The organism is Ralstonia psammae (assembly GCF_958405935.1).
GTDB lineage: Bacteria > Pseudomonadota > Gammaproteobacteria > Burkholderiales > Burkholderiaceae > Ralstonia > Ralstonia psammae.
On sequence record NZ_CATZBU010000010.1, the window covers coordinates 1 to 56345 of the forward strand.

At 63.8% G+C, this 56345-nt stretch carries 52 protein-coding genes and 5 pseudogenes (1 of these 57 running past the window's edge); 33 read left to right on the forward strand and 24 right to left on the reverse strand.

Annotated elements, in window-relative coordinates; translation table 11 throughout:
* Positions 1-59: 59 nt before the first annotated feature.
* Positions 60-2246: pseudogene (locus R2N16_RS18160) on the forward strand (response regulator); the annotation flags it as partial.
* A gap of 700 nt (positions 2247-2946) precedes the next feature.
* A complete protein-coding gene (locus R2N16_RS18165) occupies positions 2947-3300 on the forward strand; it encodes a hypothetical protein (protein WP_316667209.1) in 354 nt (117 codons plus the stop codon).
* Positions 3301-3442: 142 nt separating this feature from the next.
* On the opposite strand, the pseudogene R2N16_RS18170 reads toward R2N16_RS18165, so the two are convergent.
* A pseudogene (locus R2N16_RS18170) lies at positions 3443-3676 on the reverse strand (NADPH-dependent FMN reductase); the annotation flags it as partial.
* Here R2N16_RS18170 and R2N16_RS18175 point away from each other — a divergent pair.
* Positions 3668-3796: pseudogene (locus R2N16_RS18175) on the forward strand (LysR family transcriptional regulator); the annotation flags it as partial. The pseudogenes R2N16_RS18170 and R2N16_RS18175 overlap by 9 nt on opposite strands.
* 123 nt (positions 3797-3919) lie before the next feature.
* Here the strand turns inward: R2N16_RS18175 and R2N16_RS18180 are convergent.
* Positions 3920-4612: a DUF2076 domain-containing protein gene (locus R2N16_RS18180; protein WP_316667211.1), complete on the reverse strand. Its 693-nt coding sequence runs from the start codon at positions 4610-4612 to the stop codon at positions 3920-3922.
* A gap of 259 nt (positions 4613-4871) precedes the next feature.
* Here R2N16_RS18180 and R2N16_RS18185 point away from each other — a divergent pair, with 259 nt between their 5' ends.
* From R2N16_RS18185 to R2N16_RS18220, 8 genes are read left to right on the forward strand one after another with little or no spacing between them, the layout of a single operon-like run.
* The gene (locus tag R2N16_RS18185) at positions 4872-7235 is read left to right on the forward strand and encodes a bifunctional salicylyl-CoA 5-hydroxylase/oxidoreductase (RefSeq protein WP_316667213.1); all 2364 of its coding nucleotides are present in this window, start codon (positions 4872-4874) and stop codon (positions 7233-7235) included.
* 7 nt (positions 7236-7242) lie between these two features.
* Entirely contained in the window at positions 7243-8025 is a 783-nt protein-coding gene (locus R2N16_RS18190) for an SDR family NAD(P)-dependent oxidoreductase (protein ID WP_316667215.1), read from the forward strand.
* On the forward strand, positions 8022-8618 hold the full coding sequence (locus R2N16_RS18195) for a MarR family winged helix-turn-helix transcriptional regulator (RefSeq protein WP_316667217.1): 597 nt from the start codon (positions 8022-8024) through the stop codon (positions 8616-8618). The genes R2N16_RS18190 and R2N16_RS18195 overlap by 4 nt, the downstream gene beginning before the upstream one ends.
* Positions 8615-9466 carry an enoyl-CoA hydratase family protein gene (locus R2N16_RS18200; RefSeq protein ID WP_316667219.1) on the forward strand — a complete coding sequence of 284 codons (852 nt, stop codon included), beginning with the start codon at positions 8615-8617 and terminating at the stop codon, positions 9464-9466. The genes R2N16_RS18195 and R2N16_RS18200 overlap by 4 nt, the downstream gene beginning before the upstream one ends.
* 1 nt (position 9467) lies before the next feature.
* Positions 9468-10643, forward strand: a complete 1176-nt coding sequence (locus tag R2N16_RS18205; protein ID WP_316667222.1) for an acyl-CoA dehydrogenase family protein — start codon at positions 9468-9470, stop codon at positions 10641-10643.
* A 27-nt stretch (positions 10644-10670) separates the two neighbouring features.
* A complete protein-coding gene (locus tag R2N16_RS18210; RefSeq protein WP_316667224.1) occupies positions 10671-12287 on the forward strand; it encodes an AMP-binding protein in 1617 nt (538 codons plus the stop codon).
* On the forward strand, positions 12284-12709 hold the full coding sequence (locus R2N16_RS18215) for an acyl-CoA thioesterase (protein WP_316667225.1): 426 nt from the start codon (positions 12284-12286) through the stop codon (positions 12707-12709). Before R2N16_RS18210 ends, R2N16_RS18215 begins: the two co-directional genes overlap by 4 nt.
* A 19-nt stretch (positions 12710-12728) precedes the next feature.
* On the forward strand, positions 12729-13121 hold the full coding sequence (locus R2N16_RS18220) for a RidA family protein (protein ID WP_316667227.1): 393 nt from the start codon (positions 12729-12731) through the stop codon (positions 13119-13121).
* A gap of 496 nt (positions 13122-13617) precedes the next feature.
* Here R2N16_RS18220 and R2N16_RS18225 read toward each other — a convergent pair whose 3' ends face one another.
* Positions 13618-14253: a TetR/AcrR family transcriptional regulator gene (locus tag R2N16_RS18225; protein ID WP_102065704.1), complete on the reverse strand. Its 636-nt coding sequence runs from the start codon at positions 14251-14253 to the stop codon at positions 13618-13620.
* A gap of 257 nt (positions 14254-14510) precedes the next feature.
* On the opposite strand from R2N16_RS18225, the gene R2N16_RS18230 reads away from it, so the two are divergent.
* The 5 genes and pseudogenes from R2N16_RS18230 to R2N16_RS18250 all read left to right on the forward strand — a co-directional run.
* Positions 14511-14894, forward strand: coding sequence for a nuclear transport factor 2 family protein (locus tag R2N16_RS18230; RefSeq protein ID WP_102065705.1), 384 nt, complete (start codon positions 14511-14513; stop codon positions 14892-14894).
* A 247-nt stretch (positions 14895-15141) separates the two neighbouring features.
* Positions 15142-15729 (forward strand): nuclear transport factor 2 family protein, encoded by a 588-nt coding sequence (locus R2N16_RS18235; RefSeq protein WP_219588318.1) that lies wholly within the window; start codon positions 15142-15144, stop codon positions 15727-15729.
* A gap of 153 nt (positions 15730-15882) precedes the next feature.
* A complete protein-coding gene (locus R2N16_RS18240) occupies positions 15883-16059 on the forward strand; it encodes a hypothetical protein (protein ID WP_428984144.1) in 177 nt (58 codons plus the stop codon).
* A 591-nt stretch (positions 16060-16650) separates the two neighbouring features.
* Positions 16651-18363, forward strand: a complete 1713-nt coding sequence (gene ggt, locus R2N16_RS18245; protein WP_316667234.1) for a gamma-glutamyltransferase — start codon at positions 16651-16653, stop codon at positions 18361-18363.
* Positions 18364-18612: 249 nt separating this feature from the next.
* A pseudogene (locus R2N16_RS18250) lies at positions 18613-18738 on the forward strand (flavin reductase); the annotation flags it as partial.
* Positions 18739-19353: 615 nt separating this feature from the next.
* Here R2N16_RS18250 and R2N16_RS18255 read toward each other — a convergent pair.
* Positions 19354-20253, reverse strand: a complete 900-nt coding sequence (locus R2N16_RS18255; RefSeq protein WP_102065707.1) for a glutamate/aspartate ABC transporter substrate-binding protein — start codon at positions 20251-20253, stop codon at positions 19354-19356.
* A 448-nt stretch (positions 20254-20701) separates the two neighbouring features.
* Between R2N16_RS18255 and R2N16_RS18260 the strand changes: the two genes are divergently transcribed.
* From R2N16_RS18260 to R2N16_RS18285, 6 genes are all read left to right on the forward strand, one after another.
* A complete protein-coding gene (locus R2N16_RS18260) occupies positions 20702-21604 on the forward strand; it encodes a LysR family transcriptional regulator (RefSeq protein WP_102065708.1) in 903 nt (300 codons plus the stop codon).
* Positions 21605-21979: 375 nt separating this feature from the next.
* Positions 21980-23107: a pyridoxal phosphate-dependent aminotransferase gene (locus R2N16_RS18265; RefSeq protein WP_316667237.1), complete on the forward strand. Its 1128-nt coding sequence runs from the start codon at positions 21980-21982 to the stop codon at positions 23105-23107.
* 10 nt (positions 23108-23117) lie between these two features.
* Positions 23118-23903 (forward strand): SDR family oxidoreductase, encoded by a 786-nt coding sequence (locus R2N16_RS18270; RefSeq protein ID WP_316667239.1) that lies wholly within the window; start codon positions 23118-23120, stop codon positions 23901-23903.
* A gap of 34 nt (positions 23904-23937) precedes the next feature.
* Positions 23938-24645: a ribonuclease activity regulator RraA gene (locus tag R2N16_RS18275; protein ID WP_102065711.1), complete on the forward strand. Its 708-nt coding sequence runs from the start codon at positions 23938-23940 to the stop codon at positions 24643-24645.
* A gap of 145 nt (positions 24646-24790) precedes the next feature.
* Positions 24791-25216 (forward strand): VOC family protein, encoded by a 426-nt coding sequence (locus R2N16_RS18280; RefSeq protein ID WP_102065712.1) that lies wholly within the window; start codon positions 24791-24793, stop codon positions 25214-25216.
* A 114-nt stretch (positions 25217-25330) separates the two neighbouring features.
* On the forward strand, positions 25331-26590 hold the full coding sequence (locus R2N16_RS18285; RefSeq protein ID WP_316667242.1) for a cation:dicarboxylate symporter family transporter: 1260 nt from the start codon (positions 25331-25333) through the stop codon (positions 26588-26590).
* On the opposite strand, the gene R2N16_RS18290 is transcribed toward R2N16_RS18285, so the two are convergent.
* From R2N16_RS18290 to R2N16_RS25530, 3 genes and pseudogenes are all read right to left on the reverse strand, one after another.
* Positions 26587-26850 carry a hypothetical protein gene (locus R2N16_RS18290; RefSeq protein ID WP_316667481.1) on the reverse strand — a complete coding sequence of 88 codons (264 nt, stop codon included), beginning with the start codon at positions 26848-26850 and terminating at the stop codon, positions 26587-26589. The two genes, R2N16_RS18285 and R2N16_RS18290, sit on opposite strands and share 4 nt — an antisense overlap.
* Positions 26777-27013 (reverse strand): annotated as a pseudogene (locus R2N16_RS18295) (hypothetical protein); the annotation flags it as partial. The pseudogene R2N16_RS18295 and the gene R2N16_RS18290, both read right to left, overlap by 74 nt.
* A 7-nt stretch (positions 27014-27020) precedes the next feature.
* On the reverse strand, positions 27021-27821 hold the full coding sequence (locus R2N16_RS25530) for a lytic transglycosylase domain-containing protein (RefSeq protein ID WP_428984145.1): 801 nt from the start codon (positions 27819-27821) through the stop codon (positions 27021-27023).
* A 258-nt stretch (positions 27822-28079) separates the two neighbouring features.
* On the opposite strand from R2N16_RS25530, the gene R2N16_RS18305 reads away from it, so the two are divergent.
* A complete protein-coding gene (locus R2N16_RS18305) occupies positions 28080-29930 on the forward strand; it encodes a leucine-rich repeat domain-containing protein (protein WP_316667244.1) in 1851 nt (616 codons plus the stop codon).
* Positions 29931-30065: 135 nt separating this feature from the next.
* Here R2N16_RS18305 and R2N16_RS18310 read toward each other — a convergent pair whose 3' ends face one another.
* Both R2N16_RS18310 and R2N16_RS18315 read right to left on the reverse strand, forming a co-directional pair.
* Positions 30066-34070, reverse strand: coding sequence for a type III effector protein (locus R2N16_RS18310; RefSeq protein ID WP_316667246.1), 4005 nt, complete (start codon positions 34068-34070; stop codon positions 30066-30068).
* Positions 34071-34223: 153 nt separating this feature from the next.
* Positions 34224-34595 (reverse strand): type III secretion system chaperone family protein, encoded by a 372-nt coding sequence (locus R2N16_RS18315; RefSeq protein ID WP_102066128.1) that lies wholly within the window; start codon positions 34593-34595, stop codon positions 34224-34226.
* Between the two features lie 255 nt (positions 34596-34850).
* Here R2N16_RS18315 and R2N16_RS18320 point away from each other — a divergent pair, with 255 nt between their 5' ends.
* The 3 genes from R2N16_RS18320 to R2N16_RS18330 all read left to right on the forward strand — a co-directional run bounded on the left by R2N16_RS18320 (position 34851) and on the right by R2N16_RS18330 (position 36981).
* Positions 34851-35360 carry a sigma-70 family RNA polymerase sigma factor gene (locus R2N16_RS18320; protein ID WP_102065717.1) on the forward strand — a complete coding sequence of 170 codons (510 nt, stop codon included), beginning with the start codon at positions 34851-34853 and terminating at the stop codon, positions 35358-35360.
* Positions 35357-36301 carry a DUF4880 domain-containing protein gene (locus tag R2N16_RS18325; protein ID WP_102065718.1) on the forward strand — a complete coding sequence of 315 codons (945 nt, stop codon included), beginning with the start codon at positions 35357-35359 and terminating at the stop codon, positions 36299-36301. Before R2N16_RS18320 ends, R2N16_RS18325 begins: the two co-directional genes overlap by 4 nt.
* Positions 36302-36450: 149 nt before the next feature.
* A complete protein-coding gene (locus R2N16_RS18330) occupies positions 36451-36981 on the forward strand; it encodes a helix-turn-helix transcriptional regulator (RefSeq protein WP_316667251.1) in 531 nt (176 codons plus the stop codon).
* Positions 36982-37160: 179 nt separating this feature from the next.
* On the opposite strand, the gene R2N16_RS18335 is transcribed toward R2N16_RS18330, so the two are convergent.
* The 3 genes from R2N16_RS18335 to R2N16_RS18345 form a co-directional block, all read right to left on the reverse strand.
* The gene (locus tag R2N16_RS18335) at positions 37161-37898 is read right to left on the reverse strand and encodes a response regulator transcription factor (RefSeq protein WP_102065720.1); all 738 of its coding nucleotides are present in this window, start codon (positions 37896-37898) and stop codon (positions 37161-37163) included.
* A 269-nt stretch (positions 37899-38167) separates the two neighbouring features.
* A complete protein-coding gene (locus R2N16_RS18340; RefSeq protein WP_316667252.1) occupies positions 38168-41869 on the reverse strand; it encodes a hypothetical protein in 3702 nt (1233 codons plus the stop codon).
* A 135-nt stretch (positions 41870-42004) separates the two neighbouring features.
* On the reverse strand, positions 42005-42403 hold the full coding sequence (locus R2N16_RS18345; RefSeq protein ID WP_316667254.1) for a type III secretion system chaperone family protein: 399 nt from the start codon (positions 42401-42403) through the stop codon (positions 42005-42007).
* Positions 42404-42699: 296 nt separating this feature from the next.
* On the opposite strand from R2N16_RS18345, the gene R2N16_RS18350 reads away from it, so the two are divergent.
* Positions 42700-43521, forward strand: a complete 822-nt coding sequence (locus R2N16_RS18350) for a methyltransferase domain-containing protein (RefSeq protein WP_316667256.1) — start codon at positions 42700-42702, stop codon at positions 43519-43521.
* 64 nt (positions 43522-43585) lie between these two features.
* Here the strand turns inward: R2N16_RS18350 and R2N16_RS18355 are convergent, their stop codons facing one another.
* The 12 genes from R2N16_RS18355 to sctU all read right to left on the reverse strand — a co-directional run bounded on the left by R2N16_RS18355 (position 43586) and on the right by sctU (position 52942).
* Positions 43586-44041 (reverse strand): CesT family type III secretion system chaperone, encoded by a 456-nt coding sequence (locus R2N16_RS18355; RefSeq protein ID WP_316667258.1) that lies wholly within the window; start codon positions 44039-44041, stop codon positions 43586-43588.
* A gap of 2 nt (positions 44042-44043) precedes the next feature.
* The gene (locus R2N16_RS18360; protein ID WP_316667260.1) at positions 44044-44295 is read right to left on the reverse strand and encodes a hypothetical protein; all 252 of its coding nucleotides are present in this window, start codon (positions 44293-44295) and stop codon (positions 44044-44046) included.
* Positions 44296-44471: 176 nt separating this feature from the next.
* Positions 44472-44672: a serine kinase/phosphatase gene (locus R2N16_RS18365; protein ID WP_102065725.1), complete on the reverse strand. Its 201-nt coding sequence runs from the start codon at positions 44670-44672 to the stop codon at positions 44472-44474.
* Positions 44673-45011: 339 nt separating this feature from the next.
* The gene (locus tag R2N16_RS18370; protein WP_316667263.1) at positions 45012-45251 is read right to left on the reverse strand and encodes a type III secretion protein HrpX; all 240 of its coding nucleotides are present in this window, start codon (positions 45249-45251) and stop codon (positions 45012-45014) included.
* A 26-nt stretch (positions 45252-45277) separates the two neighbouring features.
* Positions 45278-46249: an HrpD5 family protein gene (gene hrpD5, locus R2N16_RS18375; RefSeq protein ID WP_316667265.1), complete on the reverse strand. Its 972-nt coding sequence runs from the start codon at positions 46247-46249 to the stop codon at positions 45278-45280.
* A gap of 5 nt (positions 46250-46254) precedes the next feature.
* Positions 46255-47184: a type III secretion protein HrpV gene (locus R2N16_RS18380; RefSeq protein ID WP_316667268.1), complete on the reverse strand. Its 930-nt coding sequence runs from the start codon at positions 47182-47184 to the stop codon at positions 46255-46257.
* Positions 47185-47194: 10 nt separating this feature from the next.
* Positions 47195-47455 (reverse strand): type III secretion system export apparatus subunit SctS, encoded by a 261-nt coding sequence (sctS, locus tag R2N16_RS18385; RefSeq protein WP_024978147.1) that lies wholly within the window; start codon positions 47453-47455, stop codon positions 47195-47197.
* A 10-nt stretch (positions 47456-47465) separates the two neighbouring features.
* Positions 47466-48116 (reverse strand): type III secretion system export apparatus subunit SctR, encoded by a 651-nt coding sequence (gene sctR / locus R2N16_RS18390; RefSeq protein WP_102065728.1) that lies wholly within the window; start codon positions 48114-48116, stop codon positions 47466-47468.
* Positions 48103-49143, reverse strand: a complete 1041-nt coding sequence (gene sctQ, locus R2N16_RS18395; RefSeq protein WP_316667271.1) for a type III secretion system cytoplasmic ring protein SctQ — start codon at positions 49141-49143, stop codon at positions 48103-48105. Before sctQ ends, sctR begins: the two co-directional genes overlap by 14 nt.
* A gap of 51 nt (positions 49144-49194) precedes the next feature.
* Positions 49195-49806 carry a type III secretion system protein SctP gene (sctP, locus tag R2N16_RS18400; RefSeq protein ID WP_102065730.1) on the reverse strand — a complete coding sequence of 204 codons (612 nt, stop codon included), beginning with the start codon at positions 49804-49806 and terminating at the stop codon, positions 49195-49197.
* A 6-nt stretch (positions 49807-49812) separates the two neighbouring features.
* Complete coding sequence (locus R2N16_RS18405; protein WP_316667274.1) at positions 49813-51825, reverse strand: FHIPEP family type III secretion protein; 2013 nt, start codon at positions 51823-51825, stop codon at positions 49813-49815.
* A gap of 10 nt (positions 51826-51835) precedes the next feature.
* The gene (gene sctU, locus R2N16_RS18410) at positions 51836-52942 is read right to left on the reverse strand and encodes a type III secretion system export apparatus subunit SctU (RefSeq protein ID WP_102065732.1); all 1107 of its coding nucleotides are present in this window, start codon (positions 52940-52942) and stop codon (positions 51836-51838) included.
* A 285-nt stretch (positions 52943-53227) separates the two neighbouring features.
* On the opposite strand from sctU, the gene R2N16_RS18415 reads away from it, so the two are divergent.
* The 6 genes in view from R2N16_RS18415 to sctN are tightly spaced (at most 26 nt apart) and all read left to right on the forward strand, a layout consistent with a single transcriptional unit that may run on beyond the window.
* Positions 53228-53710 (forward strand): HrpB1 family type III secretion system apparatus protein, encoded by a 483-nt coding sequence (locus tag R2N16_RS18415; RefSeq protein WP_102065733.1) that lies wholly within the window; start codon positions 53228-53230, stop codon positions 53708-53710.
* 21 nt (positions 53711-53731) lie between these two features.
* The gene (locus R2N16_RS18420; protein ID WP_102065734.1) at positions 53732-54133 is read left to right on the forward strand and encodes a type III secretion protein HrpB2; all 402 of its coding nucleotides are present in this window, start codon (positions 53732-53734) and stop codon (positions 54131-54133) included.
* Positions 54134-54159: 26 nt separating this feature from the next.
* A complete protein-coding gene (gene sctJ, locus R2N16_RS18425) occupies positions 54160-54945 on the forward strand; it encodes a type III secretion system inner membrane ring lipoprotein SctJ (protein WP_316667280.1) in 786 nt (261 codons plus the stop codon).
* Positions 54942-55559, forward strand: coding sequence for a type III secretion protein HrpB4 (locus tag R2N16_RS18430; RefSeq protein ID WP_316667282.1), 618 nt, complete (start codon positions 54942-54944; stop codon positions 55557-55559). The genes sctJ and R2N16_RS18430 overlap by 4 nt, the downstream gene beginning before the upstream one ends.
* The gene (gene sctL / locus R2N16_RS18435; protein ID WP_316667285.1) at positions 55544-56278 is read left to right on the forward strand and encodes a type III secretion system stator protein SctL; all 735 of its coding nucleotides are present in this window, start codon (positions 55544-55546) and stop codon (positions 56276-56278) included. Before R2N16_RS18430 ends, sctL begins: the two co-directional genes overlap by 16 nt.
* On the forward strand, positions 56275-56345 hold the beginning of the coding sequence (gene sctN, locus R2N16_RS18440) for a type III secretion system ATPase SctN (RefSeq protein WP_102065738.1). 1249 nt of this gene lie beyond the right edge of the window; 71 of the gene's 1320 nt are visible here — the first part of the coding sequence; it begins with the start codon at positions 56275-56277; the stop codon falls past the right edge of the window. Before sctL ends, sctN begins: the two co-directional genes overlap by 4 nt.

Sequence of the window (56345 nt, forward strand, 5' to 3'; positions counted from 1 at the left end):
TCTATGGGTCGTTCTATTTTGTTGGCCAGCCTCTGGGGTTTTAGATACGGGCGGGGGGCCGAGCCGGGGGGCCCCCGGCGCCAGCGCTGCATGCAGCCGCCGGAACAGGGCGGCATGTGGAGGAGGGATGGCGCATGCGCAAGGACGGCACGCCCTTCTGGGCGAACGTCGCCATGACGGCCCTGCGCGACAGCAACAACGTGTTGATCGGCTTCGGTACCGTGATCAGCGATGTGAGCGACAAGAAGGCCGCTCACGACGCCGTGCTGAAAAGCGAGCGGAACTTCCGCCTGCTCGTTCAGGGCGTCACCGACTACGCCATCTTCATGCTGTCGCCCGACGGGCATATCACCAGCTGGAATGCGGGGGCGCGGCGCATCAAGGGCTATACCGAGGACGAGATCATCGGTTCGCATTTTTCGCGTTTCTATACGCCCGAGGACGTTGCGGCCGGTGTGCCGTTCCGGGGCCTGGAGACGGCCCGGCGCGAAGGACGATTCGAGGCCGAAGGCTGGCGCGTGCGGCGCGACGGAAGCCGCTTCTTCGCGCACGTCATCATCGATGCCATCTACGAGGACGGTGAACCTGTCGGGTTTGCGAAGGTCACCCGCGACATCACGGAGCGACAGCGCGCCAGCGAGCAGCTCGAGCAAACGCAAAGAGCGCTGTTCCAGGCCCAGAAGATGGAAGCACTGGGCAAGCTCACGGGCGGCGTGGCGCACGATTTCAACAACGTGCTGCAAGTTCTGCGGGGCAACCTCGAACTGCTTGAGAGCCGGTATGGCCGTGATGGCTGGAGCGCCGAGCGGCTGGGTAACGCCATCGATGCCGTAGACCGGGGTGCCAAGCTTGCCGCGCAGTTGCTCGCCTTCGGTCGTCAGCAGCCGCTTGCGCCCGTCGTGATCAATCCGGCGCGCCAACTGCGCGCCATGGACGATTTGCTGCGGCGGGCACTGGGCGAGGCGATCGAGATCGAATCGGTGGTCGCGGGCGGACTGTGGAATATCGCGGTTGATCCGCATCAGCTGGAAAACGTCATCCTGAATCTGGCGATCAACGCGCGGGATGCGATGCCCGACGGCGGCAAGCTCACGCTGGAACTCTCCAATGCCACGCTCGATGACGACTACGTGGTCTCGATTCCCGATGTGCCGGCTGGGCAGTACGTCATGCTGGCCGTTACGGATACCGGCACGGGCATGGGCCCCGAAGTCATGGAGCGGGCGTTCGACCCCTTCTTCAGCACCAAGCCCGAGGGGGCCGGCACGGGGCTCGGGCTCAGCATGGCCTATGGTTTCGTCAAGCAGAGCGGCGGCCATATCCGGCTGTACAGCGAGGTCGGGGAGGGCACGACCGTCCGGGTCTATCTGCCCCGCTCCACCGGCACGGCGGTCGAGCCTGCACGCGGCAACGCGCGCGGGCTCAGGCACGGCAACGAGACGATCCTCGTCGTGGAAGACGAAGCAAAGGTCCGCGAAACCGTGGTCGATCTGCTGAGCGGCCTCGGCTATGCCGTGCTCAAGGCCAACAATGCAGAGCAAGCGCTGGCCGTGGTCGAGAGCGGCGTGCATATCGACCTGCTCTTCACCGACGTGGTCATGCCCGGTGCCCTGCGCAGTACGGAGATGGTGCGCAGGGCGGTTCAGACACTGCCCGCGCTGAAGGTGCTTTACACCTCCGGCTACACGCAGAACGCCATCGTGCATGGCGGCCGGCTCGACCCGGGCGTCGAGTTGCTGAGCAAGCCTTACAGCCGGCAACAGCTCGCGTTCAAGATTCGCCAGGTGCTTGGAAACGACGCGGTGGAAGCGACCGGCCCCGAGACAGAAGAGACGGGGCGCGGTCTCGACACGGGCGCGGTATGGGAGCCGGCACGCTTGCGCATCCTCGTGGTGGAAGACGATGCTTCACTGCGTGGCGCGGTTTGCGAGCTATTGACACTCATCGGGATCACGCCCAAGCAGGCGGCCAGCGGCGCGCAGGCGCTCGAAGCCCTGCGCGCAGGGTCTTTCGACATTCTGTTGACTGATGTGGTCATGCCCGACATGTCCGGCATTGAACTCGCGCAGCGCGCGTTCGCATCGCATTCAGACCTGCGGGTGGTCTTCGCTTCCGGAAACCCGATCCCCGACCATGACAGCTTTGCGTTCAAGTGGTCGGCGCTTCGCAAGCCATACACGCTCGATCAGTTGCAGCAGGCGCTGCAATCGATGATGGCGCTTGAGCGGCTGGCCACCGATACGTAGCCGAGCGTGGAGCTTTGCACGCGGTGTTCGGGCCTCAAAGGGCCGTGTTTCGCAGTGAAAGACCCGTGCGCGGCATCCCAACCGCGGGGCGCCGCTGTTTCCGCTCGAAATTTTCGACCTCCGAGAGTCGTGCCCCAGGGCCAAACCGTCGACCGCGAGCCTCGAACCGTGGCGTTCCAGTGTTTGAAGCTGGAACACGGCGCTCAGACACTGAACATTTGAACCTCGAAGAGTCGAACACGAGGTTCGGACCGTGGAACGCGACTGTCTGACCCTGATGTTCGACGCTCGCACTGTCGCACACGCGTGTCTGGGCGTCAGGCGCGAGGCTCCGAGCATGGCGCTTGAGTGTCTGAAGGTCGAGCTTGACCACTCCGGGCGTGGAGCTTGAGGGTTTGGGGGTGGGATGTAGCACGCTGGGCGCCGTGCCCGGCAAATCAGACATGGGCTGCCGGGCTCGTCGCTATAATCTTTCCCGCTGCCGCACCAACGGTGGGCGGGCGTGGAAACCCGACATTGACCCAAGGCGGACAGCATTCTTGTCCGAGAGCGCTCACGCACGCCTGTCCTATGGCGGGCCGGGCGGAGCAGCCTTCGGGCTGGCTGGCTTCCTTGGGTGTCAGTTTTCCACCTCCGCTGTCGGGCCCGCCACCCTCACGTGGAAATGAGCGGCGGGTCTCCCACTACCCAAGGAGGCTCTATGCCAATCGCTTCATACCCCTCTCCACCACCGTCCGCCCCTCGGGCACACGCCACGTCGGCGGCAGCAGGCAAGCTCACCAAGAATCGGATTTACCTGAACGGCGCGCTCGCGGCGCAGGCCTACCTCAAGCGCATGCGCACGGCGATGTGCACGCATGGCCAATGCCGGCCCGGCATGCTGCGCGAGCAGCTCCAGAGCTTCTCGGCTCACAGTTTTCCGCCTGCCTTCGTGAAGGGCTTTGTCGATGCGATCGATGTGTACGTGTCGATGTCGCTGTGGGGCCGCGACGTCGATCCGCAAGCATGGGATGTGCTGGCAGTGATCGAACGGCGTGGCTATAGCGAACAGTAACGATGGGTTGGCGCACGCCTCGCAAGTCGACAGCCATCGGACGCGTCACGGGGCGGCCGCTTCTCCGCCCTGCGGCGCGACTTCGATACGCTGGCCCCGCTCAGGTTGCGCGCGCCGGCTTGCGTCCTGACGGGCGATCACGTCAGCGAGTTTGAGTCCGCCCTGAGCAAAGCTGTGCGGCGATCATGGCGACGCGTGCGCCATAGCGGCGTGCCGTTTCGAGGTCTCCTGGCGACATCTCTTCCGGCGAGGCATCGGCGGGCGTCTGCGCCATCGGCGCGATGTACGATCCCATGCGGTTCAGGTCGTCGCGCTTCCAGGCTTTCACGTTTGCAGGCTTGGTATCCATGCTGACCCAGATGCCGCCGTGCTGCCCGACCCGCGCCCTGAGCCCCTGGCGGCGTCGCTGGTGGTGGCCCATCGGCGCAACCTCTCGCCGCGCGTTCGGGCTTTCATGGCGTGGATCGAAGGGGTATTGGCGCCGTATCTTGATTGAGCGGCGCGGCTCCGCCGCCAGCATCCTTCCCTTGCGGCCTAGCAAGAGCCGTCCGGGTGGGGAGGCTGTCGGGCCTTCCACCCGTGTGGCACCTGGGTCGTCTGCGCGGCGTGCCTTGCTCGACTAGCTCAACGTCGAATCATCATCCGAATAATCGCCGCCGCCCAAGTCGCTGTCGTCGATCAGCCCAAGGCTGTCACTGTCATCGCGCGATGCTGTGTGGGTATTGCCGCTGCCGCTGTCGCCGTCGTAGTAATTGTTGATGACCGTTTCCGTGGAGCCGCCCATCAGCGGTTGCTGGCCGAAGAAACCGCCCCCACCTCTGTTGTGGTGGAACATGTTTTCGATGCCCTGGAATAGGAGCGCGCCGCCGGCCACGCCGGCTGCCGTGGTGGCGACGCTGCCGAGCGTGCTGCCCAGGCCGCCGCTGAAGAAACCCGAGCGCGCGGGTTGTGCCGGGGCCGGCTGGACCTGCGGCGGCATCTGCATGGGGGCGGCTTGCTGCGGGGCGTACGCGGGGTTGGGCGCGGGGCTGTTGGCGTGGCTGCCCCAGTTGTTGGCCGAGTCCATGAACGACGTGCTGCGGCCGGCTTGCGCCGCCTGCAACTGGTTCTGCAGCGTGGCGATTTGCGCTTGCGCCGATGCCAGCGCCTGATCGAGCAGCATGGCGCGCTGCACGAGCAGATAGGCTGCGTCCGGCTGGCGGGCCACGGCGTCCAGGATGCGGGCTTCGGCCTGCGGGTCCTTGGCCCCGGCGCGCGCTTGCGTCAGTTGGGCCAGGAAGTTTTCCAGCGCTTGCTGTTCTTGCGGGGACATGGTGTGGGGTCCTATCTGGGTGGGTGCGACGTGACCAAGTTAGGGGCCAAGTCTTAAACAAAAATTAAGGCCGCGCAGGTTCTTGTGTAACGGCCTGTAACCCTAGGCGGCGGGGCGGTACTGGCTGGGGTGGGTGCCGGACAGTGCACGCGGCGCCGCCCGGTTCGGTGTAAACCCCGGGGCGCCGTCCGAGCAAATTACTTTACAACTAAACTATTCATGACTAATGTAATACCGCATTGAACGCGGAGCCGTTGTCATGAAGATCGTCTGTATTGGTGGTGGGCCGGCTGGCCTGTACTTTGCCCTGCTGATGAAGTTGCAGGACCCGTCGCACGACATCACTGTGGTGGAGCGCAACCGGCCGTATGACACCTTCGGCTGGGGTGTGGTCTTCTCCGACCAGACGCTGGGCAACCTGCAACGCGCCGACGCCAAGAGCGCCGCGCAGATCCTCGACGCCTTCAACCATTGGGACGACATTGAAGTCCACATCCGCGGCCAGGTGGTGCGCTCGGGCGGTCATGGTTTTTGCGGTATCGGGCGCAAGCGCCTGCTGAACATCCTGCAGGCGCGCTGCGAGGAAGAGGGCGTCAAGCTCGTCTTTGAAACCGATGTGCAGGATGACACGGCCTATGCCGATGCCGACCTCATCATCGCCAGCGACGGCCTGAACAGCCGCATCCGCACCAAGTACGCCGCCACGTATCAGCCCGATATCGACATGCGCCGCTGCCGCTTTGTCTGGCTGGGCACGCACAAGCTGTTCGAGGCCTTCACGTTTGCGTTTGAAGAAACCGAGCACGGCTGGTTTCAGGCGCACGCGTACCGTTTTGACGACGAGACCTCCACCTTCATCGTCGAGGCGCCGGAAGAGGTGTGGCGCAAGGCGGGGCTGGAGACGATGGAGAAGGAAGACGCCATTGCCTACTGCGAGCGCCTGTTCGCCAAGTACCTCGACGGCAACAAGCTGATCTCCAACGCCACGCACCTGCGGGGCTCTGCACAGTGGATTCGGTTTCCGCGCGTGGTGTGCCGGCACTGGGTGCATACCAACACGCATGGCACGCCGGTCGTGCTGATGGGCGATGCCGCGCACACGGCGCATTTCTCGATCGGCTCGGGCACCAAGCTGGCGCTGGAAGATTCCATTGAACTCGCCCGCAGCATCAGTCAGTACCCCGGCGATCTGCGCGGCGCGTTGGAACACTATGAAGCCGTGCGCAGCGTGGAAGTGCTGCGCATTCAGAACGCGGCGCGCAACTCGACCGAATGGTTTGAAAACGTGGCGCGTTACGCCAGCCTGCCGACCGAGCAGTTTGCGTATTCGCTGCTCACGCGCAGCCAGCGTATCAGCCACGAAAACCTGCGCCAGCGCGACCGCGCCTATCTCGAATCGTTTGAAGACTGGATTGCCGAGCAGGCGGGTGCCCAACGCGGCCCGCAGCACGGCCCGGTGCCGCCGATGTTCACGCCGTTCACGGTGCGTGGGGTCACGCTCAAGAACCGCGTGGTGGTGTCGCCCATGGCGCAGTACTCGTGCGAAGACGGCCAGCCTGCCGACTACCACCTCGTGCACCTGGGCGCGCGCGCCATGGGCGGTGCGGGTCTTGTGATGGCCGAGATGACGTGTGTGTCGCCGGACGCGCGCATCACCCCGGGTTGCCCGGGTTTGTGGAACGCCGAGCAGCGCGATGGCTGGGCGCGCATCGTGCAGTTCGTGCATGCCAACAGCGATGCGAAGCTCGGCATCCAGCTCGGCCACGCGGGCGCCAAGGGTTCGACGCGCGTGGCGTGGGAGGGCATCGATCTGCCGCTGGAAGACGGGCAGAACTGGCCGCTGATCTCCGCATCGCCCCAGCAGTATCTGGACGGCGTGAGCCAGTGGTCGCACGCCATGACGCGCGACGACATGGACCGCGTGCGTGACGATTTCGTCCACTCGGCGCGGCTGGCGGCAGAGGCCGGCTTCGACTGGCTGGAGCTGCACTGCGCGCACGGCTATTTGCTGTCGTCGTTCATCTCGCCGCTGACGAACCAGCGCAATGACGCGTACGGCGGCGCGCTGGAAAATCGGCTGCGCTTTCCGCTCGAAGTCTTCCACGCGGTGCGCGAGGTGTGGCCGAGCACCAAGCCGATGTCGGTGCGTATTTCCGCGCATGACTGGGTGGAAGGCGGCATCACGCCGGACGATGCGGTGGAGATCGCCCGCCTCTTCAAGGCCGCAGGCACGGACATGATCGATTGCTCGTCGGGCCAGGTCAGCAAGAAAGAACAGCCGGTGTACGGCCGCATGTTCCAGACGCCGTTTGCCGACCGCGTGCGCAACGAGGCCGGCATCGCCACCATCGCTGTGGGCGCCATCTCCGAGGCGGACCACGTCAACAGCATCATCGCCGCCGGTCGTGCCGACCTGTGCGCCGTGGCGCGCCCGCACCTGGCCAACCCGGCCTGGACGCTGAACGAAGCCGCGCGCATCGGTTATCTCGACATGCCGTGGCCCAAGCAGTACCGCGCAGGCAAGTTGCAGCTGGAGCGCAACCTGGAGCGCGAGCGTGCGATGGCGGCACAGGCGGCAGGGCTGTCGCCGCTGGAGCAGGCCAACCGCATGCAGGGGGTTTGAGATGGCGATGCCAGCCACTGCCATGCTCACTGGACACCACGCCGTCGTCACCGGCGCAGGGCGCGGGATTGGCGCTGCAATTGCCGCACACCTCGCTGCGCAGGGCGCCACGCTCACGCTGATAGGCCGCAACGCGGCGGTGCTGGAAGCGACGGCCAAGACGTTGCCGGACAGCGCCCGCGCGCAGGTCGTCACGTGTGACGTGACTGAGGCGGCGAGTGTGTCAGCGGCGTTCGAATCCGCCCGCGTTGGGCTCGGGCCCATCTCCATCCTCGTCAACAACGCGGGGCAGGCGGAAAGCGCACCGTTTGCCAAGACAACGCTTTCTCAGTGGCAGCGCATGCTGGCCGTCAACCTGACAGGCACCTTCCTGTGTACGCAGGCGGCGCTGGCAGATGTGCAGGCCTGCGGCCGCGGCCGCATCGTCAACATCGCCAGCACGGCAGGGCAGCGCGGCTATGCGTATGTATCGGCCTACGTGGCAGCCAAGCATGGGGTGATCGGCCTCACGCGCTCGCTGGCGCTGGAGCTGGCGGCGCGCGGTGTCACCGTCAACGCAGTGTGCCCGGGCTATACGGACACCGACATCGTGCGCGAGAGCATCGACCGTATCGTCGCCCGCACCGGCCGCAGCGCAGAGGAAGCGCTGGCCGAGCTGGTGAAGGGCAACCCGCAAAGGCGGCTGATCACGCCCGATGAAGTGGCAAATGCCGTGGTGTGGTTGTGCTCCGAGGGCGCGTCGTCGATCACGGGGCAGGCCATCTCGGTGTCTGGCGGGGAGGTGATGTGAGCAAGCCACGCAAAACCGCATTGGCGACGCGCGCTTCCGGTTACCACGCGGTCGCCCAAGCGCTGGGCGATGAGCATATCGGGCTGGAAGCCCGCGCGCATGTGGATGACCACATGGACGTCAAGATCTGGCTGCGCCTCCTGGCCTGCAGCACGCAGATCGAACAGCAGATCCGCCAGCGCTTGCGCATGCGCTTCAACACCACGCTGCCGCGCTTTGACTATCTGGCGCAACTCGACCGGCATCCGGACGGCCTGCGCATGAACGTGCTGTCGCGCTATCTGATGGTGACGGGCGGCAACGTCACTGGCCTGACTGACCAATTGGAGAAGGAAGGGCTTGTCAAACGTGAGGCAGATCCGGATGATCGCCGGTCCTTTCGCGTGCTGCTGACCGACGCCGGCCGCCGCCACTTTGCCGAGATGGCTGCCGAGCACGAACGCTGGCTGATCGAGATGTTCGATGGCTTGGGACTAGCCAACAAGGACGCGCTGTATGCGCAGCTCGGCCACCTGCGCGTGCACCTGGCGCAGCGCGAGGCTGAACTGGACGCCCGCGACGATCAACTTCAAACGAACCCGACCAAACCATGACCGACCGCATTGACCCGGCCCTGCTGGCCGGCAACCGCCGCCCCCTTGCGGGCTATCAAGCCAAGCACTTCCTGTGGAGCGTGGAAAGCGGCGTTGCCACCGTCACGCTCAACCGGCCCGAGCGCAAGAATCCGCTCACGTTTGATTCGTACGCCGAGCTGCGCGACCTGTTCCATCAACTCAAGTGGGCGGATGACGTCAAGGCCATCGTGCTGGCAGGCGCGGGCGACAACTTCTGCTCCGGCGGCGACGTGCACGAGATCATCGGCCCGCTGGTGCAACTGAAGGCGCCCGAGCTGCTGATGTTTACGCGCATGACGGGCGACCTGGTCAAGGCGATGCGTGCGTGTCCGCAGCCCATCGTCGCTGCGATTGACGGCGTGTGTGCCGGCGCGGGCGCCATCCTGGCGATGTCGTCCGACCTGCGCCTGGGCACCGCACGCAGCAAGACGGCTTTCCTCTTCAACCGCGTTGGCCTGGCCGGCTGCGACATGGGCGCCTGCGCCATCTTGCCGCGCATCATCGGTCAGGGCCGCGCGAGCGAGTTGCTCTACACCGGACGGTCGATGAGCGGCGAAGAGGGCGAGCGCTGGGGCTTCTTCAACCGTCTGTGCGAACCGGCCGAGGTGCTGGTACAAGCGCAGGCCTTGGCCGCCGACCTGGCCGCCGGCCCGACCTTCGCCAACGGCATCACCAAGACGATGCTGCACCAGGAATGGACGATGACGATCGAGCAGGCGATCGAGGCCGAAGCGCAAGCCCAGGCCATCTGCATGCTGACCGAAGATTTCTCCCGGGCGTACCACGCGTTCGTCGCCAAGCAGAAGCCGGTATTCGAGGGGAACTGAGATGAGCGACAAAGATTATTTGCAGTGGCCGTTCTTTGACGACAAACACCGGCAGCTCGAAACCGAACTCGACGCCTGGGCCACGAAGCACATCCCGCATGACCACGGCCCCGATGTGGATGCCGAATGCCGGGCGCTGGTCAAATCGCTCGGGCAGGCAGGCTGGCTGCGCCACGCCGTGGGCGGTACGGCGCACGGCGGCGCGAGCGAGACCATCGACACGCGCGCCATCTGCCTGATCCGCGAGACGCTGGCGCGCCATTCCGGCTTGGCCGACTTTGCCTTTGCGATGCAGGGGCTGGGCTCGGGCGCCATCTCGTTGCATGGCACACCCGAGCAGCGCGAGCGCTATCTGACAAAGGTGGCGCGTGGGGAGGCCATCTCTGCATTTGCACTGTCTGAACCCGACGCCGGCTCCGATGTTGCCGCCATGGCGTGTGCCGCGCGTGAAGACGGCACCGACTACGTGCTCGACGGCGAGAAGACGTGGATTTCCAACGGCGGCATTGCGGACTTCTACGTCGTCTTTGCCCGCACCGGCGAGGCGCCGGGCGCGCGCGGCATCAGCGCGTTCATTGTCGCGGCTGGTACGCCGGGCTTTGAGATTGCGGAGCGTATCGACGTGATTGCCCCGCACCCGCTGGCGCGCCTGCGCTTTACCAACTGCCGCATTCCGGCAAGCCAGCGCGTGGGTGCGGCAGGCGAAGGCTTCAAGGTGGCGATGCGCACGCTGGATGTGTTCCGCACGTCGGTGGCCGCTGCGGCGCTGGGTTTTGCGCGCCGCGCGCTGGACGAAGCGCTCGCGCGTGCCACCACCCGCAAGATGTTCAACGGCGTGCTGGCGGATTTCCAGCTCACGCAGGCGAAGCTCGCGCAGATGGCCACCGCCATCGACAGCGCCGCGCTGCTGACCTACCGCGCCGCCTGGCAGCGCGACCAGGGCCGCAACGTGACGCGCGAGGCCGCCATGGCCAAATTGACCGCCACCGAAAATGCGCAGCAGGTGATCGACGCCGCTGTGCAGATGTGGGGCGGCCTGGGTGTGGTGAGTGAGCAGCCGGTGGAGCGCCTGTACCGCGAGATCCGTTCGCTGCGCATCTACGAAGGTGCGACCGAGGTGCAGCAACTCATCATTGCGCGCGAACTCCTGCGCGCCGCCAAGCCCACTGCGCACTGACACGTTTTTCGAGACGGAGAGCTCACCATGCCCAGCGCCCATATCGATACCTTCGCCCGCGACCGCCTGCCGCCGGCGGAGCTGCAACCGGTGTATCGCTTTGACATGCCGGCGCTGCAGTTTCCGGTGCAGCTCAACTGCGCGACGGAACTGCTCGACCGCCGTGTTGCTGCAGGCGAGGGCGACCGCCTTTGCATTCAGGCTCCCGGCATCCGCTGGACGTATGCCGATCTGCAGGCGCATGCCAACCGCATCGCCAACGTGCTGGTCAATGAGATGGGCGTCGTGCCGGGCAACCGCGTGTTGCTGCGCTCCCCCAATAGCCCGATGCTGGCGGCCTGCTGGTTTGCGGTGATGAAAGTGGGCGCGATTGCTGTGACGACCATGCCGCTGCTGCGCGCAAAAGAGCTTGGGCAGATCCTGGGCAAGGGCGAGATCGGCTTTGCTCTGTGCGATGCGCGCCTGATCGACGAGCTGCGCGATGCGGTGGCGCAAGCCGCCAGGCCCGTGCACGTGCTGTGCTTTCACGATGACACCCCGGAAGGGCTGGAGGCCGCCATGGCACGCCAGCCGGCCACGTTCACCAACGTCGATACGGCGGCGGATGACACGTGCCTGCTCGCCTTCACGTCGGGCACCACCGGCGTGCCGAAAGCGACGATGCATTTTCATCGCGACATCCTGGCCATTTGCGCCTGCTGGCCGCCGCATGTGCTCAAGCCGCGCGCGGACGACATCTTCATCGGTAGCCCGCCGATGGCGTTTACGTTCGGGCTCGGCGGCCTGCTGCTGTTTCCGATGAGCGTGGGCGCATCGACGGTGCTGCTGGAGAAGGCATCGCCGAACGATCTGGTCGACGGCATCCGCACGTTTGGTGCGACGGTGTTGTTTACCGCCCCCACCACCTATCGCAACATCGCGGCGCGCGGGGAGGAACTGCGTGCCACGCCGCTGCGGCGCTGTGTGTCGGCGGGCGAGGCACTGCCGGTTGCCACGCGCACCCTGTGGAAGAACGCCACCGGCATCGAATTGATCGACGGCATTGGCGCGACCGAGATGCTGCATATCTTCATCTCCGCCGCCGATGCCGACGTGCGCCCCGGCGCCACCGGCAGGGCTGTCCCCGGCTATGTCGCACGGGTTGTGGATGACGCCGGCAACCCCGTGCCGTCGGGCACGGTCGGCCGCTTGGCAGTCCAGGGCCCGACGGGCTGCCGCTACCTGGCCGATGATCGCCAGCGCGCCTACGTGCGCAATGGCTGGAACCTCACGGGGGATGCCTACGTGATGGACGAGGAAGGCTACTTCCACTACCACTCGCGCACCGATGACATGATCATCTCGTCCGGCTACAACATCGCCGCACCCGAGGTGGAAGACGCGCTGATGCAGCATCCGGCCGTGGCGGAGTGTGGCGTGATCGGCGAGCCCGATGACGAGCGTGGCCAGATCGTCAAGGCGTTCGTCGTATTGCATCCGGGCCACACGGCGGGGCCGGAGATGGTCAAGACGCTGCAGGACTTCGTGAAGCAGACGGTGGCTCCATACAAGTACCCGCGCGCCATCGAGTTCCGCGCGAGCCTGCCGCGCAGTGAAGTCGGCAAGCTGCTGCGCTATCGCCTGCGTGAGCACGTCAAACCATGAGTGGCTACCATTTCGAGCGCGCCGCGCGCATCCGCTTCGCGCATTGCGACCCGGCCGGCATCGTCTACTTTCCGCAATACCTCGTGCTGTTCAACGGCCTGGTCGAAGACTGGTTTACCGACGGGCTGGGCATCTCTTATGCGCAGATGCTGGGCCCGCGCCGCATCGGCCTGCCCATCGTCAAGCTGCACTGCGAGTTCAGTGCCATCAGCCGCATGGGCGACGACGTGCAGTTCAAGCTGAAGCTGGAGCGGCTCGGCAATGCATCGCTGACGTTAGGCCTCGATTGCTGGGCCGGCAATGAACAGCGCGTGCGCTCGCAGCAGGTGCTGGTGTTTACCGATCTCAATACGCATCGCGCGATGCCGATGCCGCCCGATGTGCGGCAGGCGATCGAGACGAGCGTTCAACAGTCGCAATAGAACTAGAAGGAATCGCATCATGGAAGTACTCCTCCCTCCCAACTGGCCGCGTCCGAAGGGCTATGCCAACGGTGTGTCCGCGCGCGGGCGCATGGTCTTCGTGGCCGGCATGATCGGCTGGGACGCGCAGGGCGCTTTCCACACAGATGACCTTGCCGGCCAAGTGCGGCAGGCACTGCAGAACATCGTCGACGTGCTTGCCGCCGGCAATGCCAGGCCCGAGCACATCGTGCGCATGACGTGGTACGTGACCGACAAGAAAGCCTACGTGGCAGCCTACCCCGAGATCGGCAAGGCGTTCCGCGAGCTGATCGGCAGCTTCAGCATTGCGATGACGGCGGTGGAGGTGGCGGCGCTGGTGGAAGACCGCGCCAAGGTGGAGATCGAGGTGACGGCGGTGGTGCCGGATTAGTTCTGTTCGTGCGCGTAACGGAAGACAAAAAAGTCTGTACCTGTACAAAAAAGTCTGCACCGACAGCGGGGTTGGGGACAGTTGACGCCAGTCCGTTCTGAACCAACTCCGGCACTTCTGTTTCGCCCTGTAGCACCTTAGCGTGCGTGCGTCAGGTTGCGCACTGTAGCTCCGCGTCCGTAGTCACCAAGCGACCGCCTAGGTAACAAAGGCAGCAAGCGCGGCGAAAAAATAGCCGAACTACCGTCGGCCGAGTGACAGGCGCTTCGGCGCCTACTCTTCTTCAGTCGGCCAATCCAATGGTCGCTCCCACAAACGTAGCTCGGCAAACACTGCCGAATCCCAGCTCGTTCATTCCCGCCAAGACGGGCCTGTGGATGCGCTGGCTGGAGAACAGCCAGCCCCGATTCACGAAAAGTGATAGTGACGACTTCAAGCGCGGCGTCGCGGGGAGGTGCACATCGCCGTTCTTTTCACTGTGGTGTGACACCAGGGTTCAGGCCGATGGTCGATCCGGCAACAGACGTACGGCGTGTGCTGCGAGGCGAGTCATCTCGTCTACGCTCAAGCCATCACGAGCTTGGATCGACATGCCTTCCAGCATGGTGTTGAGTGCGGCCGCCAGCGACTTGATGTCGGTCCGGGCGGGCAGTTGCCCCTCCTTGACTGCGCGTCTGAGTCGCTTGACGAAGAGTTCCTTGCCTTGTTGACGTAGTTGTTCGATGGCCTCGCTCACCTCGACGGACTCGGGTGAGACATTGACTGCTGCCAGGGCCACTAAGCAACCGCAGGGCGCATCCGGCGACAGCAGGATGTGGGCCGAGGCCTCGAAAAAATCCCCGATTGCTCGGTACACGTCGGGCTCGGTGTTCATTGCGTCCCAGATGGCATCCCAGTAGGTGCGCTCGTAGAAGTCCACTGCCTCCAAAAACAGCTTTGCCTTGTTGTTGAAGGCTGCATAAAGGCTGGGCGGGTTAATCCCCATCGCCGCGCATAGCTCAGTCACTGAGGCGAGTTCGTAGCCGCGATGCCAGAACACGTCCAATGCACGAGTGAGAGCCTCGTCGCGGTCGAAGCCGCGCGGACGCCCCTTTCTGCGCTGGGTTGTCCAAGGGGGTTCGGTGTTGGGCATGGTTTCTCTTGCCCCGCGTTCGCGACGGGCTTGACGGAATCTATAGTGGTCATTATACAATTCCAAACTTCTGTAGTAATCGATACAGATTTATGCGAGCGCGGTTGATTTCTCATCCGCGCTCAGCAAGAGGTCAGAGGAATTGGCATTCATGTGGCAGGCACATTGATTCGGCCACCGTGTTGGTCGAGTTCGTTCGTGCGCTCCACGCCATAGACGTCGCGTTTGATTTCCAAACTTCAACCAGGAGCAACACCGTGAGCAAACCTACCTACGTCCAGGAATACAAGGCGATCGTCGATGTGCTGAACCAGTACAACGAAGGTGGCAAACAAGCCAAGAGCAGCATCATGAAGCCGGCCTTCAACGAGCAGGCCACGATCTTCGGCGTCGATGCTGACGGCAAACTCAGCGGTGGCGCCATCCAGGGGCTGTTCGACACCATCGACAGCGCTTTCCGCCCGTCGCCGGAAGCTCAGGGCGTGATCGTCAATATCGACATTGTTGGCACGGCCGCCAGCGCGCGCATCGACACCAACGACATTTCGGGGTTTTGCTTCACCGACTTCTTCAATCTGCTGAAGGTCGAGGGAAAGTGGACGGTGGTCAGCAAGATTTACCACACCCATGTGGCCCCTTGATCTGACGGTGCGAGCGGGCCAGCGCGCTTGTCGAGCCCTCCGGCGCAGGCCGGGTCCGTTTCTCACTTTAGAAAGAATGCTGCCATGACCAGCCTGGGCCGCAGGACGTGACCCAGTTCGCCGCTTTCACCATGGCGCTGCCGCGCCACGTCTTTCGGTGGCAGATCACGTACTGTTGACCCGCGGCGCATGTCAGGGCTGCACAGTAGCCCTGTAGATCGTTCAATTGCTGAAATAAAGGAAACACATGTCAATCACCCGCAATCCCGCCCTGGCGTCGAGCGCAACAAGTCTTCTGATTGTTGGTACCAAGAAGCGTTTCGATGCCGTGAAGCGTCTGGTCGTAGGCGGTCTGTGCACAGCAGTGCTGGGGGGCGCTGCCTCTGTCTATGCCACGGAGAGCTTGAGGCCCGACCCAGGCATTCAATCGACGGAGAAGAAGCAGATCATGCCCAAGAACAACAAGGTGGTGCCGACGGCCGAATATAACGCGGTGATTGCCGTTGCTCAGAAGTATGTTGACGGGCTGCGCAGCGGCAGCGTCGAGGGTGTCGCCGAGGCGTTTCACAAGGACGCCGTCATGTATGGCTTCACCAACGGCAAACTGCTCGGCGGCTCGATTCGCAACCTGTTTGACTTCGTCAAGCAGAACGGTAAAGCGCCAGACATCACCACGCGTCTGGACGTGCTGGCGATTACGCCGACCACCGCCGTAGTGCGAGTGGACATGGAAAAGGACGCCATCGGCGCCGATTACAACGACTACCTGACGCTGATCAAGATCGATGGCAACTGGAAGGTAATCGCCAAGGTTTATCACCAGTTCGAGGGTTGATTCGCACCGCTGGTCGGTTGTGCATCCCTGGCGCGCAACTGGCCAGCGGCGATCGGGGTGTCACATGCATACCACTCCTACTATTGCTGAACGGCTGAACGGCTGAACGCGGCGATCGATCAAGCAATCGCCGACGCGCGCATTGTAGGCACGGTGGTTCTGGTCAGCCGGGACGACGAACGGATCTATCAACGCGCAGCGGGGCTGGCCGACCGCGAGAGCGGTCAGCTCATGCAAGACGATCTCATCTTTTCCGGCTCGCCTCGGTCACCAAACCTATCGTCTCAGTCGCAGCCATGCGGAGGTCCGGCCAGGCTCAGCAGGAGGTAGATCATCTATTGACCAGGTTGACGCGCAGGAACCCACGCGCTGCTCAACCCGTTGCCTGAAGCGAAATCAAGTCGGATTCCCTTCAGGACGGCTGGGCGTCTAACAGCGTAGGAAGGGGCGCCGCCAAGCACCCGACGCAGGCGGGATTCGGTCAGGCCCGCTCCATGAAGCCGCGGCGTTCCGAGTCTGACTGCTTTCCTCAAGCTAGCGGCGCTACATCGACTCGGGTCGCCATTCTGCGTGCTCACCGGGCGTAAATCGTTTGCATCGGAAAAGTAAATAATATTTGTGCTCATCAAAAATACATATTGTTTTTATTTTTCTATTGCGAGCCCTAGGATCACTGCACAACAAGCTGTGCTCAGCTACACAACGCGAGCCTCGGCAATGTCCCTAGACGCAACGCGCCACGAGCATCAGCTCACAGTGATGAGATGCAATCAGATGTCGCCATCTGACCTCTAAGGATCTGCCCGAGGCCTAATCACGCCAAACGTCTCGATGCATTTGCGCATGCCGCCGTGCAATGAGCGGACGTTGGCACCAGTGAGCCGAGGGATAGACCCTGAAAGGAGGAAGCAAGCGATGAGAATGACAACACTGGCAAGGCGTTGGGTTCTGCCCTTCACCATTGCGATTTCATCTCTGTTGGCCGGTTGCGGCGGCGGAGACGACAATCAAAGCGTACTAACGGCAGGCGCAGCCGCTACCGGCGACGACTACAGTGCGCAAGTGGCGCAACAGATCTTGAGCAGCGGCGGCAACGCCGTTGATGCAGCAGTTGCTACCGCGTTCACGTTGGCTGTGACCTATCCCGAGGCAGGCAATATCGGTGGCGGCGGCTTCATGAACATCTATATGGACGGCAAAGCGTACTTCCTCGATTACCGGGAAGTAGCACCGACTGCTGCAACGAAGGATTTCTACACACAGTTCAAGGACGCTAGTGGAAAGCAGGACCCGAATAGCAGCGTGCTAGGTGCGCAGGCGGTGGGTGTGCCGGGTACGGTCATGGGCCTTTGGGAAGCGCAAAAGAAATTCGGGCGCTTGTCGTGGCAGCAAGTCGTGTCGCCTGCAATTGCGTTGGCACGCGACGGATACTACCCTTCCCAGCAGTCCGTTGATTGGGTCAAATGGGTTGATACCACCTTCCAAGGCGTGCCGTATCCAAGCAATCTGGATGCCTATTTCGGGGGCATGAAGGCGGGCGATCTGTTCAAGCAACCGGAGTTGGCGGCCACGCTCGAGCGCATCTCCGCCGGCGGCGCCGATGAGTTCTACAAGGGAAAAACGGCCGACCTGCTGGTGGCGTCAATGACGCAGGATGGAGGCAAGGGCATTATCACCAAAGACGACCTCGCCGCCTACAAGGTGGTCTGGCGTGAACCGATCTCATTCAGCTGGCAGGGCATGACGGTGTTGACGGCGCCGCCACCAAGTTCAGGTGGTATCGCATTGGCGCAATTGCTCGGTATGAAATCGGATCTGAAGAGCAGTCTGTTCACAGGTGTGCCTGTCAACAGTGCTCAGTACATCCACCTGAATGCCGAGATGATGAAGCGAGTCTTTGCCGATCGAGCACAGTACCTGGGCGACCCCGCGTTTGTCAGCGTGCCCGTGACCGGTCTGCTGGATTCTGCCTACATCGCTCGGCGTGCGGCTGAAGTGAATCCGACGTCGATCACGCCGACCGCAAATGTCCAGCCTGGCAATCCGCAATTCCATACGACGCACTACTCCATCGTCGACAAATGGGGCAATGCGGTCTCGAACACCTACACGCTGAACAATCCCTATGGCAGTGCAGTGGTGGTCAAGGGTGCTGGGTTCGCACTGAACGACGAGATGGACGACTTTGCCACCGTGCCGGGTCAGCCGAACGCGCTGGGCGTGATCGGTGGCGATGCCAACGCTGTGGCGCCAGGAAAGCGGCCGCTGTCATCGATGTCCCCGACCATCATGCTCAAGGATGGCAAGGTCGCCATGGTACTCGGCACGCCCGGCGGCTCACACATCTTCACCAACCTGTACCAGGTACTGACCGACGTGTACGACTTCGGCATGGACCTGGAAAGCGCGGTCAAGAACCGCCGTTTCCATCATCAGTTGCCTCAAGGGACGGTGATTCAGGATGAGCCCTACGCGCCGCTTCCAGCATCACTGGTTTCTGATCTGGCGACACGCGGTTATTCAGTCACGACATCTTTCTTCAATACCGACGTGCAGGCCATCCAAGTGCTGGGACGCGATCCGGTGCCCGTCTCAGACCCGCGCGGGCGGGGGCGATCTGTCATAGCAAACTGAGAGGGGTAGTTCAGAAAGCACCAAGGACTTCACTCGTCCCACGCTTCTTTCCTGAGGCGTGGGATTTTCTTTGTGCCGGGGCGAAGCAAGATGGAGTGGCGCATATATCGACAGTGATGCGGGTAGCGCGGGACGTCCTGAGGAAATTTGATGAAACGCAGAGGCCATCGTGCAATCGGGCCGCGAGGCATTGAGGATCGACCGCCTGATAGCTTGGCAAGCTCAGGCGGCGCGATGGCGCGGTCGTGAGAGAACGGCCATTGGAATTTCGAAGGTGCCGACCCACGATGGCGAAGCTTGCATTACATTGCCGGTGGGCATTTTTATGCTATCGGTGAACCGCTGTCTATTGCGGAGCTGGGGAACGCACCATAGGTGCATGGGGTCCTTCGTGAGGTTGAGGCTCGCGCTGATCGTGTTACGAAGCCACCGCCGATCAGCGCACATCGAATAATTCAGAAGGCCCCCGGCACGTGCCGGATCAGTTGAGTACGTCGGCGCCAACTAGGCCACGATCACTTCGCGTCGTGCACACCGGACATCCAGCTCCACTTCGTCACCAGTAATCGGGGGCCTGCGCGCGGTGTACCACCACGCTTTCGCGCACCAGTTTGCCCAGACTGCCGAGCAGCGCAAGTTCCTAGAGATCGGGAATGTGCAAGATGGAAGAGGGCGAGTTGGCTAGCGTCGTTCCACGATAAGCCTACCCATTCTCTGGCAGTGCATGTCGGCGTGAAGCAGTGGAAGTCAGCATCAGTATCGAAAAAAACCCGCCGGGAGGCGGGCTACAAGTTGCAACGGAAGCGGGGAGGCGTTCCGTCGACACTGTGGACGGTTAGCTACCCCCGCAGAAAAATCCCGTCAGAGTGAGGGCCCCGGTAGAGGAGGCATTCTTTCCGCCGCATTGAGGACATGGGCTTGCTCCTTCAACTAACGCGGTCGCCAAGTTGAAGGCGACCGTTAAGCTTGACTCGCTTGGCGCAAGAGGGCTTAGTCGAGCGCTCGATCGTTCGGGTTCTTGAAGAGCGCCTTCATGTCTTCTGAGAGCGGGAAGTCAAGGCTGTAGCCATTTGGCGGTACGGGTTGCGTGAACCACTTCGTGTACATCGTATTGACGGTGCCGTCTTTCATCAGTCCGGCGATGACGCCATCAGACAGCTTTTTCATCGGGGCATCATCCTTGCGGATCATGCAGCCGTAGGCCTCTCGGGTCTGCGGTTTTCCGACGACGATCCATTCCGCGGGGTTTTTCGACTTGGCACGTTCGCCATAGAGCAGCGCATCGTCGTTCATGAACGCCACGGCCCGCCCGCTTTCGACGTTGAGAAAGGATTGCCCGTGATCTTTTGCGCTGATGATGTTCATGCCCATCTTTTGGTCATCGTTCATCTTGCGCAGCAGCCGCTCCGAGGTCGTGCCTGCGGTTACGACCACGTTCTTGCCTTTGAGGTCAGCCCAGTCGTTGACACCGTATTCTTTCTTCGTCAGCAGGCGCGTGCCGATGATGAAGATCGTATTTGTGAAGGCGACCTGTTTCTGTCGCTCCACGTTATTGGTGGTCGAACCGCATTCGATGTCGATGGTTCCATTTTGCAGCAGGCTGATCCGGTTCTGCGACGTGATTGGAATTTCCCGGACCTGCAGGCCCGGCAGGTTGAGCTGCGTCTTGATCGCATCAACGATGCGCATGTTGATGTCGTAGGAATACCCGACCTGCCGTTTGCCACCCAAGTTGTAGTTGAATGGCACAGACGAGTCGCGCACGCCAAGCGAAATGATGCCGGTTTCCTTCACCTTCTGAAGGGTTCCTGTGAGTTCAGCGGCATGTGCCGATGTCCATACGCTGCTGCATGCCGCCAATGCAATAGCGGCGATCTTGATGCGTTTCATAGTCGCTCCTTTGGTTGGCCAGCTTCTTCTTTTCTTTTCTATAACTAGGTCCGACGTGAGGGGAGGGTGCCTAGGTGGCCGAAGTATAGGCACGGCCAAATCTACAAAAAAAACGATATATATTTGTCCTGAGAAAAAACAAAATTGATTGTTGTGGGTTGCACGGAATTCGTGCGAAAGCCGTTCGCGTGATGACGGGATCTGCGGCCACTTGGCTGCTTGAACAACTTTGCCGGAGTGCATGGCGCACGTCTCTGGGGCGCGGCAAAGCATCGGCTAGAGAGCGTGGATTGAGCGCTATGTGACTCGACGCACTGCAATCTGCGACGAGTCCCCCTATCATTGCGACCCGATGAGCCGAGGCTCAGGGCATGGGACGTGAACGATAGCGACGCCGGCCATAAACGGTCATCAACAGATTGGACGTGAAGCACCACGGAGGTCACACATGATTCGTGAGTTGAGAACCTTCGTCGCGGTCGCCCGTGACGGGACATTTGCAGGGGCCGGACAACGCATCGGCTTGACGCAGGCTGCGGTCAGCGCCCAGATGCAGCGGCTGGAGAGCGAGTTGGGCTTCATGCTGTTCGATCGCACCGGTAGGTCGGCGCGGCTCAATCCCATGGGGCACGAAACCCTGACCCGGGCGGAAGAGATCCTGCGGCTGTACGACAAGCTCGGCTCGCGCGAATCCGGCCAGAGCGCAACCAGCAAGATCAGTGTCGGCGCGATCGCTTCCGTGCAGCGGTCGAAACTGGCGGATGCACTCGCCAAGCTGCGTAAGCAGATTCCAGGCTGTCGGACTCGCGTGGTCCCTGGGTTGTCGATGGGGCTTCTGGATCTGGTGGATGCGGGCGAGATCGAACTGGCCGTCATCATCAAGCCCCCCTTTGCGCTGCAGAGCGATCTCACATGGACGACATTGGCGCGCGAGCCTTTTCGGCTTCTGGTGCCGCGCCAAGTTCACGGTGACGATTGGACCGAGTTGCTATCCACGCAGCCATTTGTTCGCTACGACCGCGCGTCGTTCGGCGGCAGGCAGGTCGACCGCTTCTTGCGTGCCGCGCACATCGAGGTTCAGGAGGCCTGTGAGGTCGACGAGCTGGACGCCATCGTCCATCTCGTTGCTCGAGGGGCGGGCGTCGCGCTTGTGCCGCAGACGGTCGTGCATCAGCGCTGGCCAGCCGCCGTGCGTGCCGTTGACTTGGGCGATCGCACCTTCTATCGGGACATCGGACTTGTCCACCGGACGAGCCAGAACCTGAGCCAGGGTGCACGCTTGCTCGCGGACCTCATCCGCGCCGCCTACGGGCAGGAGCCTGCGCTTTCCACGGCATCAGGCAATCGATAGCCACGCCTGACCCGCAAGTGCGCGTCTTGTTTGTCCCGCGCAGGGGAGTCTCGCCTGCGATCCGCGCGTGTGGTGATCAGGGTATACGCGAGGTGCCAAGCGCGTTGATTGACGCCCATCGCCCGGACGCCCGCTCAGCATTGAGAGACCAAAAAATATTTGGTCTTGCATAAAAAACATATTGATTTTTCTTTTGTTTAAGACAGTCTAGGATTCGCTCCATCGAACCGTCGCGCTCCTTCGGAGTCCGCGCATCGCGCAGCGTGGTTCACACCTGTCTTTCTACAAGAGGACTGAGATATGCAATTGCTAGCGGGACTTCTGCAGTCCGTGAAGCCGTCCCCTACCTTGGTGATTACAAAGACTGCTGCGGACATGCGGCGACGCGGCATCGACGTAGTCGGCCTATCGCAAGGCGAGCCCGACTTTCCTACGCCGGACCACATCAATGCCGCCGCAAAGGCGGCGATCGACAACGGCCTCACGAAATACACCGACGTCGACGGTACGCCCGAGCTTAAAGCGGCCATCGTGCGCAAGTTCCAGCGTGACAACGCATTGTCGTACGAGCCCACGGAGATCAGCGTCGGCACGGGGGGGAAGCAGGTCATCTTCAACGCGCTGCTCGCGACCATCAATCCGGGTGACGAGGTGATCATCCCAGCCCCTTACTGGGTGTCGTATCCGGACATGGTGCGTCTGGCTGGCGGTACGCCGGTCGAGGTGCGGTGCCCGGAGTCGCAGGGGTTCAAGATCACGCCCGTGCAACTGCGCCAAGCGATCACCCAGCGTACGAAGTGGGTTGTGATCAATTCGCCGAGCAACCCGACCGGCTCTGGGTATTCCTGGCAGGAGCTGAAGGATCTGGCTGCAGTCTTGCTCGAGTTTCCGCAGGTACACGTCCTGACCGACGACATGTACGAGCACTTGCGCTACGACGGCTGGGAGTTTTCAACCATTGCTGCCGTCGAACCCGCGTTGCGCGATCGCACACTGACCGTCAACGGCGTTTCCAAGGCCTATGCCATGACTGGATGGCGGATTGGCTTTGCCGGTGGTCCACGCCACCTGATCAGTGCGATGAGCACGATTCAATCCCAGAGCACGAGCAATCCTTGCTCGATTGCCCAGGCGGCCGCATTGGCAGCACTGGATGGCCCGATGGATTTCCTTGAAACGCGTAACGACACGTTCCGCCAACGCCGGGATTTATGTCTCGATGCGTTCAATGCGACGGAAGGCCTGCAATGCCGACGCCCCGAGGGGGCGTTCTACCTGTTCCCGTCCTGCGAAGGCCTGATCGGCCGCAAGACGCCGGACGGCGCGACCCTGCATGACGACCTCGCTGTGGGGCAATTCCTCTTGGAACAGGCGCGCGTTGCCGTCGTGCCGGGCAGCGCGTTTGGGTATCCGGGATATTTCCGCATCTCGTTCGCTACGTCGACGGAGCGCCTCGCCGAGGCCTGCAAGCGGATTCACAAAGCTTGTCATCAACTGAACTGAGGGAGTCGACATGGATTTGGGCATTGCCGGCAGGCGGGCGCTCGTGATGAGCGCCGGCGGCGGACTGGGCAGCGCGATTGCGGTAGCCCTAGCGCGCGAGGGCGTCGAAGTCTGCCTAGCAGACCGTGACGAAAAAGCGCTGGAGGGCACGACGCAACGAGTTGCAGAGACAGGTGGGCGTAGCCGCGCATTTGTCTGGGACTTGGGTGTGCCGGAGCAGTGGAAGCAGGGCGTGCTGGCCGCTGAATCCGCGATGGGTGGTATCGATATCCTCATCAACAATACCGGCGGACCGCCGCCGGGGCCCGCCTTTGGTCACGACATTGATATCTGGCGGCAAGCCTTTGACTCGATGGTTATTTCCATCATCGGGATTACAGACCTGCTGCTTCCTGGAATGCGCAAACGAGGCTGGGGCCGCATCATCACCAGCACCTCGTCGGGCGTGGTCGCACCCATCGCGAACCTTGGGTTGTCGAATGCAACGCGTATTGCGCTCGTCGGTTGGTCGAAAACGCTGGCCCGCGATGTCGCAGCGCACGGTATCACCTCGAACATCATCGTCCCAGGCCGAATCGCCACCGCGCGTACGCAGTTTCTGGACAGTGCTCGTGCGCAACGGGAAGGGCGCGAGGCTGCCGCTGTGCAAGCAGAAAGTGCGGCAACGATTCCGCTGGGGAGGTACGGGCGGCCGGACGAGTACGCCGACGTGGTTACCTTCCTCGCCAGCGACCGTGCCTCGTACGTGACCGGCTCTACGGTCCGTGTCGATGGTGGGCTCATCCAGAGCATTTGATTTGCTGTCTTTTCAAACAAGGAAAGGTTCAATCATGTCCAATTCCGACGCATCGATTTTCAAGGCGCTGTCAGGCGTCACGACCGCCACCCTGACTACCATCCTGCTGAAGAAGGGCCTTCGCAACATCTGGATTCGTGGCGCGTTCCCGCTTCAACCTGGCGCTACGCGTGTCGTGGGCCGCGCGTTTACCGTTCGCTTTGTTCCTGCTCGCGAAGATCTGGCAACGCCGGAATCGTGGGCGTCCCCGAAGTCCAGCCGTGGCGCCATCGAGCAGATGCCTGAAGGCTGCATCGCCGTGGTGGACGCAATGGGTGTCAAAGACGCAGGTGTGTGGGGCGACATCCTGTGTGCACGCATGGCCAAGCGCGGCGTGGCCGCGATGGTGACCGATGGTGTCGTGCGTGATCTGACTGGTGTGCTCTCGACGGGGCTACCAGTCTGGGCCAGTGGCACCGCTGCGCCTCCCTCCGTGGCCGGCTTGACCTTCGTCGACTGGGAGCAACCAGTCGCGTGCGGTGGTGTGGCGGTGTTCCCCGGCGATGTGATCGTGGCCGATCAGGATGGCGCGGTTGTCATTCCGGCTGCGTTGGTGAACGACATCGTGGACGCCGCTGTCGAGCAAGAGCGCTTTGAGGGCTGGATCATGCAAGAGGTCAATTCGGGCGCAGTGCTGCCTGGTCTCTATCCGCCCAACGAAGAGAACAAGGCGCGCTACGAAGCAACCAAACGCCAAGGCTGAGCCAGCTCAACCTTTCTGAAGCATCTCGCTATTCGAGCCTGACAACGGCATGTATGGCGGGCGCACCACCTGGAGAGGCGGTTGCCGCTCAAGTCGGCGTGCCCCTCCCCAGAGAAAACATAACTTTACTAATCCTCATCCCATCATGAGTCTCTCACCTTTTCATCTTGCCATTCCAGTGTATGACCTTCCCTCCGCACGACGCTTCTACGGCGAAGTGTTTGGCTTGGAAGAGGGCCGTTCGAGCAAGCAGTGGGTCGATTTTGACTTTTATGGTCATCAATTGGTGATTCATGAGCACCCCAAGACCGCATCTCAAGAACAAGTGCACACCAACCCGGTGGACGGTCACGACGTTCCGGTTCCGCACTTCGGCATCGTCCTCAAGTGGGGACAGTGGGAGGCGCTTGCCGAGCGCCTAAAGTCGTTCGGAACCAAATTTGTCATCGAGCCCTACATCCGCTTCAAGGGGGAAGTGGGTGAGCAGGCCACCATGTTCTTGCTAGACCCGTGTGGCAATGCCCTGGAGTTCAAGGCGTTCAAGGACATGGGCCAACTCTTCGCTAAGTAGCGCTGCAGAGGTGGTACGGCGGTCCCGTGCCGCTTCTCAACTTCATGAAGCACCTCGGCTCGACACGCTTTGCGTAGCCATTCGAGCTGAGAGAAAAATAGACTGAGGAGACACATGAAACGGATTTCTTTGGTCTGGCAAATCGTTGTCGGACTTGTGCTGGGCATCTTCGTTGGATGGTATTTCAATACCCATCCACTACATCAAGCATGGGTGAGTGCGGAAGTCCTCAAGCCCCTGGGCGATATCTTCATCCGGATGATGAAGCTGGTGGTGGTACCCATCGTGCTCTGTTGTATGGTGCTTGGTATCGCGGGCGGTGGTGATAGCAAGTCGTTCGGGCGGATGGGAGCGAAGTCGCTGATCTACTTCTTCTCGATCACCAGCTTGGCGATCGTCTGGGGGCTGGTGCTCGCCAATGTGTTCCAGCCTGGACTAGGTACCGACCTATCGGGGATGACACATGCCGCTGCTACGCTAAAGATGGAGCCGTCCAAGGGCGTGCTGGTGATCCTGCAGAACATCGTGCCCGAGAACATCTTCGTCGCGTTGTCGGAGGGGAAGCTGCTTTCCGTCCTCTTCTTCGCGGTCTTGTTCGGATTGGCACTCAATGCGGTGCCGGGTGAGAAGAGCAAGCCAGTGGTGATGTTTCTGCAAGGCGTATCAGACGCGATGTTCAAGGTGGTCGGCATAATCATGGCCTACGCACCGGTCGGCGTCTTCGGCATGATCGGTGCCACGGTGTCGACGTTCGGTTTTGCGTCGCTGCTCCCGCTCTTGAAGCTGATTGGCGTCGTCTACTTTTCGCTCTTCGCTTTTGCAGTGCTGGTGCTGGGCGGCGTCTGCTGGCTAATCAATGAGAACTTCGTCAAGGTAGTCAAGTACTTCAGGCACGAATTGATCCTCGCGTTCTCGAGCGCTGCGTCGGCGGCCGTCATGCCGCAGCTCATGAGCAAACTGGAGAACTATGGCGTGCCCCGCCGGATCGTCAGCTTCGTTGTGCCGGTTGGCTATGCCTTCAACCTCGACGGCGCCTCGATCTTCCTCGGGGTTGCGACAATCTTTATCGCCCAGTTGTACGGCATCGACCTGACGTTGACCCAACAGGCATTACTGGTGGTCACAATGGTTTTGACCTCCAAAGGCGCTGCGGGTGTTCCGGGCTTTGCGATCATCATCCTCTCTGCAACGTTGGCTTCGGCGGGACTTCCGCTTGATGGCGTCGCGCTGATTGCCGGGATCTTCCGGATTATCGACAGCGGCACCACGACGCTAAATGTGCTGGGCAACGCAATTGCCCCTATGGTGATCGCGCGGTGGGAAGAGACGGGTGGCGGACCGTATCAAGCGCGAACCAGGCAGACTCGAGCCTAGCTGCCTCGCGAAATCGACCTGATCGACGTGGTCATACAAAGCGCATTCGACACTGGCACCCAGACGTGGGCGATGTCACCACACCAGACCTGATTCGACGCATCGACCGCAAACTGACGGTTGAGCTGCTTCGGGATGTCGATCCACTCCACCGTGGCCTGTTTGTTGCCATGCTTGCTGGACTGCTTATAGATCGGACCTAGTTCGTCGATCAGACGACTGACCCTTAAGTGGCCAATCACCGTGCCTCGTCCGCGCATGGTGCTGCGGCTGCCAGCCGAGGCTCGACCAATGCCGTGCCAGCCTGAACACCGATACGGCGCCCTTCAGTTGCGCTGCGCGATCTTCGAGCGGCTGTGCGGCCTCTTCGACCAGCGCAGCGTTCTGCTGAGTCACTTCGTGCATCTGCTGCACGGTGTGTCCCCAGCCGTTATCGGCTGAACCGCTCGCGCAGGCTGGCGCTCTGGTTGAGATTGGCCAGCATGGCGTCGAGCCAATGGTCGTCGGGCGGCGGTTGATTGTCCGGTGCGCGGCTTGGCGTGTGCCGTAGCGTGATCTGGCGCATGGGCTGGGCCGTATCCCGCGGCGCTTGTCCGGCAGGTTCCGGCGCAGGCGCGTGTACCGCGGCAATCGGCGTGCGTCCGGCGAGCCTGCGGTTGAGGATGCCTTCCACCGCGCGGGCGTAAATGCCGTTCTCTCCCGCGGATTCCGAGTGGTACGCGCCGATGGCGTGCCAACTGTTGCCGTGCAGTTGTACCTTGCGCGCCAGGTGCCACGCGGCCACGTAGGCGCTCACGCACGGGTCATACAAAGCCTGGCGGCCGATGCCGTAGCGGGACAACTCCGGCAGGTGGATCGTGTTGATCTGGAACATGCCCAGGTCTTCGCTGCCGTTGCGGTTGCGGTTGTGCGCCTGGGGGTTCAGGTGCGATTCCTGATAGCCGATGGCGCGCAGCACTTGCGCGTTCACGCCGTGATAGGCCGCGGCATCGTCAATGCAATCGGCCAGGGCATGCGTTGGAAGCCAAGCGAGCAGCGCGAGCAGGCTGCGCACCCATGCATTACGCGTGCGCATGCCGAAGTGCACCCGCGCACCGGAGCGCAATCGGGTGGCGCTGTTGCAGACGTTGCTGCTGCCAGGTGTGATGTGTGTCTCGGCGTACGGCCGGTCGCGCAACGTGGGCGGTGGCGCGACGCTCGCGCGCAGCCAGGGTACGGGGCGATGGGGCATGCATGACGACTCTCTTGCGACGAACATGCGCCGATCATAGAAACGCCCCCAGCGCACTGGTCAAGCTTGCCGCGAAGTCGGCTGCGCTGGAGCGAAGCGGCATTGCTTTGCGGGCTTCACCGTGGGTTCGGTGCGAGCGCGACGGGTTCGTGCGCGCCAACGGCGCGGTGTGTGGTCGCCCATACGATGGTGGAACAGGCGGAAAAGGGCTTTGAATGCCTTCTGCCGATTGACAATTCACTTTCTTCAGGCGACATCATGCAATCACATTTCGAGAGTGCCTCGTTGCATCCTGAGCCGGGCGCGTTTGCGGGCCGGTTGTCGCGCGCGTTGCGGCGGGCATTGCAGCGTGCCGTGCATGGCAAACAGCCGCCGCCGGTTGCGGCCCGGGCCCACACGCAGCAGCACCACGATCGCCAACCGGCCATCGCGCCTTCACGCGCGCAGCATCAACTGCGTGCCGGGGCTGCGCGCGATGCGCAGCGCATTCAACAGGCCGTGCCATATGGCCACGGCTTGCGAACCGTCGAGCCCGCAACGCAGGGCAACCGCTGGCTGGCCGTATGCGATGCGGTGGCCGGTTGGCAGCAAGACATGACGCGCCGCCTGCACCGCTACAGCGGCCCCTTGCTGGCCGACCACCAGCGGCCCACCGCGCAGGGCCTGGCGCTGTCGGCCACGCGCATGCTGCTGGCCATGCAGCAGCGCAGCCGGCATCTCGTGCTCGACAGCATTCCCGTAATGCGCCTGCCAGCCGCGCTGTGCCTGGCAGATCAACTTGAGCAGTTGGTCATTCACGATTGCGATGTGTTTGAGTGGCCGGCCTCCGGCGGGCTGCCGCTCAACCTGAGCGTGCTGCATTTCTCGCGAAACCCACGCCTGACTGCGCTGCCTGGGCGCATCGGCAAACTGCTGCAACTGCGCGAGGTGGTGGTGCTGGATTCGCCGCTGCGGGCGTTGCCGGCATCGCTGTCGCAATTGCCTCGGCTTGAACGCCTGGTGTTGCAGGGGACGGACCTGCGCATCGTGCCGGCGGAGCTGGGCCTGCTGTCGCGCTTGCAGACGCTCAGCCTGGCGTCGAACCGGATGCTGACGCAATTGCCCATCACCCTGGGCCAGTTGCACCAACTGCGCCAACTGAACCTGCGTGGCAATCCATTGCTGGCCGCACTGCCCGACACGCTGGGCAACCTGACCCTGCTGGAACGATTGGACCTGCGCGACGTGCATGCGATGACGAGCCTGCCCGACACCCTGGGCAGTCTGCACAATCTGCGCTATCTGGATGCCACGGGCATGTCGACACTCGCCGCGCTGCCCGAGAGCATCGGCCGCTGCGCTTCACTGGGTACGCTGCGGTTGCGCGATTGCTTGTCGTTGCGCGTCTTGCCGGCGTCTGTGGGCCAATTGACCAAGCTCGAGTATCTCGACCTGCGTGGCTGTTACGCGCTCTCTGATTTGCCCGATACGGTGCGCGCCCTGCCGGCCGGCTGCCGTATCGATGTGCCCGCGCATCTGCTGCGCCGTCTGGCTGAACTGCGGCCCGCTACGCCGCACGCCCGCGAACGCGGTGCCGGCAGCGGCGCGGATTGGAACGCGCTGCGCCAGAGCTGGCGTGCCCGCCTGCAGCCCTATGACGGCGAATACGGCAGCGATGCCCTGCACATCTGGCTGGAGCGCTACATCACTGCCATCGCGTCTGACGCGGTACGGGCGCGTCGTGATTGCCGGCGGCTGGCGCTGCTGGTCGATGGCCTGTGCGACTCGGCCGTGCTGCGCAGCCGAGTCTTCCAGCGCGCGCATGAGCGTTACGCGCTGGGGGATCTGGACGATGGCGGCCTGCCGCTTAACGAGCTGATGACGTTGGTGTTCAACGAGCGCCTGCGCGACCCTGCGTTGCCGGAAGACGCCGCCAGCAACCTGCTGCGTGCGGAGGCCTTTGCCACGCTGCTGGAGCGTGGCAGCGTGGGTGGTTCCATTGATGAGGCCGTCCAGCAGCTTGCACGATGGGCGCCACTGCACCGCTATGTCGAGCGCTATTCTGGTGTCAGCGAGGATGGCGCGCACGCGCACATTGCCGTGGCGCGCGCTTGGCTGCGCGCTGGCTAGAGCAGCGTCACTTTACGATGCACCCAGGGCCGGCTGATGCCGGCCTTGTTGCTTCCGGCGGCGCCTGCTGCGTTGCCCACCAAAAAAAAACGCCAGCCCACGAAGCGCGTGGGCTGGCGGCAGAGCCGTAGTGGCTTAGGACTCGGCGTGGCCGTTGTCGGCCGGGAAGGCATCCCCCAGCAGAGCCTTGCGACGCTCGATTTCACGCTGCGCCTTCTGGCCGATCGGCAGGTTGTTCAGGTTGCCGAGTTGCTGCAACTCCGTCAGGTTGGCCTGCTTGATCGACGTCTTGGTCGGCTGCATGCGGGCGCGCAATTGGCCCACGGTGCTGGTCGGTTGGGGTTTGCCGTGCAACGCGGCCTGGGTGCGGTTGTTCTCGCGTTGCAGGCCCTTCGGGTCGCGCAGCAGCGTCTGGATGCCGGTGTTGCGTTCATCGGTGTGGAACAGCGCGGCCGAATTGATGGCACGCGTGTTGCCGATGATCTTCGAGAACGCTTCAAGCAGCGGGCGGCCTTCGTTCGAGTTGCAGAGATAGTCCGCACGTTCCTCGATCGTCGCCATGGCTTGCAGGCGCGCGCGCATGCCCGGCAGGTCGTTCAAGTGGCTGATGTCCACCGCGTTGGCCAGGGGCTCGGCGATCTTGAATGCGTCCTCGCCCTTGGCGGTCGAGCCTGGCGCATGCGCGGCCACCTGCGTTGACACCTGCGCCGCGCGTGCGAAAGGCGTGGCGGCGTGGTAGCGCACGAATTCGTTCTTGATGACGGGTGCGCGGTTTTCGGCAGCAGCGGCAGCAATCTCCTGGCGTGCAGCGGCGTACTTTTCCACTACGTCCACCATCAGGTTTGGATTGGCCAGATAGCGGTCGCGCTGCACGGTGTCGGCATCGAAGGCTTGCCGCAGCGCCGCGTCTTCGCGGTTGGCTTCGGCATCGACGATCTTGGCAAGGAACGGGTGCTGCATGATGAGGTAGCTCGTGTCCGAGCCCATCACTTCGCCGGCGTAGCTCTGCGTGCTGTCGGTGTGCGATACGGCAGGCGTGTACGTGCCATGTGGCGTGGGCACCGTGATGGACAAGTTCATCCCGCTGTTCTTGTTGCGCAGCGCGCGGGCGTATTGCAGCTCCATTGGCGCGTTTTGCACGTCGGGCGCCTGGCGCATCTTGACGACGAAGCTGGTGCCGTCGGTGATGTTGAGCAGCAGACCCTGTGTCTGGCGAATCAATTCATGGGGGTCGAATTTCTCGTCCTGCAGACGCATGTTGGGCGCGAACTTTGCAATGGCAGCTTCGATGGCCTTGTTGAGCAGCACGCCGGTCACCGGCGCGCCGCCCTGGGCCGTAAACGTGAACTGCCAGAACTTGCCGGTACGGCTCGGGTTGACCTGGTGATCCGCATACATCAAACGCGCTTCGGCACTCAGCGAGATCTGCCCCGCGCTGTTGCCCACCGAGATGGAGCCCGTGAGATCGCCCAGCGGCACCTTGCTCGTCGAACGATGAAAGCGATTGACGATGGTGTTCAGCAGGCTGCTCTGCGCGCCGCCGGATACCGTTGCCCTGAGCGCGGCATCCCAGCGCTGCCACAGCGATTTGTCTTTCAGTGGGCCGTTCTTCTGCACGTCGTAGTTCTTCAGCGGCAGGTAGGTCTTGTCCAGCAGATCGCGCGTGCTCTGGTAGGTCGAGTCCGCCAGCTTAATGGCGTCGGTGTGGCTCTCGTCATGCGGCTCGCCAGGTGTCTGACGCAGCGCCATTTGCTGCTTGATGACCGAGACGTGCGCGCCCGCGCAGCCCAGCGCGAGGCTGATGGCGGCGTGGCTCTTGCCGATGAAGGCCGCAGGGTCGCTCAGCGCCTCCTTCTGCGGGTACCGGCCTTGCCAGACTGCCTGGTTGATCTGTGCGAACGCGGCTTCGCGTTGCTGGTTGAGCGTGTCGCGTTTCTCGGGCGGCATGAAGCGGTCGTTCTTTGCAAGCACCGCGCCGGCATGCTCGGCAAGCTGCAGATAGGTGCTCCGCAGACGCTCCATTTGCTCTGTCGCGTGATTCAGTTGCTCAGGGCTGGCGTGAGTGATGGCGCTGTGGAACTGCGTGGGGATGTTGACCGCATCGCCATAAAGCACATGCTCTTTTTGTGTAAAGGGCAGGGCCAGGCCCGGGTGCAACTGTTGCGACAGCGCCTTGCGCGTTTGGTCGTACAGGTGGAGCTGTGCGGGCGCCGGGTCTGCACACGCCGCGTCCAGCTGCTGGTGCAGCTTGAAGGTGGCCTGGTAGTCTTTGTGATAGCCCGGGTCGAGCAGCGTATGCGGGGCGGCGGCGGTTTCCGTAAAGAACTGCACGACATTGCCGCGCAGGTTCAGGTCAAAGTTACCGCTGGCTTCCAGGTTGGAACTGCCGTGCGTCTGGTTGCCGGCGTTGGCGTCCACGCTGGCGGTGGCTTGCCGATAGGCCAGGAAGCGGTCGCCATAGGCCACGGAATCCGGTACGTCGCGGCGCGGCTGCGTCGGCAGCGCTTCGTGGTTGTTGATACGCTCGTTGAGCACATCGGCAATCGGCGGGTAGGCCGTCTTCATCAGCGTCTTGAAGTGGTCGCCGCCCACCTTCTCGTCGATGGCGCCGGCTAACAGCGTCATCTTGAAGGTGTTGAAGCCCTTGGCGATCTTGGTGTCGTTCAGAAAGTACGGTTTGCCTGCGGATTCCGTGTAGTTGCGGCCGATGGTCTTGGACACCGCGTTGGCCAGCGACTCCAGCTGATGCATCAACTGGCGCGCGTGCGGCCCCGCCGAGTTCACCCGGGCGCTATTGGCATCGTGGTTGGCGACGAGCTTCACCAGCTGGCGCAAGTCGTCGTGCTCCAGGTAGACGTTGCCGCCGGTCAGGGCCAGCTTGCCCGCCACACCCGCAGCCCATTTGCCCAGCTTGCCGCCCAGGTTCGCCTGGGCGAAGGCCTGCACGGAGGGCCAGTAGTCCACGTCGCCATCGTCGTCGGCAAAGTACAGCCGGCCCTTGCCGCCGCCAACCTCTGCCGACACGTGGGCCTTTGCATACTTGTTGGTCGGGAATGCCGACACCGTCAGGCTGCCCGAGGTGCCCGTGCTGACGTTCGAGCCCGGCTTGGCGGTGCTGATGCCGGGCGCCTTGACCTCGAGGTTGGCGGTTTCCTTCTCGGCGTAGTGCGTCATGACATCGTGCGCGCTGCCGCTCAGGTGGGTGCGCTTGAGTTCGGTGAGCAGCGCGGCGATGCCCTTGTAAGCACCGGCGGGGTCGTGGCTGCCTAGTGACTTGGCGAGATGGCGTGCGGTCTTTGCCGCGGCTGCAAACGCATCGCGCACGGCCAAGCCGACTTCATGCGGAGGCTTGCGGGTGTTGTCGGCTGCGATGGTATGGATCTTGGTCAACTGCTGCTGGAGCGCGGCGTGCAGTCCGACGCTGCGGGCATGCGAGCGCGCCAGCTCGGCGGGCACCGCGGGTAGCGCATCTTTGAGCGCGCTGACCATCTGGCGCAACTGCGGCTTGTTCAGTGCGCCGGTATCGGGGTCGAACACGGGCCCATCCGGCGGTCCGTGCCGGCCTTCCGCATGTGCGGAACTGGCAGAAGAAGTCTGGCGCGAGGGCGTCGTCGGTGTTTGGACGATTGCCGTGCTGGTTTCGGCCTGCGTCTCAGGGTGAGTCGTGTGCTCGGTGTGCGCGATCTGCTCGATCTGCTCCGTGTGGGCCGACTCGGTATGCAGCGTTTGCGGGGGCGCTTGCGTTTCCTGGTGATGCACGAGGCCATCCGGCGTGCTGTTTGCACCACTCGTGTGCTCGGGCGTCTGGGTTGGCGCGGCGTGCGGTTGCGCCGTCGGCTGTTGCGGCGGCCATTGCAGTCCTCCCTTGCGGATGCGCTTCTTCGCCTCGCGATGGATGGCACGGGTTTCGCGGCCCGAGATTTCGGGGTTCGACAGCCTCGTCATGAGTTGTGAATTGCTGAACGATTCGGCGGCTTTCTTGTGCTTGCGCGCCGTCACCTTGTCGGCCAGGCCGCGCAGGCCCCCGGGCAACTGCGAGGTCTTGCGCACGCTCGGCATCGACGGCTGCGAGGTGGGGGTGTTGGTCGATGTCTCGGCGGGCGGTGTTGTGCCGGAGGTTCTGGAGAATATTTTCATCATGGGGGAGGCTCCGAGGTTGGCATGCTGGGCGGTGCAACCTTCCCCAGCACAACTGAACCTTGCAAGCCTAGCCACCCCCTGGCGGCGCATGACAAGCACACCGAAAAGGTGCGTCGGCAGCCGAAGCGGGCCGATTGCCGGGCCGGCGGCGGCTCAGTGCCGCGGCTCGTGGCCGTCGTCCAGCTCGGCCGTGAGCGCGGCGATGGCGTCGAGCAGGCCGGTGGCCTCGGGGTCGTCGTCGAGCGCGTAACGGAAGCGGAAGATGATCTGCCCGCTCTGCGGGTGGCGCACGACCATGCCGCGCGCGGCGCCTTCCACCTCCAGGCACAGGCTGAGCAGCAGGTTGAGCGTGAGGGCCACGTCCAGCGTGTCGCGCGTGCCAAGCTCGATATAGACGATCAACGTGTCGGGTTCGGTGTAGCTGTCGTAGGCCAGCCAGATGCGGCGGTTGCCGATGCGCAGCGCGTGCGCGGGCGTGGTGTCGTCGTCTGGCAGGGGCAAAGAGGCGTCGTCGTCGGGGGGCATGGGCGGGAGCGTGGCGGCTGTCACTGCAACACAGTGCAGCAACTGGGTTGCACCGGAAAACGATGCCAGCCAGGGCTTCGCGCTGTTGCAGGGCTGCCGAAATACCGTCATCCCCCCCGAAAAACGCCCACCTGAAATATCAGTCGTGAGTAAAATTTGACGTTCCTGTGGGGGCATTCTCGCCACCGGTCTGAGTGGGGCCGCTTGCTCGTTTTGCTGATGATCGGCCCGCACTGAATCTCGCGGAGGGGTACCGTGACGCAAACCTGCGAGCCAGCCGACGCGCTGGCATCCGACTGGTTCCGACAACACTACGCTTGGCTGGCGGGTCGCATGGGCCGCAAGACGGGCTGCAGCTTTGGCGCCGAAGATCTGGCTTCGGAGGCGTTTGCGCAACTGCTGCAAAAGCCCGGCTGGCAAGACACCCGCGAGCCGCGTGCGCTACTGACCACCATTGCGCAGCGCCTGCTTTACGACATCTGGCGCCGTCGCGATCTGGAGCAGGCTTATCTGGCCTGGGCAGCCACTCAGCCGCAAGCTACGCTGCCATCTCCCGAAGAGCGGGCCCTGATCCTGGAAGCATTGACCACCATCGACCGCGTGTTGGATGGGCTGCCCACCAAGGCGCGCAGCGCGTTCCTCTATAGCCAGTTGGACGGGCTGACCTACCCAGAGATCGCCGAGCGCCTGGAGGTGTCGGTGCGCATGGTGCAGAAATACATGACGCAGGCCTTGCGCCTGTGCTATTTGGCCGACGTATCGTGAAACACCCGTTGGATGACCGGGTTGCCGAGCAGGCCATCCAGTGGCTGGTGTTGTTGCGCTCGGGCTTGGCTTCGGACGCAGATCGTCAGCGCTTTGCCGCCTGGCAGGAGGCCGACCCCGCGCACGCGTCAGCGGTAAAGCGGCTGCAGGGCGGCTTGGGCTCGGTGAGCTTGCCCCCTGTCTCGGCGCCGCATCGGCAGGCCACGCGGCACCTGTTGGACACACCGCGCTCGCGGCGTGTGCGGCGCGCGTTGATCGTCGGTGGGGTGGGGGTTGGCGTGGCAGCACTGGTGGATCTGCAGATCCCGCTGTCCGGTCTGGGCGCCGACATGCGCACGGCCACCGCAGAGCGCCGCGATTTCACGCTGGCCGATGGCGTGCAGTTGCGCCTGAATGCACGCAGTGCGGTCGATGCCTCGACCGACGCGCGCGGTGCTGACGTCCGCCTGCGCAGCGGCAGCGTGCTGGCAGTGGCCACGTCGCCATCGGCGCAGGTGCGGTTGTGGTCGGCGGCGGGGGCGGTTGAGTGCGCGGGTGGCATGGTTTGCGCAACGCTGGAGCCGGGCGGAACGATGCGCGTGGCCGTCCTGCAAGGCACTGCCGCGTTGTCCACGCCGGCCGGCGCGGTGTCGACAGTGCGCGCGGGGCAGGTGCGCCGCCTGGGTCCCAATGGCATTGAGTCGCTGGACATCATGGCACGCTCGGCGTCCGCCTGGACGCGCGGCCTGGTCGAGGTCGAGCATCAACCGCTGGCCGACGTGATCAACGCCTTGCGCCCCTACCACCACGGTGTGATCGAGCTGCAATCCGACGCAGCCAGCCTGCGCGTGACGGGGCGCTTTCCTCTGGACGTGGACCGTGCCCTGCAGATGCTGGCGGAAACGCTGCCCATCCAGGTGCGGAAGCTGGCCGGCGTGTGGGTGCGCATCGCCGCTCGGTGATCGTCAGAGCACCCACCGAAAATTCTTTCGCGATTTCGGTTCCGGTTTTCTGCGCAGGTTGCACAGAGAGAGTAGGAGGCCGCTGCGATACCAATCCCGGTGAGCCGACTGCATCCAGATGCAATGCCCTTACCAGAGCGAAGGACGACATGAACGCCCGGGTCCAGAACGACGTGCTGCTACAAGCGGCCGACATCACACCTGAAAGCACGTATTTCCCTCCCTTCCATCAAGTTGCGGCCCGTTGGAGCACGCAAGGTGGGGCGCCGCTGACCGTGGCGACCCCTCGGGCCGTTTTGGCATCGCCCGGCAGGGTCCTGATCGACCTGACGGAGTTGGCCGAAGCCGCCGGTGAACCCCCGCCGCCGCAGCCGGTGACACTGGAGCAGGCGCACGCGATACTCGGTCGCATGCTGGCGGCGCAGCGCCAGGAGCGGGCCTTGTCGTCAGGCGACAGCCCTGCGCTGTCGGCGTTGACGCGGCGCCAGCGCGACATCCTGCGTGAGGCTGCCTCGGGCAAATCCAATGTGGAGATTGCGCAGGCCCTGCATATCGGGGTGGAAACCGTGAAATCGCACGTGCGGCAGATCTTGATGCGCTTGCAGGCGCGCAACCGGACGGAATTGGCGGCGCTCTATCAACAGAGTGTGGGTGAAATCCGAATGCCCGGAAATCATTAACGCGATAATCATTCAGGGAGCAAAGATTGTTTTAAAACCGGCGCGAAAATTATTTCGCCGATTCTGAAATACTTTGCTTTGAAACGTTTTGTAAAAAATGCATTGATGCAATTCGCTGCGGACGCTCGGGCGTCGCGGCGCGCAATCGTTTGCGCAAAAAGGCCGCATTGCGCGGCCTGTTAAGCAGCCAGAGCGTCCCGGGGGGCGACAGCGGGCGAGGTGTTTTCTGCCGCCTGAACGGTGAGCTGGTAGCCGCGCGCATACACCGTCTTGAGTTCGACGCCGGTTTCCGCGCCCAACTGCAGCTTCTTGCGCAGCTTGTAGATGTGCTGCTCGATGGAGCGCTCGACGATGCTGGCATCGGCACCCCACACGGCAGAGGCGATCTGCTGGCGTGACAGGAAGGCACCCGGCGAAGAGAACAGCAGCCACGCCGTCGCAAACTCGCGCGCCGTCATGCGGATGGGGACGTTGTTGACGGTGGCCGTGCGAGTGAGGCGGCACAGGCGGTAAGGCCCGACCACGACGTGGATGCCGGCGCTCTGCCGCACGGGCTCGGCGCGGCGCAGCGCGCGCTGCACGCGGGCCTGCAGCTCTTCGGCGGTGAAGTGGCCGGTGAGCACGTCTTCCACGCCGGCATCGAAGGCCAGCGCCATGTCGCCCCGGTCGGCAAACTGCCCGAACACCAGCGTAGGCCAGCACATGTCGGCATTGCACTCGCGCCACGACAGCACGAGCTGCCCCGCCGTGCGGAACTGCTGCGCGTCGATCATCAACAGATCAAACGTTTCCGTACGGCGCGCACGCAGCAGCGACAGGGCATCGTCAAAGCGGACGCATTCCACGTCTTGCATGGGCAGGCAGCTTTCCACATAGGCAAAGCCGGATGCATTGGCGGTCAGTATCGCAAACTTCATGGTGCTTCCCCATTGATGCCGTGCAATGACACGTCATTGCAGAGGGCGCTTCAAACAGGGGCCCAGCATAACCTTCACGATTTCTCCAAACATCCCTACAAAGAGTGAAATTACGCTTAACTCTGATTGAGTTTTTTTATGGCACTGATTTAGTGCGGCTTGATCATGCGGATGGTGAATCGACCGTGTTCGATCATGTGGAAAAACGTATGGAAGACGTCCGGGAATTCGGATTTTAAAAACTCCTCATACAACCCGACAAATTTCGATTAGCCGAATTTGATGGCCGCAAGTTCGCGCGTGCCTTCCGCCTCGCTGTTCGAGCGGACCTGGAGGGTGCTTGTCAGGCCGAGGCTGCGGCTGGTGGAAGCCTGCTCGACGATGGCAAGCTTTTCCGGCAGGCGCGAGCCCGGTGCGTGCAGCAGGGCTTGCGCCAGGGCTTCGGAGGCCTGCGCATCGGCGGAGTTGGGGTCGACGCTGCGATGCAGGTCGGCCAGGTCGAGGTGGCCTTCGATCTCGCGCGCGGCGGCGGGGCGCAACCGGTGCCGGTGCAGATAGCGCTGGTTGGGGCGCGCATGCTTCTCTACGGTTTCGCAGTAGGCCTCGAACTCGCGCGCGGCCTTTTCTACCGTGCCGCCGGGCTTGTGGGCCAGCATGTCGATCCAGGCCTCGCGCTCGCTGCGCACCACGGCCAGGTATTCCTTGGCGCTGCGGTATTCGGTGTCGAAGTAGCACACGCGGTCGGCAATCCTGTCGTTGTGGTAGGCCATCTTGACCTTGGTGGTGTGGCCGCCCTCGGCCAGCTTCCAGTTGTAGCCGAGGGGCATACCGCCCGTGAACGACTGCGTGATCTTGCCGCTCTCGCCCGCCTTGGCCGAGGCGTTGTCGTTGGGCGCAGCGGTATAGAAGGTGTCGCCCACCGAGAACGCCAGGCCCGCCCGCGCCGTGACCTTGTGGGCAGTGCCCACGCTGAACTGCTCCACGCGCAGCGCGCCTGTGGTTTCGTGCAGGGTGGCGGTGTTGTTGAGGGTTTTTTCCCCGCGCAGTCGTGCGGAAGGGCCGATGCGCACCGGCGTGTGCTTGCTGCTTACGCGCACGTTGAAGCCGACGGTGGCCTCGGCGGACACGCGCGTGCGCCGCTTGGTCTGGTCGACCCAGCCGACGGAAAGGTTCTCACCATCGCCGCAGTGCTGGGCCAGCGTGTTCCACAGCGCGTCGGCATCGGGGCGGTGCTCCGGGGCTGCCGTGGCCTGCTCGAACAGCAGATTGGCGGCCTTGACGATGGTATCGGCGGCGGCCTTGTCGTCGTACTTGATGGCCTCCCAGTCGTCATGGCCCTCCACCGGGCTCTGCGTGGGCCGCGTGGCGCGGATGACCACGCCGCGCGGTTCGCCGGTCTCCAGGTCAAACGGCGTGACCTTGACGCCAAACAGGTTGGCGCGCAGGCGCTTGCCCCAGACCTTGAGGTCGTAACCCACAGAGCCGCCGACGCCGAGCGATTTGCGTGTCGTGCGGTCGGTGCCGAGGAAGAGGTCACGACCGTGTGCACTGCGCCCGATTTCCACCACGGCTTGCCGGCTGGTGCCGTAGTTGGCGTCGAGCTGTACCGACACGGGCACCGGGAGTGCCTTGCCCACATGAGATAGGCCGGTCGATACGCCGGTGGTGCTCACGCCCATCCAGCCGCCGTTGGACAGGCGCACCTTATTGCCGGATTCCATGGAGGTCAGCAACGTCTCGATGGTCTTGCGGGCGTCTTCCATGGTGGGCGCCTGCATTTTGAGATCGTCGGGGTGCTCCAGCTTCTCGGCTGCCTCCAGCGCGCTGTGGAATGCCGGGTCATCTGCGGCTTCGCCGGCGTAGCCGCTCCAGTAGCGCAAGAGCGCCGCCGATGGCTGCAACCCGACGAGATACGCCGGTGGCTCGCCCACCAGACCGGCGTGGCTGACGAGCGCGTCAAAGTGAGCCTGTGCGGCGGTCACCTGCGGCGTGGCAAGATCGCCCAGCCGGTGTTGCGCCCAGGCTTGGCTCTGCGCATCGTCGGTCAGCCCCGCCTGTGTAATGAGTTGCGCGAATTCCTGTTGAGCCGGCGAGCTTCCCGCTGTGCGGGCAACGGCCGTGGGCGCAGACATTTCCTGCTGCAGGCGGTCGACCGCCGCGCCCACTTCGGGCTGCATCGCGCGCAGCTTTTCTGCGGTGAGCGCGTAGTCGCTCGGCGGTGCGTTGGCTGCCGCCAGCTCCGCCCAATGCGCGAGGATGGCCGTGCGCCACAGGTCGCCGGGGTGCGCAACGGCTTGCGGCGGTGCTGTCTCGGCAGACTGCGCGAGCGTGTCGATCATGGCGCGCAATGCAGCCGTGTAGGTGTCCAGCTCCTTGACCAGACCGGCCCGGTGCGCGCCATGCATACCGAGCGCTGCCGCCGACAGTGGCGACTTCTTCTTGCCGATCATCCGCCAGAAATGGGTGCGCACGCCTTGTTTCTCAACGCGCGGGATGCTGCGGCCGACAAACTTGGCCAGGCGCGCCTTGGTGTTGGCCAGATCGGAGCCCGGGCCGTCTTCACGAAAGCCCTGGCGCCAGGCAAATAGCGCACCGGTGGCTTGCGCGCTCACGGGCGCGTCGCTCAGCTTGCGGGCGGCAGCATGCAACACGCTCACCGCCAACGATGTTGCGCGCGTGCCGCTGCCGGCGGCGTGCGTTTGCAGCTGGGTGGCCGGGTCTGATGCGGTTGCGGTTGCGGCTGCAGAGTGCAGGTGATCTGCCGCCTGCAGAAAGCTGCGTGCGGTCTGCCGCATCTCGGGCGCGGGGGGCGTCTGCATCAGGCTGCACAGTGCTTGGAAGCCATGGTGGCTGCGCGAGAGCAACTGCGCGGTGCGCCATGCAGCGCCCAGTGCATCGGCGTCGCTCATCTCCAGCGGTGTGTGTATGGACGGGGCCTCGGACCCGTACTGAGCTGACAAGCTGGATTGCCGGGACACCGACGCGGGGCTCGCCCGCTCAACGAATTGGCTCAGGCTGACTTCCGCACCCTCGGCAGACGTGTCGCCGTCGCCAAACAGGTGATGCAGGCCGAGGTCCGACGCGCTGGAGCGTGGGGATGACGCCGCCGATGCCGCCTCATCAAACAGCCGCCCCATGCCGAGCGACGAGCCGCTGGACGAACGGGTTGAACCCTCACCGCGTGCAGTCGGGTCAGATGCGGCAAAGGTGGCGACATCAAAGCGTACCGTCTGCGCGATGTGCTCGAGCACACGCAGCGCATCCGACGCATTGCCCCCGCTGCCGGCCGCCAGTGCGCGCGCAGCCAGCATCGGGCGGATGTAGTTGCCGGTGGCCGATGACGTGCCTTCCGCCGGCGCGGCCAGTACGCTGAGTTGTTCGATCAAGGCGGCACGTTCTGCGCTGCCGCCGGCCCCGTGGAACAGCTGGGCGATGGCGTCGCGGAATGCCTCTGGGGTCGTGGGTACCGTGAGCGGTGCGGCTGAGGCTGCTGCTGGCGGCGGCGATGCCTTTCCGTGCTCGCGCAGGCGCTGTGCACCCCGTTGCGCGCGCTGCATCATGGACGACGTCTTGCGCTGTGAGCGCTCGGCACGGCGGGTGTCGCTCTGCGCTTGCACGGTGGGCGTGGCGGGGGGCGGCGTGCCGTGCGCCGAGGGCTGCGGTGTCGATTGGGGCGTGACGGTCAACGTGCCGCGCGTGGGTGGCGTGTAATCGCGCACCGTATCAAGCGTTGTGCCGGAGCGTTTGTGGTCGGTCAGCAGCGTGGCCAGTTCTGTCTCGTCGCTCTTTGGCAGCTTGTCGCGCACGCGCGATTTCAGATTGCCGAGCCAGCCTTTCTTGCTGCGCGGTTGCGCGACCGTGTTTCCCGGACCACTGGTCGGCGACGGCGTGCGCCTGGCGAAGTCGTGGAGTGTTTCGTATTCCGACTGCGAGGCGGGCGTGCTGAGGGGAGTCAGACGAGGGCGTGGCATGGAAAGAAGCGGTCTGGCATCGCGCGGGTGAATCGAGCCCCCACTTTGACGCGGCAGCATGACAACCGCGCAGCACACCCGAAGCCCGGGCGACCGCGCCGAAGTCGACGTGAGGATGCAGGCTCGAGCGCAGCTTCAGTGCACGGCCCAAAGCGGAGTGGTCACGGCGGATGCAGCCAGTGCGGCCATTGCATTCACCAGGCGCGCGCCGGCGGGGTCATCATCCAGCATGTAATCAAAGCGGTAGATCAACCGGCCAGTGAGCGCATGCAGACCCACGCTGCCGCGCGACGCCGGCAGATCCAGGCACAAGCCGAGCGTCAACTGGAGCGCCGCTTCCAGGTCGACGCCGGAGGGCTCACCCAGGTCAATGCAGACCGTGACGAGGTCTGATGGCGCATCGGCGGTATCGAAGGTGAACCACAATTCGTACGCGCCGATACGGAGAGCAGGGGCGGCGAAGGCATTCGGGTCGTCCATGCCGAAGCGCGGGACGGTGGCGTGCGGCAAATGCGGCGTGCGGGAGGCAGACATGAAATGGGGTGGGCGATGCCCGCGCGCCGGTCATCCGGCAGCCGCGCGCAACTTGCATGCAATGCCGCGAGCGTACGACCGTTCGTTTTGGCGCGTGTGCGTGTTCACGAACTCATCATGGGCGCTGCGAAGCAAACCGGCGCGTGTCGACACTGCAGCGTGGCCGGCACGATGCAACGTCCGCGCAAGCGAAGCCATGCCCGCCGCCTGCCGCTGCGTGTGGCAGGCTGGTGCAATGCACAGCCTCGTCTGTGTGAAGTGCTTCCACTCTGGCCTCCTCTCTACGTTCTGCGCCCATGACACGCCACGACCTTGCTAGCCCGGCCCCCACGGCTGCCCTCACTCCCACCCCCGTCACCTATTCCGAGCACGATGGTGTTCGGCTTCTGCATTTCGCGGGCGCCGAGCATTGCGCGCAGGGCGCGATCCTGCTGTCCGAGCCGGATCGTCTGCTGTTGCCTTATGCGCAGCAGATGATGGCGTGGCTGCTGTTTCTGGACCCGGCGCAGCTTGCTGACGCCCACGTGGCTCAACTAGGTCTGGGCCCCGGTTCATTGACCCGCTTTTGCCACCGGAGGCTGCCGCAGGCTCGCGTCACGGCCGTGGAGATCAATCCGCTGGTGATCGAGGCGGCGCGCAGCGCGTTTCACCTGCCTGACGATGACCACCGGTTGCAGGTGTTGGCGCAAGACGCGCTGGACTGGGTGATGGACCCGGCGCAGCACGGCACGGTCGACGCCCTCCAGGTGGATGTGTACGACGGCGTGCACGACGGCAGCCCCGCCCTGCAGTCCCTGGCGTTTTATCGCGCGTGTCGGCGGGTCTTGCGTGCGCCTGGCGTGATGGCGATCAACCTGCACTGTTCGAACGAAGGCTTTGCCCGCAATATCGAGCGCATTTGCGAGGCGTTCGACTACCGCGTGCTGATCTTCCCGATCACCATGGTGGAGAACACCATCGCCCTGGCGTTCAACGGCCCCACCATCACGGTCGAGTGGGCCGCGCTGCAAGCCCGTGCCGAGGTGCTGCAATCCACATTCGGTTTGCCGACGGCGGATTGGATTGAGGGTTTGCGCAGGGTGAACCCGCATCAGCAAGGCAGCGTGTTGACCCTCTGATGGGCTGACACCGGCGCGCCCTGCAAGGTGCGCCGGTGCTGCAATGCATCTGCGTGCGTGCGCCTCAGGCGCGAATCCACGCGTAGGTGCCGTTCGAGAGGCTCTCGAACATATCGTCCGTGGTCTGCAGGATGTTGTCGCGCCAGTAACGGCCGTGCTCGGCGTAGTGGCCGAGGAGTTCGGCGAGCTGTTCGCCGTCGAGATCGGGGTCGTAGGCCACGCGCACGATCAGGATGATGCCGCCCGTGTCGCCGTCCAGGCCCAGTTGTGCGTGGTCTTGCGCGTAGATGGTGAGGTTGGCTTCCAGCATCAGCCGGAACACGCGCAGCGTGCGTCCGCCTGTGACGATGCCGTAGTCGAAGTTCAGGTAGAACGCTTCGGTGTCGTCTTCAACGGCGTCGATGATGACCTCGAACCCTTCCACCGTGAGGCGGCCGGCGGCGATGATGGCGTCGGCATCGGGAATTTCCAGATGCCCGCACATGTCGCGGATGAGGTCATTGCGGCGTTCCGTCGTCATGTTCAGGCGAGCAGGTCCTTGGCGGCCTTGGGGCCGGCTTCCAGCAGCTTGGCCAGGGCTTGTGCGCGGTTCAGCTCGTCTTCAAGCCTGGCGGCGGTCAGCATGTCTGCTTTGCCGGTCGCCGTGATGGCTTGGAGTTGTTCAGAGAATGCGGTGGGTGTATTCGCGTGGCCGGCAGTCTGGTCGGCCAGCGGCGTACGGTGCGCGGAGCGGGTTGCGGCGCTGGGGGAGGTGGTCGGGCCGAAGGTCGTCATGGCAAGCCCCTTGTGCGGAACAGGATGTCGGTGATGGCCTTCGCGTGAAGGAAGACGCCGGGTGGCGAGAGCGAAGCAGAAGCGATGCGCGCGCTGCAAAAAAAAAACCGTTCGGAAACGGCGCGGCCCCGTTTCCGAACGTTGACGGCGCGCGGGGCGCCGTCGAGAGCCGATCATTACGAGATCAGGTCCTTGGCGGCCTTCGGGCCCGCCTCCAGCAGCTTGGCGTACATGTTCGTGCGGTTCAGCTCGTTTTGCAGCTTGGCTGCCTCGAGCATGTCGGCTTCGCCTTGCTTGGTGACGCCCGACATTTGCGCGGTGTACGAAGCATCGCTGGCCAGGTTGCTGACGGTCGAGGCGGTGGTCAGTGCGGACATTACAAACTCCTGTGTGATGATGAGTAGGTGGTCTCGGGTGAGAGCCGGGTTTTCAACAACAGCCCAGAGGAAGGATGTCGTCGATTCGGTTCAGCGAACTTGCTGCTGTTGTGTTCGCCGTGTGTCTATATTCGTGCAAAGCGGCGTGCGGTGCTGTGCGCAAGGCGAAAGGTGATGTCGGTGTGCGAAGTGCGCCGCTGGTGCATTGCTGGTGTGTTGTTGGCTGTTGTGAAAGAGCAATGCGTTCATGTGTTGATGCTTCGTCCGCACAAACAAAATGGGGAACGGCCTGCACCGTTCCCCACGCAATCGACGCGACAGCCGACGCGGATGGCGCTGTCAGTGCACGTGCTCGCAGATGTCGACTGCAGCCGCGAAGCCTTGCGCGAGGACGCGATACTGGTCGCGTGCGGTTGCATCGGTGGCGCGCAGCGCGCGTTGTTCCATGTCGGTGGCGGTCTGCCGCAGCACTTCCGTGGCCTTGCGCAACGGACCGAAGTCCTTGTCGCCCTCGCGCCGGGCAAAGGCTTGGATGCCGTCAAACGTGTCGATGATGTCGAGCGTGAATTGATCAAACATGTTCGTCTCCAGACGAGAGAAGTGAGTTAGCGCTGTGCAGCGAGAAAATCTTTGGTGCCATCGGAGCTTTCGACGTAACGCAGCTCATCCACTGACAGCGCCGACGTGGCATCGGCCTTGGGGTCGCGCACACGGGCTTGCGTGACGTCCAGGACGATGTCCTTGATGTTGCTGCCGAGATCGCTGCGCACGTGGTCTGCCGTGGCGCGTACGCGGTCCGGATGCATGGCGGGGCCGGCAATGGAAAAGCGGTTGTCTCCCAGATACGCAATGCGCAGGCCGGGCTCCTGCAGCGACTCGCGCAGGTTCTCAATGATCTCCGGGGCAATTGCCAAGTCAGTGTGGATACCGGATGACACGGTGCGCAGGTCACGCAGCGTGGCCAGCTCTTCGGCGGCCGAAGTGACGATGCCGTGCACAGTCAGTTCCCCATCCTGCTGTTCGATCTGCAGACCGTCGATGTGGTGCTGTGCCAGGCTGGTGCGTGTGCGTTCGAGCAGCGGGATTTGCGCTGTGGGTTGTGTGCGCGCGGCTTGGGATGTCTCGCGTGTGGACGCCAGCAGCAACGCGCAGGGCGTCAGCAGCGCCACGGCGGTCACGCCCATCCAGCCCTTGCGGGCGCGCGGCCGCGCTGCCGTCGCCGCCTCTGCGGCGGAGGCTTCCGATGCCGCCGTGCCATGGTGATTCACCGCCGGCGCGGGCGACAGCAGGCGCTGTAGCAGGCTCAGATCACTGGGCCACGTTTCACCAACGGGGCCGACGCAGAGCACGACATCGCCAAAGCGGCGCGGCGATAGATCTTCCCAGGCGAGATCGCCATCGGCGGATTCGATCAGCACGCCTTGCTCGGCGTCCACGCATAGCGAGAGCGCATCGGCCGTCCAATCGGCAATGCGGATGCTGGCGTCGGGGCCATTGCCGACCGTCCAGCGGCCCGGCGTCAGATCGAGGCAGGCGCCGGCGTGCGCGCCGGCCAACACGCGAATGTGTTTGTTCATGGTCGTCATAGGGTGGAATCAGGAAGCGGGGGCAGCGCCAGGCCGAGACCCGCGCGGTAAGACCAGATGTCAGCCGTCCAGCGCTGTGCGACGGCGCTGCCGCGCGCAACGCTTTCGCCGCGTTCCCGACCGGTGCGCGGGCGCGAAGCACTCAGCAGAAGCAATGGGAGCAGCTTGTTGAATGTCTTCTCGCTATCCGTCAGCGGACGGGTGGCGGTGCACTGCAACGCGGCAATCGCCAGCAGGCGCGCCTTCACAGCGAGCAGCGTGGCGGGCGTACCTTCCAGCGGGGCCGCCTTCAGATACTGGCGCACGATGTCGAACGCCATGCGCAGCGGCATCGGTACGCCGGCCTGCATGGCATGCCGCACGGCCAGCAATTCCTGCTCCAGCCGTAGATATGCCGACGAATGCATGTCGAGCTGCCCGGCGGCGGCCGACTCTGTGGCTGCGTCGGTGTGTACGGGCTTGCTGCCATGAACCGATGACGGCTCGGCCGCGGTCTCCTGCAGATAGCGCATCAGCAGGGCGCGCCGGCCTTGCATGCTGCGCTGGTCCCGGGCCTGGTCGTCTTCGCCGTCGTTATGACTGTGCTGCTGGCCGACGCCAATGATCAGTGGTTCGACTTTCTTCGCATGCTCTTCCAGCATGAGCAGCAACTCTTCGAACGCACTGTCGGTGATGGGCTCTTCTGGCGACCCCGCGCCGCTGCGCTTGCCTGTGCGCGGCCGGCGCACGCGCTTGGCCACTTGCGCAAGATGCTTGTGATGGTGCGACTGCGCTTCGAGCTGTTGCTCCGCCAGTTCGTGGTCGTGCCCATGCACGCCATGCCGATGCCGCTTGCGATGGTTGGGGGTGACCGCCCCCGTCGGCTGCGTCTGCGTGGCATCGGGCAGCGCGTAAAGGCCCGGCGACGAGGCGGAGATTCGCGTCATGGTGCGCCCCCTATTGGAAGAGCGACTGCAGGATCGTATTGCCGAACTGCAGGATCGATGCCGCGCCCCACGGCGCCGCCACCACGATCACCACCGACACGATGATGAGCTTCAACCCATGCGAGATGCTGCTGTCCTGCAGCGAGGTCACGGCCTGTACGAACGAGATCAGCAGCCCCGCAATGGCCGACACCGCCACGGCGGGCAGTGATACCAGCAGGCACAGCATGAGCGCCGTGCTGGTCAATCGGGTGATGTTGTCGTAGTCCATGGCAGGGTACCTAGCGGTAGGTGTTGACCAACCCGTGAATGAGCACCGACCACCCGTCCATGACCACGAACAGCAGCAGCTTGAATGGAATGGCGACGTTGCTTGGCGTGACCTGCGACAAGCCCAGCGCCATCAGCAGGTTGGCGATCACGAGGTCGATGACGATGAAGACGAGGTACAGCAGGAAGCCGATGCGGAAGGCCGAGGTCAGCTCCGTCAGCGTGAAGGCGGGCGCGAGGACAATGAGATCGTCTTCCTTCAACTGCGCTGCCTTGGCCTCCGGCCACAGCTGCTGCGCGGAGCGCATGAAGAACGCTTTCTCACGCGCGTTGGTGTGCTTGTCCAGGAACTGCCGGAACGGCTCGCGCGCTGCGTCGAGCAGCGGCATGACTTGGCTGACGCTCGCGCTCGAATCATTGAGCTGCATGTGGGCGCGCTGCATGGCCTCCATGCCAACAGGGGCCATCACAAAGCACGACACGATCATCGCAATGCCGTTGAGCACCATGCTGGGCGGCACCTGCTGCACGCCCAGCGCATTGCGCAGCAAGCCGAGCACGACCACGATCTTGGTGTACGACGTGACCACCATGGCGGCAAACGGCAGCAGCGCAATGGCCACCGCCGCGATGATGAGCGAGGCGAACTCAATGTTCTGCATGGCGGGCGCTCATCGCCGAGATCTGCAGGCCAAGGTGGTCACCCACCGCCACGAGCTGGCCATGGCCGAGCGTTTGCCCGTGGCAGACCAGGCGCACGGTGGCGTCGCGCAGCAGCACCGGCAATTGCAGGACGTGGCCCGGCACCAGCGCGGCGAGTTCGGCCAGCGGCAGGCTCATCACGGCCAGTTCAAGATGCACCGGCACTTCGAGTGCTTCCACGGCGATGCCGTCTGCGGCCTCGTCCGCCGTGGGCGTATCGTCGTCTGCGAGCATGGGAACATCGAGGATCGTCACGGTGCCTTCCTTGTAATGAGCATGGGCGGTGAAGTGGGGTTGCCGGCTGTTGCCGAATGTCAGGCGTACGGCGCCTTCTTCGGTATCGGGCCGGTAAGCGCGCAGACCCCAGCCGAGCAGTACGTCGCCGGGCGCGAGGGATTGCAGGGTGGCCATCGCGCACTGCCGGCTCGCGACGCGGGCGTGTATGGGCAGGCCGATCACGCCGAGTTGCGCCAGCACAGTGTTGCGATCGGCCATCGGCGGGGCCGGCGGTGCGTGATGCCAATCCAGCGCGGCAATGCGGCAGGGGGTTTCGCCATGCGGGCCTTCAAGACGCAACAGCAGCGCCGGGTGGGACGGCGGCAGTGCGTCGGTGTGCTCGGGCGCGAACGCCGTCAAGGCGGCATCCCCCAAGCCGGCGGCAGACAGCCCATCGAGCATCGGAGCCAGCCAGAGCCCAGCCAATGCCGTGCGGCGCTCGGCGTCACCTTCCAACGAGATGGCGTGCAGTGCGGGGTGGCGTGTCCCGTCAATCACGACATCCACTGCGCATTGCGACGCACGAATGGCCAAGCGCAGCGGCGCTTGCATCGGTGCGGCGTGATCGGCACGATCGGCGAGGTGCAACTGCCACGCACCGGTATCGCCGTCAGAGAACGGTGTGCCAACCAGCCGCGTCAGCACGGCCTCGGCCGGCGTGAACGCACGCAGATGCGCATCGAGCGGGGATGGCGTTGGCCCGTGGTTCATAGCGAGTCGGCAGATTGCGTAGGGGGTGGTCACCAAAGGCGATCAAGGCGATCACCACACTTCGAGTTCGACATCGATGCGCTGCTCCAGCAAAACGTGAATGCGTTGGCGCAGTGCATCGCCGTGTTCGGAGAGTAAGTCGCGCGCCCGCGGGTGTGCCGCCAGGAAGCGAAGCCATAGCGTGTGGGGCGAAAGCCGCAGCGTGAGGCGCGTGTCGGGCAGCACGCGCGGGTCGAGGTCGAGCGTGACTTCCCAGCATTCGCCGCCGGCTTTGACGACGCGCGAGCCGCAAAACTTGGAGAGCAATTGCGCCAAATGCTCGGTCACAGTGTTGCCCACGCTGATTTCCGAGCATGTGCGGACCAGACGGCTGGCCATGGCCGAGGTGTGCTGCGCGGTCGGGGTGTCGGGGGCGGCGTCTTCTGGCTGCGCATCGGCGCCGTCGTGGGATGTGGAGGACTCGCGCTCGGGCTCGTCTTCACGCGCGCTGTCGTTGTCTGGGTCCGGTGGCAACCACAACGGATGCGCGGTGGGAGCGGGATCCACCAGTGTGCCGGTGCGCGCTTCGGCATTGCGCTGCGTGGCAGCACGCCGGGCTGGCGTGGCCGGGTGGGGTGCGGGTGCGGTGGGCGGCGCCCGCCACAGGCGTACAGACGTGGTCATGGCGGCTTACAGCGTGAGCTTGCCCACGGGCTGCAGATCAACGTACGCGCCCAGCTCCTGGAACGAATACACGTTCAACGCCTGCAATCGCGGCTCGATCATGCGACGGACATAGCGCCGGATGTCCATCGAGGTGACGATGGCCAGCGCACCGGACTGTGCCGCTGCGGATTGCGGCGCGCTGCGGCTCATGTGTTCGAGCCGCGTGACGATGGTGTCGACCTGCTGTGGGTCCAGCGTCAGGAAGTTGCCCGCCGGTGTGGGCTTGATCGCTTGCCGCACGGTCTGCTCCACCGCCGGGTCCAGCAGAATGGCGGGCATCTTGCGCGAGCCGCTGGTGGCCTGGTGGGCGATCTGCCGGCCGAGATCGCCGCGCACATACTCCACCAGCATCAGGGTGTCTTTTTCTTTCGGGCCCCAGATGACAAGGCTTTCCAGGATGGCGCGCATGTTGCGAATCGGCACCTGCTCTTCCAGCAGGCGGCGCAGCACATCGGCCATGCGCTGCGCGGGCACGGCTTTCTGCGCCTCGGTGACCAGACCCGGGTACTCGGTTGTCACGCGTTCCATGATCCACTGCGTTTCTTGCAGGCCGATGAACAGATGCGCGTGCTTGCGCAGCACGTGCACGACGTGATCGGCAATCACCTGTTCGGCGTGCAGGGGAGCGTCCGGTGCCGCCAGCGCTTTCGCACGCAGCGGCTCCGGCAGGGCCTCGGCGGACACCTTGCCTTCGGGCATCACCACCGGGTCGCCCGGGATGTCGTGCACCCGCACTTCGTAGCTGTCTTCAGGCTGCGCGGCGCTCTTCCACACGGCAATGCCGGGGAAGGGCAGGCCCAGCTCTTCAGCCAATGCGTGCCGCCCGCTTTGGAATGCAGCATCGAGTTTGGGAATGTCGAGCCCCTCTGCCAGCCGCATGCCCAGGCGAACCCCCAGGGGCGCCGTGAACGAAGGGGCCTTGTCTGCGATGGTCGGTGCTTTGTCCTTGGACCCCTCCCGCAGCAGCGCAGGCAGGGCGTCGGTATCGGTCGTGCTGCCCGCGTTCAGGCGCTTGCGCAGCGTGTAGCCAAAGCCAAACACCACGCCTGCCAGCGCCACAAACAGGAACGACGGAAACCCCGGCACCAGCGCGAAGCCGGCCAGCAGCGCACTGGCGGTAAACATGGCGCGCGCACTGGTTGAAAGCTGCCGCACGATCTCCTTGCCCAGCGAGCTTGGCTTGGCGCCGTGGTCGTCGTCCGACACGCGCGTGATCATCACGCCGGCGGCCACGGAAATCAGCAGCGAAGGGATCTGCGAGACCATCGCGTCGCCAATCGAGAGCACGGCAAAGCGGTTGGCAGCTTCACCGGCCGTCATGCCGTGATACGTGATCCCAATCACGATGCCGGCCAGGATGTTGACCAGCGTGATGACCAGGCCGGCAATCGCATCGCCCTTCACGAACTTCATGGCACCGTCCATGCCGCCGTGTAGTTGGCTCTCCATCGCCAGCAGCGCGCGGCGCTTGCGCGCTTCGTCTGCGCTCATGTGGCCGGCGCGCAAGTCCGCGTCAATACTCATCTGCTTGCCGGGCATGGCGTCGAGCGTGAAGCGCGCGCCGACTTCCGCGACACGTTCTGAGCCCTTCGCAATCACGATGAACTGCACCGTCGTGATGATCAGGAACACCACCATACCGACGACCAGGTTGCCGCCCACCACGAGCTTGCCGAAGCTCTCGATGATGTGGCCGGCGTCGGCATGCAGCAAGATGGATTTGGTCGATGCAATGTTCAGCGACAGCCGCAGCAGCGTGGTGAACAGCAGCAACGACGGAAATGCCGACAGCGATGTCGCCGCGGGGATGTACATCGTCACCATCAGCAGCACGACCGAGAGCGTGATGTTCAGCCCCAGCAGCGAATCGATCAGGACGGTGGGCAGCGGCAGCACCATCAACGCGATGACGGCGACCACCAGTGCGGCGATGCCGATTTCGCCGCTGAATTCGGAAACGGCGGATCTCTTGGCCATGTCGGTAGCCTCAGTTCAAGGTTGAAGGGGTGGTGCCCATGAGTTTTGCGCCGGGCTCTTTGGTGCCGCTGTCTTTGGTACCAATCTCGCCAACCCAGGCCAGCACTTCGGCCACGGTTTCAAACAGCGCTTCCGGCACGGGGTCGTTCACTTTGACGAGATACAGGGCGCGCGCCAGTGGTGGGTTGCCGATGATGGGAATGCCCAGTGCCTGGGCTTCTTCGCGCAGCTTGAGCGCTTCGTCGTCGACGCCCTTGGCGGTGATGCGGGGTAGCCCGTATTCTTCGGGCGCGTAGCGGATCGCCACCGCGTAGTGCGTGGGGTTGACGATCACGGCCTGCGCGCCCGCCACGGTCTGTTCCGGCTTGGCCTCGTCCACCATCTGGCGGGCGATCTGCTTGCGCTGGCCCTTGATATGCGGATCGCCTTCGCTGTTCTTGTGCTCGCGCTTGACTTCGTCCTTGCTCATGCGGTGGTCGCGGATGAAGAGCCAGCGCTGGATGCCAAAGTCCACTGCGCCGAGCAGCAGGAACAGCAGGCCGCCGGCTCCCAGCAGCTTCACCAGCATCGACATGCCGATCTCTGCGATGTCCATGACTGGCTGATACGGCGTGCCGACAATGGTGGGCAGCAGCATCAGCACCAGCTTCCACAACGCGGCGCCCACGGCCAGCGCCTTCACCAGCATCTTGAGCAGGTCGATCATCGAGCGCATGGAGAAGATGCGCTTGAGGCCCGACGCCGGGTTGATGGCGCTCATCTTCAGCTCCAGCGGCTTGGTCGACAGCACGATGCCGGTCTGCCCCCAGGTGGCAATCCAGGCGGCCAATGCGAAGACGAGGCTGACAGGCAGCGTCATCAAGGCGAGCTGCAGGGCGACGTGGCCGATGGTCTGTTTGAGTGTCATGGCCGGGTGCCGGGCGCCGTCCACATCGAGTGCGAGGTCCACGAGTGCACGCCATCGCTCGCCCAGCAGCGACGCCGTCATGGCCAGCAGCAGGCAGCCCGTCAGCAGGACAACGGCGGCGGTCAAATCTGCGCTCTTGGCGGTCTCGCCGTCCTTGTGCGCGTCTTTGAGCTTCTTGTCTGTGGGCTGTTCGGTTTTTTCGTCCGACATGGTGCGAGCGCAAGCGGCCGTGGTAATGCCAGGCATTGTGCGGACGCAAGCCACGCGCGCTCGTACCGCGAGCGAAGCCGGATGCGCTGTCCCGAAGCGGGCGTGCAGCCATCGCGTTTTACGTGGTGCCCGCTGGCCCGCACCGCGCCGAACTTCGCGGTGGCGCGTTCTTTTTCGGGCCGGCTGGCCGGCCCCCTGCATGCCAGCGTCTATGGTTCCACCCGAGGTCGGCCGGTTTCGCATCCACGCCGGCACTGACTGTTCTGATATGGAGAACCCCGCGATATGGAACCGATTCAATGCAGCAACCGCCTGCTGGGCGGGCTGCTGGAAGTGCTGATGTATGCCACCCGCAGCGGCCAGTTCGACAACGCCCAGGCATTGCTGACCGCGCTGCGTGCGCTGCGACCGAACTTCCGCGAGCTGGACTTGGTGGAAGGTTGGCTGCTGGTGGGGAACCACCAGTACGCCGATGCCGCACGCATCCTGCGCGAGCTGCACAACGGCCAGCCTGCCGAGAGCGTGGTGCCGTTTGCCTCCGCCATGATGGCGCTGTGCCTGAACGCGCTGGGCGACCAGGAATGGCACGTCTACGCCAACGAGGTACTGGCACGCGATGAAGACCCCGACTCCGTCGCCCTCGTGCGCACGCTGATTGGTGTGCAGGAAGAGATGAATGCCGGTATGACCCCCACCGATGCCCAGCCGGCCGCAGAAAGCGTGGACATGAGTGCGTACCAGAGCGCGCATTACTTCACGCGTGTTTAACCGACTTCCACGGAGCCCATCATGATCCAAGGTCCGACCGCCATTCCGCCCGTGACTGCCCAGATGCCCGGTGTGCCCGGCACCGGCACTGCGCCTGCTGAATCGACTACGTCAGCGCCGGCACCCGAACTCGTCTCGCGCTTCGAGTCGCTGCTGCAGAACGCCCGGCACGGCCAGCACCACGCCAAGGGGCCATCCGCCATTGGCGAACTGGTCAAGAAGGAAGACGCCGCTGTGCAAGCCACGATGGCGCGCGTGGAAGCCATGCCCGAAGCCGAGCGTGGCATGTCGATGCAGGAAGTGGTGGCCGAAGGGGTACGCGTGCAGATGGAGTGCGCGGCCACCATGACCAAGATCCACCTGGGCAGCACCATCGCGCATTCCGGCAAGAACGCCGTGCAGACCCTGATGCGGAACCAATGATGCGTGCCGACCTTCGATCCTGCCGCATGCGGCGCGGCGCGCTGGCATTGTTGATTGTGCTGAGCGCCATGCTGGCCGGCTGCAACAAGCAGCTCTTCGCGCAGTTGAGCGAATCCGATGCCAACGACATGCTGACCGTGCTGCTGCAAGCCGGTATCGACGCGCAAAAAAACTCGCCCGACGATGGCAAAACCTGGGCCGTGATGGTCGATCAGGACGCGTTTGCACGCGCGATGGAAGTCCTGCACAGCCACGGCCTGCCGCACGAGAAATACGCCAGCCTGGGCGACATCTTCAAGAAGGACGGGCTGATTTCCACGCCCACGGAAGAGCGCGTGCGCTTTATCTACGGCGTATCGCAGCAACTGTCGCAGACGCTGTCGCGCATTGACGGCGTGGCCGTGGCAAACGTGCAGATCGTGCTGCCGAACAATGACCCGCTGGCCACGGTCGTCAAGCCGTCCAGCGCATCGGTATTCATCAAGTATCGACCAAGTGCCAATGTGTCGTCGCTCGTGCCCAGCATCAAGAACCTGGTCGTACACAGCGTGGAGGGGCTCACCTACGAAAACGTGAGCGTGACGCTCGTACCGGGTGCGATGGATGCCCCCCCTGCGGCTAGCGCTGCGAGCCGTGCGCCGGCCGGTGTGTCGTGGGGCACGCTGGGTGGGGTGGTGGGCGGCCTGGTGGTGATCGTGCTGCTGTGGCGCGCCGCGACCCGATTGGCTGCCGTGCGCACGCGCCTGGATGCGGTTCGCGCAAGTGTGGAAGCCAAGCTGCCGGCACGTTGGAAGAAAAGCGCAACAGCATGAACCGCACTAGCGTTGCCCCCGACCCGGCTGCCACCATGATCCTGCGCATGCTGCATGCCTATCAGGAACGGCTGCGCAGCCTTCCGGCCACGCTGGATGCGCCGGGCGTACCAACGGTGTTGCCCAAGGACTGGCGCCAGCTTTGTGCCGCGCTGGGTGTTCGGCAGGTGGGTCTGCCGACGCTGCTGGCGAACGCCCATCGCCTGGTCGTGCTGGATGCGGACGATCTGGCGCGCGTGCTGGCGGCCCGTGTGTTGGTGGCCCGGCGTGGTGCGCTGGCACGCTGTATCGATGGCGCTTACCTGTCTGGCGTCGCAGCGCTGCTGGGGCAGCCTGCCTTGGCGGCGCTCACGGCGCGCGAGCACTGGTCGCCAGATGCCGGCGGGCCGCTGCCAATGCTGGACTTGCAGCAACTGGCGCAAGCCGGCCTGCAAGCGTTGATTGCCGAGGGCGCGGTGACCGACCCGTCGCTGGCGCAATTGATGCGCCTGACGATCAACATGCACGCGCCCGTGCCGGTATGCGCAGGCGTACCTGCCGCCGATGCGCAGACCACAACCTTCATGGCCGAGCTGCCCGTTCTCTTTCCGGAGTTGTCATGGTTATTTGGCTGAGGCGCGACGCTGCACTGGGCGTCGGCTCGGATGTTATCCGCGCTGAAGACTACCGGCACGTGGTGGACTTGGATGCCGCATGGCAGGCCGTTCAGGCGGCACGCGATGCGGCCGTGGCCGATGCGCATGCGCAGGCGGAGGCCATCGTCGCCGAGGCCCGGGCCACCGCCGACGAGATACTCCGACAAGCCGATCAACGCGCACAGCGCAGCGCCAAGCTGGGCTATGCAGCAGGCCAACGGCGCGCGCTGGAAGATTTCCACGCCTCGATGGCCACGCGCGCCCATGACGACGCCGAGGCAACACGCCGTGAAGAAGACCGCCTTGCAACGACGGTCATGCAGGCGGTGGAGCAGGTGGTGCTGGAAACCGACCGGCAGGCGTTGTTCGCCCGCGTGGCGGCCACGCTGGGCCGCGTGCTGCAAAGCCAGTCGAGGCTGACGGTGCGTGTGTGTGCCGATGAGATCGACGCCGCCCGTGCAGCCTTCGCCAAGGCTGTGCAGACCGGTACGCTCAACGCCGCCTTCGAGGTACTGGCCGATGACCGCGCTGAACTCGGCCACTGCCAGTGCGAGTGGGATCACGGCGTGGCCGATGCCAGCCTGCGCGTGCAACTGGCCGCGCTGCGGCAAGCGCTGTCTGGCAAGCGCCGCGTGGCGGCCGAGCCAAGCGTTGCCTACGTAGACGACGAAGACGCGTTCGACGAGGACACGGTATGACCAAGGCCGCGCTGATCGACGCCCTGGACGAGGCCATCCGCAATACGGCAACTGTTCAGCGTTTTGG

Bases quoted from the DNA above. Each gene is read 5' to 3' on its own strand.
- R2N16_RS18165 (WP_316667209.1), top strand. From the start codon at position 2,947: ATGCCAATCGCTTCATACCCCTCTCCACCACCGTCCGCCCCTCGGGCA.
- R2N16_RS18180 (WP_316667211.1), bottom strand. From the start codon at position 4,612: ATGTCCCCGCAAGAACAGCAAGCGCTGGAAAACTTCCTGGCCCAACTG.
- R2N16_RS18185 (WP_316667213.1), top strand. From the start codon at position 4,872: ATGAAGATCGTCTGTATTGGTGGTGGGCCGGCTGGCCTGTACTTTGCC.
- R2N16_RS18190 (WP_316667215.1), top strand. From the start codon at position 7,243: ATGCCAGCCACTGCCATGCTCACTGGACACCACGCCGTCGTCACCGGC.
- R2N16_RS18200 (WP_316667219.1), top strand. From the start codon at position 8,615: ATGACCGACCGCATTGACCCGGCCCTGCTGGCCGGCAACCGCCGCCCC.
- R2N16_RS18205 (WP_316667222.1), top strand. From the start codon at position 9,468: ATGAGCGACAAAGATTATTTGCAGTGGCCGTTCTTTGACGACAAACAC.
- R2N16_RS18210 (WP_316667224.1), top strand. From the start codon at position 10,671: ATGCCCAGCGCCCATATCGATACCTTCGCCCGCGACCGCCTGCCGCCG.
- R2N16_RS18215 (WP_316667225.1), top strand. From the start codon at position 12,284: ATGAGTGGCTACCATTTCGAGCGCGCCGCGCGCATCCGCTTCGCGCAT.
- R2N16_RS18220 (WP_316667227.1), top strand. From the start codon at position 12,729: ATGGAAGTACTCCTCCCTCCCAACTGGCCGCGTCCGAAGGGCTATGCC.
- R2N16_RS18225 (WP_102065704.1), bottom strand. From the start codon at position 14,253: ATGCCCAACACCGAACCCCCTTGGACAACCCAGCGCAGAAAGGGGCGT.
- R2N16_RS18235 (WP_219588318.1), top strand. From the start codon at position 15,142: ATGTCAATCACCCGCAATCCCGCCCTGGCGTCGAGCGCAACAAGTCTT.
- ggt (WP_316667234.1), top strand. From the start codon at position 16,651: ATGACAACACTGGCAAGGCGTTGGGTTCTGCCCTTCACCATTGCGATT.
- R2N16_RS18255 (WP_102065707.1), bottom strand. From the start codon at position 20,253: ATGAAACGCATCAAGATCGCCGCTATTGCATTGGCGGCATGCAGCAGC.
- R2N16_RS18260 (WP_102065708.1), top strand. From the start codon at position 20,702: ATGATTCGTGAGTTGAGAACCTTCGTCGCGGTCGCCCGTGACGGGACA.
- R2N16_RS18265 (WP_316667237.1), top strand. From the start codon at position 21,980: ATGCGGCGACGCGGCATCGACGTAGTCGGCCTATCGCAAGGCGAGCCC.
- R2N16_RS18270 (WP_316667239.1), top strand. From the start codon at position 23,118: ATGGATTTGGGCATTGCCGGCAGGCGGGCGCTCGTGATGAGCGCCGGC.
- R2N16_RS18275 (WP_102065711.1), top strand. From the start codon at position 23,938: ATGTCCAATTCCGACGCATCGATTTTCAAGGCGCTGTCAGGCGTCACG.
- R2N16_RS18280 (WP_102065712.1), top strand. From the start codon at position 24,791: ATGAGTCTCTCACCTTTTCATCTTGCCATTCCAGTGTATGACCTTCCC.
- R2N16_RS18285 (WP_316667242.1), top strand. From the start codon at position 25,331: ATGAAACGGATTTCTTTGGTCTGGCAAATCGTTGTCGGACTTGTGCTG.
- R2N16_RS18290 (WP_316667481.1), bottom strand. From the start codon at position 26,850: ATGCGCGGACGAGGCACGGTGATTGGCCACTTAAGGGTCAGTCGTCTG.
- R2N16_RS25530 (WP_428984145.1), bottom strand. From the start codon at position 27,821: ATGCCCCATCGCCCCGTACCCTGGCTGCGCGCGAGCGTCGCGCCACCG.
- R2N16_RS18305 (WP_316667244.1), top strand. From the start codon at position 28,080: ATGCAATCACATTTCGAGAGTGCCTCGTTGCATCCTGAGCCGGGCGCG.
- R2N16_RS18310 (WP_316667246.1), bottom strand. From the start codon at position 34,070: ATGATGAAAATATTCTCCAGAACCTCCGGCACAACACCGCCCGCCGAG.
- R2N16_RS18315 (WP_102066128.1), bottom strand. From the start codon at position 34,595: ATGCCCCCCGACGACGACGCCTCTTTGCCCCTGCCAGACGACGACACC.
- R2N16_RS18330 (WP_316667251.1), top strand. From the start codon at position 36,451: ATGAACGCCCGGGTCCAGAACGACGTGCTGCTACAAGCGGCCGACATC.
- R2N16_RS18335 (WP_102065720.1), bottom strand. From the start codon at position 37,898: ATGAAGTTTGCGATACTGACCGCCAATGCATCCGGCTTTGCCTATGTG.
- R2N16_RS18340 (WP_316667252.1), bottom strand. From the start codon at position 41,869: ATGCCACGCCCTCGTCTGACTCCCCTCAGCACGCCCGCCTCGCAGTCG.
- R2N16_RS18345 (WP_316667254.1), bottom strand. From the start codon at position 42,403: ATGTCTGCCTCCCGCACGCCGCATTTGCCGCACGCCACCGTCCCGCGC.
- R2N16_RS18350 (WP_316667256.1), top strand. From the start codon at position 42,700: ATGACACGCCACGACCTTGCTAGCCCGGCCCCCACGGCTGCCCTCACT.
- R2N16_RS18355 (WP_316667258.1), bottom strand. From the start codon at position 44,041: ATGACGACGGAACGCCGCAATGACCTCATCCGCGACATGTGCGGGCAT.
- R2N16_RS18360 (WP_316667260.1), bottom strand. From the start codon at position 44,295: ATGACGACCTTCGGCCCGACCACCTCCCCCAGCGCCGCAACCCGCTCC.
- R2N16_RS18365 (WP_102065725.1), bottom strand. From the start codon at position 44,672: ATGTCCGCACTGACCACCGCCTCGACCGTCAGCAACCTGGCCAGCGAT.
- R2N16_RS18370 (WP_316667263.1), bottom strand. From the start codon at position 45,251: ATGTTTGATCAATTCACGCTCGACATCATCGACACGTTTGACGGCATC.
- hrpD5 (WP_316667265.1), bottom strand. From the start codon at position 46,249: ATGAACAAACACATTCGCGTGTTGGCCGGCGCGCACGCCGGCGCCTGC.
- R2N16_RS18380 (WP_316667268.1), bottom strand. From the start codon at position 47,184: ATGACGCGAATCTCCGCCTCGTCGCCGGGCCTTTACGCGCTGCCCGAT.
- sctS (WP_024978147.1), bottom strand. From the start codon at position 47,455: ATGGACTACGACAACATCACCCGATTGACCAGCACGGCGCTCATGCTG.
- sctR (WP_102065728.1), bottom strand. From the start codon at position 48,116: ATGCAGAACATTGAGTTCGCCTCGCTCATCATCGCGGCGGTGGCCATT.
- sctQ (WP_316667271.1), bottom strand. From the start codon at position 49,143: ATGAACCACGGGCCAACGCCATCCCCGCTCGATGCGCATCTGCGTGCG.
- sctP (WP_102065730.1), bottom strand. From the start codon at position 49,806: ATGACCACGTCTGTACGCCTGTGGCGGGCGCCGCCCACCGCACCCGCA.
- R2N16_RS18405 (WP_316667274.1), bottom strand. From the start codon at position 51,825: ATGGCCAAGAGATCCGCCGTTTCCGAATTCAGCGGCGAAATCGGCATC.
- sctU (WP_102065732.1), bottom strand. From the start codon at position 52,942: ATGTCGGACGAAAAAACCGAACAGCCCACAGACAAGAAGCTCAAAGAC.
- R2N16_RS18415 (WP_102065733.1), top strand. From the start codon at position 53,228: ATGGAACCGATTCAATGCAGCAACCGCCTGCTGGGCGGGCTGCTGGAA.
- R2N16_RS18420 (WP_102065734.1), top strand. From the start codon at position 53,732: ATGATCCAAGGTCCGACCGCCATTCCGCCCGTGACTGCCCAGATGCCC.
- sctJ (WP_316667280.1), top strand. From the start codon at position 54,160: ATGCGGCGCGGCGCGCTGGCATTGTTGATTGTGCTGAGCGCCATGCTG.
- R2N16_RS18430 (WP_316667282.1), top strand. From the start codon at position 54,942: ATGAACCGCACTAGCGTTGCCCCCGACCCGGCTGCCACCATGATCCTG.
- sctL (WP_316667285.1), top strand. From the start codon at position 55,544: ATGGTTATTTGGCTGAGGCGCGACGCTGCACTGGGCGTCGGCTCGGAT.